This is a genomic window from Mycobacterium sp. SMC-4 (genome assembly GCF_050205565.1).
Lineage (GTDB): Bacteria > Actinomycetota > Actinomycetes > Mycobacteriales > Mycobacteriaceae > Mycobacterium.
Genome location: NZ_JBNMQU010000010.1, coordinates 115344 through 173014, shown reverse-complemented (window position 1 = coordinate 173014; position 57671 = coordinate 115344). Strand labels below are relative to the sequence as shown.

The following is a 57671-nucleotide window of genomic DNA, read 5'->3' as shown; positions in this document are numbered from 1 at the left end:
CGGTCGGTCGGAGCCTACGCGGTGAATTACCCCGCGAGTTTCGACTTCGACGCGTCCGCCCCGGCAGGTGCTGCCGACGCCGCGGCCCGCGTGCGTCACATGGCTGCCAACTGTCCCGACACCCGCCTGGTCCTCGGCGGTAACTCGCAAGGTGCCGGCGTCATCGACCTCATCACCGTGGACCCGCAACCGCTGGGCCGCTGGACCCCGACGCCGCTGCCACCCGAGCTCGCCGACCATGTCGCGGCTGTGGCGGTATTCGGCAATCCGTTGCGCAACGTCCGCGGCGGTGGACCACTGCCCGAGAAAAGTGGGACGTTCGGGCCGAAGACGATCGACATGTGTGCGGTCGACGACCTGTTCTGCAGCCGCGGATTGAACTTTGCGTCGCACTTTGCCTACGTCAAGAACGGCATGGTCGACGAGGCCGCATCCTTCGTCGCGGGCCGGCTCTGATCCATTAAATGAGCTAAGCGAGCAGCAAAGGCGCTGGCACGGCCACGTCGAGCGGTCAAATTGTGACGCCGCGACATTATGTGCCATAAGCACGGTGTTGACGGAGGTATATTGAATCCCGGCAACCGTGCGTAAGGGGGACGCATGCTGGGTAGTCTGGGTTGTCAGCAAACGATTGTACGTACGATGTGGGGGGATGATGAGTTCGACGAAAAGGTCCGCAGGGCGGCGGGTCACCAGGGTGGCCGCGGCCGCGGCATCCATTCCGTTGTTTGCGCTGCTGTCGGCGCCGGCGTCCGCATCGGCGGTCGCCCTGCCGGATGGGCCCGCGCGGGTACTGACGCTGAGCCTGCTGCCCAACGGCAACAACGATGACCTCCAGGGCAAACTCTGCGAGGAGCCGCGAGTGTGCCAGGCGGTGCAGAACTCGTACCTGTCCTCACGGGTGAGTTTCCAGGACCTCGACGCCACGCTGCGCGACGGCACCACCGGTCAGCAGATCGTCTTCGGCTACAGCCAGGGCGCACGCGTCGCCGCGGATTGGCTCGAGGCTTATGCCGGCACCCAGAACGCCCTGCCCGCCAGCGATCTCACGTTCATCCTGATGGGCAACCCGCAGCGCAAGTACGGGGGCTCGGACAACGATCTCGGCCACACCTTCCCGCAGACCGAATACAAGGTCATCGACGTCTCCCGCGAATACGACCTGGCCTCGGACTTCCCGAGCAACCCGTTCAACCTCCTGGCGATGCTGAACGCGCACCTCGGTTTCTTCATGGTCCACGCCGCCTACGAGGACGTCGATCTCGATAGCCCGGACAACTACGTGTGGACCGAAGGCAACACCACCTACGTCTTCGTGCCCACCGAGCGGCTGCCGCTGCTCGAGCCGCTGCACTGGATCGGCCTCGGCGGTGTTGCCGCGGCGTTGGATCCGGGCCTGCGAGCCGTCATCGACGCTGCGTACGACCGCTCCTACCTGCCGGAGCAGCCGGGAGTGCCGCCGACCGAGCCGGTGACCGAGGAGCCCACGGATCCGGCGGCCACCCCGCTGTCCCGCCGGGCCGCCACGCAGAGCGTGGATTCGGCGGTGCGCGCGAGCGCCCGCGAGACGACTCCGACAACGACCGACAGCACCCCGGCTCTTGACGTGGTCGTGGAGCCCGACGAGGACGTCGCGGCTGAGCCGGCCGAGGCGCAGGAGTCCCTCCGTGTCGACGACGCGGTCGCCGAGACGTCGGTGTCGGACGAGGACGCCTCGGAACCCGAAGCTGAACCGGTCGCACGGAAGCGGGCCGCGCAGCAGAAGTCGGACGACTCGAGCGCGTCGAGCGCTGGCGCTGACCGGTCGGAGCGCGGCTCCGACACGGGATCGTCGGGCACCGACGACTGAGCGCGTTACCTCCTCCGGTGCGGGGTGTGCTTGGCTGGCGTCATGGACGTCAGCGGCCTTGCACCTCTGGAACAGACCGCGCTGCTCACCGAGTACTGCCGTGCGCTCGACAGTGCCGCACCGCGGCCCATCCTCGGTGATCTGACAGCGCCGGCAACGGTGGCGCAGATCGACCACGACTTCGCCACGCTCGGTGCGACCCCCAGCGTGGTGGCATTGGTGTCGTTGCGCGCCAAGATGCTCGACGAGCGCATCCGCGCGTTCGTCGCTGCCCACCCCGACGCGGTGGTGGTCGATCTGGGCGCCGGATTCAGCAGCGCGCTGGTCCGCGTCGACCCGCCGGCCACCGTGGACTGGTACAGCGTGGACCTCCCGGCCGTCATCCAGATGCGGGAGGCATTGCTGCCGTCGAGCAACCGTGAACACCGGGTCGCCGCGTCGGTTCTCGAACCCACGTGGGCACAGGAGATCCCCGCCGACCGACCCGCGATGGTGTTCGCCGACGGGCTGTTCGCGTTTCTCGACGAGGCAGACGTCATCGCGGTGCTGGCCGGCATCACCGGCCATTTCACGTCCGGGGTGGTGGCATTCAACGACTACGGTCGGGTCAGCAAGCTCAACCAACTGCTGGGCAAGGTCGCCACGTCGGGCAAGGCGAACTCGCCACACAGCCAGTGGAACTTCCCAGGGTTCAAAGACGCTGCGACACCGCAGAGTTGGAACCCACGGCTGCGCCTGATCGACGAGTCCAGCGCCATGCACCGACCCGAGGCCGCGCTGTTCCCGGCCGGTCTGCGCTGGGCCAGCCGACTGTCACGTCGTCTCCCCGGCGTCGCGCGCAAAGCGCGCATCCTGCAGTACGGGTTCTAACGACCGCTTTCGGCCACCGAGACCGAGTCGGTCGTGCGGGGTGCCTTGTTGTTCCGCCGGTACACCACCGCGCGCCCGTTCTTGGCGGGTGTGACGGTGACGCCGCGGCTGTGCGGCTTCTCGTCGGGCGCGTCGGTCGGTTCCAACCGGAACTCACGCAGGATCGTGCGCAGCGTGATGTCCATCTCCATGGTCGCGAACGACGCGCCGATGCAGCGCATCATCCCGCCGCCGAACGGAACCCACGCGAACGGGTTCGGTGGTTTGCCGATGAAGCGGTCCGGGTCGAACTTCTCCGCATCGGGGAAGCTCTCCTCGGCGGCCATGGCCAGCTGCAGACTCGCCATGATCGTGTCCCCTTCGGGGATGACCCACTCCCCCATGCGAATCCGGGTCCGCGCCCGTCGCAGCGCGGCCGTCAACACCGGGCGGGTGCGCTGCGACTCGGCGATGGTCGCCAGCATCAACTCGTTACCGCCGGCATCGACCTCGTCGGTCAGCCGCTTCAGTAGATCCGGGTGACGGCGGATCCGTTCGATCGTCCACGCCAACTGCGTCGATGTCGTCTCGTGCCCGGCCACCAGCATGGTGAGCAGCTCATCGAGGATGTAGGAGTCCGGCAGCGGTTCCCCGTTGTCGAAACGCGCCTGCAACAGCAGTGACAGCACGTCGCCGCGCTCGGTGAATTCAGGGTCCGCGCGGGCCTCCTTGATCAGCGACGCGCAGATCTCGTCCATTCGCTTGCGGTATGCGGCGAACTTCCCGCCCAAGCTCCACGGCCCGAAGTCGCGGCGCACGATCGACGGCAGCAGCGCGATCTTGGAGCCGAACTCGACGGCGGCCGGAATGAGAACGCGCAACTCGTCGAGCTCGTCACCCTTGGCGCCGAACACGGCCCGCAGGATCGTGTTGAGCGTGATCCGCATCATCGGCTCGAGGGTTTCGAACTCGACGCCCTCCGGCCAGGATTGCATCTCCCGCATCACCTCTTGTTCGGTGATGTCCTCGTAGCCGCGCATGTTCTTGCCGTTGAACGGCGGCAGCAGCAGCCGGCGGCGGGCCAGCAGCTCGTCGCCTTCGAGGTTGAAGATCGAACCCGGGCCCAGCACGTCACCGCCGAGGTTGTTCTGCGGCCGCCCGACCAGGTCGCGGCTGGTGCTGAAAAGGTCCTTCACCAGTGTCGGATCGCTGATCACGACGGTCTCGCCGAACACCGGAAGCTGCAGTGTGAAGGTGGGGCCGAAGCGCCGGCCCAGCGCGGCGATCGAACTGTACCGGAGGGCGAGCACCACACCGCCCTGGATGAGCTTCGGGACCTTCGGGCCCGGCGGCAGCCGCACCGGATCAGTGGTGGCTGTTGCCATGTCGTCACCCCTTCGTACTGGTGCGTGAGTTCGTCATTCAGGCTATCGCGTAGTCACTGAGCGGGAAGTGCTGCTGTTCCTTGACCGCCTGGCGCACCGATGTCGGGCGGAACAGAGGTGCCTCCTCCGAGCTGTAGAACCAGTACGAGCGGGATCCCGCGCAGTTGCCGAGCCGGAACACCGTGTCGTCGAGCAGGGTCAGCATGCGGTCGAGGAAGCGCGCGTTGGCCTCCTCGGTGACCTCGAATGTCGTTGCGCCGCGGCGCTGCACTTCGCCGAACAGCCGCTCCATGTGCTTCATCTGGCACTCGACGGTGTCGAACCACGACATGCCCACCCACGCATACGGGCTGGCCTGGGTCAGCATGTTCGGGAACATCGGCACCGTCATGCCTTCATAGGCCTGGAACCGGTTCTCGCGCCACCACTTTCCGAGGTTGCGCCCTTCCCGGCCGATGACCTCGATCGCGGGCAGGTTCGACTCCCATACGTCGAAACCGGTGGCCAACACCAAGGTGTCGATCTGGCGTCGGGTGCCGTCGGTGGCGACGATCGCGTCGGGCTCGATCCGTTCGATACCCGCCGTCTCGAGATGCACGTGCGGCTTGTTGAACGTGCGGTAGTAGGTGTTCGACAGGGTGGGCCGTTTGCACCCGAAGTCGTAGCTCGGTGTGAGCTTGCGGCGCAGCCCCTTGTCCCTGATGGCCAGGAACCGGTGCAGCGTCCCGATGACGGCCGCCGCCCGGTTGACCGGACGGAACTGCCGGAACCGCCACATCGCGATCGTCACCATGATGTCCATGAACAGATCGCTGGATACTCGCAGAACACGTTGTGTCGCAGGGAATTTCGCGAACAACTTCTGGACGCCCGGACCGAATCCGAAGTCGAGTTTCGGCATCACCCAGATCGGGGTGCGTTGATAGACCGTCAGGTCCGCGACGTCCTCCGCGAGCTTCGGAATGAGCTGCACACCTGTCGAACCGGTCCCGATGATCGCGGCCCGCCGACCTTTCAGCGAGTAGGAGTGGTCCCACTCCTGAGCATGCAGCACCGTGCCCGCGAAGCTCTCGATGCCCGGGATGTCGGGCTTCTTCGGCTGGCACAGATATCCGGTGGCCAGCACCAGGAACTGCGCACGCAACGTTTCCCCGCCGCTGAGCGAGACCAGCCAGATCTGGTTGTCCTCGTCCCACCGAGCGCTGTCGACGACGGTGTTGAACCGCATGTAGCGCCGCAAGTCGTACTTGTCGGCCACATGTGCCGCGTACGACTTGAGCTCGGGGCCGGGCGCATACAACCGCGACCAGTACGGGTTCGGTTCGAACCGGTACGAGTACGTCGTGGATGGCACGTCAACCGTCAACCCTGGGTAACGGTTGACGTGCCAGGTTCCACCTAGGTCGTCCTCGCGATCGAGGATCGCGATCTTGCGGTAGCCGAGCCGGTTGAGCTGGATAGCGGCACCCATCCCGCCGAAACCAGCACCGACGATGATGGCGTCAAACTGCTCCGTGCTCACGGGGCGATACTACGGCCCTTCTCAGTCGTCAGAGCCGCCGGCGGACGAGCCGCCGCTCTTGCTGCTGGAGCCGGAGCGCTTGTCGCTGCTGCCCGACTCGCCACGCTTGCTGGCGCGCTTGGCCTCAGTGTTGCGCTTGGAGCTGCTGCTCTCGGCCTCGCTGCCCGAGTCGTCCGAGCCCTTGTCCGCGACCGGCTTCTCGTCGACGGTCGGCTCCTCGTCGGCAGCCGGCTCTTCCTCGGCGACCGGCTTCTCCTCGGCCTCCTCGGCGACCGGCTTCTCCTCGGCGACCGGGGCCTTGCCGAACTTGTCGAGCAGACCCTGCACGGCCTCGGAGACGACGTCCTTCTTCTCCTCCGGCTTGGTCTCTTCGGACTTCTTCGGGGTGCTCGAGTCCTCGGACGTTTCCTCGGCTGCCTCGTCGGCCTCCTCGGTCACCTCCGCGGTGCGCGAGACCAACATGGCCGCTGCGGCGGTGTCCGCCTCGCCTTCCTCATCGTCCTCGTCCTGCGCCGGCAGGTCGCCGAGCCCGGACTTGTCGAGGTAGTCGGCGTAGTCGGGGTCGTTTTCGTCGGCGACACCGGGGATCGCGGGGCCGATGTACTTGCCGGTCTCGGCGTCGTACCGATCCCGGACCGACGGCGGAATGTAGGCGCCGGGGTAGACGTCGTAGCCGACCTTCCACTCCTTGGGCATGAACGGGTCGACCTTGTTGCAGTCCGGGCACAGCAGCTTGGCGAGCGGCCGGGCCAGGTACGCGAACGGCGTCATCTTCGGGTTCCACACGTAACTCTTCGGCACGAAGGGATACCACGTGGTCATCAACGCCTCGAAGAGGTTCCGGCCGGCGTCCAGTTGGTCGCCCAGGGTGGGCGTCTTGATGCCCTCGGGCGCCGAGATCAGGTGATCCCAGAACGACAGCGTCTCCTCGAACGGCTTCGGGTAGACGGTCTCGCCGTGCCACTCCACCGGGTCCCCGGTCAGGCCGAGTTCCTGGCCCCAGAATGCCTCGACGTCGCTGATCGGGTTGTGGGTGGGCGTGATCGGGCTCTCGAACGTGAAGCCCTCGGGGTTGAAGAAGTCCCACAGCATGACCTTGAACATCTGGTCGAGGATGCCGTCGGGGTTGTTGCAGGGCGGGAAGCCGGTGCAGCCCTCGTTCATCGGCAGGTTGGCGCGGGCCCACCAGTCGGCGGTCCTGCCCAGCGGCCCGGAGATCGACGGGATCGCCACCAGGAACTCGACGAACGTGCGCGTCATCAACGGGTTGGCGGGATCCCAGCCCAACACGTTCGTCGGGGTGTAGACCCACCAGCTGCCGCTGATGCGCATGGCCTCGGCGAAGTTGTTGGTGCCCTGGACCGCGTAATACGGGATGTTCGCGATCGTCTCGAGCAGGTTGATCGGCGCGTAGAAGATGCTCTTGGCGTCCGGATCGGCGATCGGCGTCGTGGTGATCCGACCGTCGCGGTTGTAGCCCTGCTCGATCAGGTACTGCAGCGGGCCGGTCAACTCGTCGGCGAGCTTGTCCAGGCCCAGCGCATACAGCGGCGAGAGGATCGGCAGCGTCTTGGCCGGCGCGAAGACGTACTCGACACCGTCCTCTTCCCAGCGGCTGTTGTCCTCGTCGTCGATGTCGACGTCCTTGTAGCCGTCGCCGAGGTGGTTGGTGAAGAAGCCCATCGCGGCGTTCAGGACGGCCAGCACGTTGAGCGGGTTGGACGGCATGTCGACGGTCGGGTCGTACTGCTGCGCGACGTCGACGACCTTGAATTTGTCGCTGGTCGGCCACTTCTGGCCCCACGGGACACCGGCCCCGCCGTAGTTCCGCGACGGGTTGCCGATGACGACGAAGGTCAGGTTGTCCGGCGCCGGATAGGCCTCGGGATCGTCCAGGTGGGCTGCGAGCCACTGCGAGGCAACGACCGCGCCCTCACTGAAACCGAAGATGGTGACCTCTCCGTCGACATCGGAGAGGGCCTCTTTGAGGGCTTCGACGCCGGGCCCGAAGTAGCCGGGCTTGCTCCAGACCGGGCGGTAGTCGAGTTCGTAGCAGGTGTTGCCGTTCGTGCACATCGAGCCCTGCAGCTGCTCGCCCATGTCCAGCGCGTCCGGCGTCGGGTTGATCGTGATCACCCGCGCGGTCAGTGTGACGTTCTGATCGACGGACTTGGCGACCGCTGAGGTCGACGCAGCGTCGGCCGGTGCCGGCGGCGCGAGGGGTGCGAGCGCGATGACGCTCGACCCGACAAGTGCGAGGCCCGTTGTCACGTACGGGCGTAACGCTGCATGCATAAGCAGGCCAACCTTCCAGGTCGTTGCAATGTGATGACGAAGCGGTCACGTGATGTTTGCGGACATTATCACACTTCGGCCGCGCGCAAGGAATTGCTGGAGATCTTCTGTGAGATGTCCGTAACAGCACCGAGGAAACACTGTCATCGCCCGTATGGCGGGTTTCCGGAGAGATGTCACGTGACGGCAGGATGCGGCGCCGGTGTTGCTGCAGCGTCTGCCCACGCCACCCTCCGGTGGCGTCGAAACATTCCCTATAGCGCTGTGATCAGTGTTGACCCGGCTGGTTCAGGCTCCTGCCGCTGCTGTCCGCGGCCGATCTACGGCACGCTGAGGCCGCGACGAAACCCCGATCCGGTCGACTCCGCCGACGGCAGGCGACATCCCGCCAGCAACCTCGACACCCATTGAAATCGACGGACAAGGCATTTTGCTGACTGCGTCAATATGGCGCCTTCGCCTCCACGCGTTCGTTATCCTGCGCCCGCAGGAGGCCGATTACAGTCCGCGCGAGGCCAGCCATCCGTCGATCCGTTCGGCGACGGACTTCCAGCCGGACTCGAGCATCATGCTGTGCCCCATATCGGGGAAGAACACCGGATCGGTCCCGTACGCCTTGCCTGTCGCGCGCACTTCCGCCGGTGTTACAGCACCGTCGTGGCAGGCGCCCAGCACCAGTAGCGGAGTCCGGATCCTGCTCGGCCGAGGCAGCGCCAGCAGGCCGTCGCGCCCCGACCGGGCGCTCTCCTCCTGCAGTCGCGCCGCATACGTCGCCACCACCTCGTCAGGGGTGTGCGGCGAGAAGAAGCGCTCGCGCGCCAACTCGACGGTATTGACGAACGGCAGCGAGCGACCGGTGATCGACAGCTTCGTGAAATGCCACGGGTGGCGACGAAACCACCGCAGGCCCGAGCCGAGATAGCCCGACGGCGGGGCCGAGGCCATCAGCACTCCGGCCGGCGCCTCGTGACGCTCGAGGTACTTCTGCACCACGAACCCGCCCATGGAGTGACCGATCACCACGGGTGCGGCATCCAGACCGGCGGCCACCGAAGCCACGTCGTCGACGTAGTCCGCGACGGACAGTGCGCGCAGCGGTTTGTCGGTTCCGCTTCCTCCGTGGCCGCGGAAACTCGGCGCCACCGCGCGATAGCCCTTGTCGGCGAAGAAGTTCAGAAAATGTTCATCCCAGCACCACGCCGCATGCCAGGCGCCGTGCACGAACAGCAAGGGAACCGGGTGCGCCGTGGTGACGCACCCTTTGTCGATCACTTCAAGCATGGGGGCGGCCCTCTGTCGGGAAGGTCTCGGGCGAGAGCGCAAGGAACCTATCACGCTGCTCGGTAGTACCGTCGCCCCATGATGGTGCGCTCAACGCGGTCGGCACAGCACGGCCTTCGGTTCGGATTGCTCGACGGACTGGTCAACACGAGCGTCGGTCCGACGGTGTTGACCTCGGGCGCGATGCTCACGGCCCAGGCTACGGGTGCGGATTCGTTCTGGGTGGGCGACCACATCAACTCCCTGGTGCCGCGGTCGCTGGCAACGCCGGAGCATCTCGGGTTGGGCGCCAAGCTGGTGCCCAAGGTCGATGCGATCCTCGAGCCGTGGACCATGCTGGGTCATCTGGCCGCCCGTAATCGGCTGCGCCGCTTGCGTTTCGGCGTGTGTGTGACCGATGCCAGTCGTCGGCACCCTGCCGTCACCGCGCAGGCCGCCGCCACCCTGCACCTGTTGACGCGGGGCCGCGCGATGCTCGGTATCGGCGTCGGTGAGCGGGAAGGCAACGAACCCTACGGCGTCGAGTGGACCAAGCCGGTGGCGCGCTTCGTCGAGGCCCTGGCGACCATCCGCGCGCTGTGGGAATCCGGTGGCGAGCCGGTCAGCCGGGATTCGGAGTACTTCCCGCTGCGCGACGCGCTGTTCGACCTGCCGCCCTACAAGGGGCGCTGGCCGGAGATCTGGGTCGCCGCGCACGGCCCCAGGATGTTGCGGGCCACCGGTCGGTACGCCGACGGCTGGGTGCCTTTCGTGATCTCGCGGCCGGCCGAGTACGCGCGTGCGCTGGATGCGGTGCGTTCGGCGGCGTCGGACGCGGGGCGCGACCCGGCCGCCATCGTCCCCGCGCTCAACCGCACCGTGGTCACCGGCCGCACCCGCGCCGACGTCGACGAGGCGCTGGATTCGGTCATCGTCAAGTCGGCTGCCCTGGCCGCCCCCGCCGAGACGTGGGCGCGCCACGGAGCGGAGCACCCGCTGGGTTCGGACTTCTCGGGTGTGCAGGACCTTGTCCCGCAGTTGATCGACCATCAGACGGCGCTCTCCTACACCTCCCGGGTTCCCGCGTCCCTGATGAAAGAGATCTGCTTCCACGGCACGCCGTCGGATGTGCTCGATCAGGTCGCCGAATGGCGGGACCACGGGCTGCGCTACCTGCTCGTGATCAACGGCAGCCAGCTGAACCCGAAACTGCGCAAGGGGATGAGCGCGACACTCCCCTACGCGTCGGTGCTCCGAGGCCTCAAGAAGCTCTGACCGGTATTTGCCCGTGCAAACGCTTCGCTGATTCCGGTCGCGTCCCGCCGGCGTATCGGACGACTCCGGCCCGACACCCCCCGACGTTGCTGCCGCGTCAATTTCGCTACCGCGCGGACCGTTAAGGCGCCGCCGCGTGGGAGCGCGCATCAGCGTTGCGGCCGACGAGCCGGCCGGTTTTCCGCGCGGCCGGAGACGACCTCCCGGCCGTCTCTCCCGAGCGAACGAAACACCGACCAGCACAAACTGTTTCCGCGAGCGTCAATAAGGCGGGAGCGGGCCGTCACCGGGCCCCGGGCCCGGCATCTGACCGACGTTGCGGAGGTGCGGTGCCGCGCTGGTCACGCCCGCCCCCGGCGAGGCCGCGAAAGCGCGGGGCCATGGTGTTTGCCGATCCCGCTGGAATCGATGCGGTCACCAGGTATGGTCATTCGGTCGGGAGTCGCATCAGCTTGAAGAGATGGATGTCATGAACGTAGCTGTGAATTCGGTGATCGCGTCCGGTGTGGCACTGGTGGGCGCCGGCGTCATCGCGATCGCGCCGGTCGAGGCGCCGGTCTCCACCGTGCGTGAAGCAGAGCCCGACGTGAGCCTGACCGCCTCGTCCCTGGCCTACGTGCCGATCAATCTCATCGAATCGGTGTTCAGCGCGCCCGCACACATGGTGGAAGCCCTGAACCGGTTGTCGGCGGCGCTGACCCTCAGCGGCAGCTGGAACGAGTCGAGCCCGAACAACGTGTGGGGCTGGGATCCCGCCAACCCGGCCATGCTGCGCGCTGCGATCGACGTGTTGATCCCGTTCCCCGCCTTCTCCAATCCCTGGGGCAAGCACCTCGACTGGTGGGCCACCGCCAACCTGCCGATGTACGAGGGCTGCGCCTTCGAATGCCCGGACCTGCCCGGGATGCTCGACGTGATGTTCAACGTCCCGATGAGCCACTTCTACCGGGAGCAGGGCTACACCTTCCCGACGGTCATCAACCCGATCGACGGTAAAGAGACCGAATGGTCCGGGGACACCATCAAGCTGGACCCGGCCGAGACCGTCACGTCGGTGTGGAACTTCCTGACCTCCGAGCCGCAGGGCATCCAGCGCGTCACGTTTTACGAGATCATCGAGGCCGTCGCCGATTTCGCGGCCTCGCTGCAGGTCACCGGGCACCTTCCGGACTGGATCGCGGTGCGCGAGATCGAACGGTTCTTCAAGTTCTTCGTCCCCGCTCCCCCAGCAGAGGAAGCCGGGGAGAGCGAGGAAGACGAGGCGGCCCGGCAATCCTTGCCCGAGGTCGAGGTGACCACGCTGGCTGCCGCCGACAAGTCGGCAACCGAGGCGCCGGCCGAGAGCCCGGTCTCGACGCCCCGGCGGATCGAGGTTCGCGACGCCGAGGTCGGCGACGCCGCCGATGACGAGGCGCCTGCCGTCGACGGGTCCGCGACCGAGGAAACCACCCCCGCCCCGGGCGAGCAGACCACCGACGAGCCCACCGACGAAGAGCCCGAGAAGGTCACCGTCGAGGAGCAGCCGGCGGCCGAGACCGGCGGCAAGCACCGCAAGTCCGAGTCCGACGAGTCATCGGTGCGGCGCGGCGGCAAGAGCGCGACCACCGAGACCGGTGGCCGTCACCGCAAAGCCGAGGAAACCAAGACGAGCTCCGCCAAGACGCGGGACCGGTCCGACTCCGGCAGCGACGACTAGTCGCGACCGCCGTCAGTCGGTACCCATCCACGGCCGGTTGCCGTACGTGTTGAAATGCATGACCTCGGCAACCGGCCTGCGGGTCGTCGGTCCGTAGCGGCCGCGCGGCCAGCCCAGCGGCACAACGCAACACGGCGTCACCGACACCGGCAGGTTCAGCGTCCTACGGGTCGAGGTGACGCTCCACAACGGCAGCGTGATCAGCGACGCGCCCAGACCCATCGCCCGCGCCGCGAGCAACAGATTCTGGACGCTCGGATAGATCGAGCCGTAGAACCCGGACAGGGCCGCATGTGGCATCGGGACGAACGGCACACGCCCGTCTTTGGGGCCGAGCTTCAGACACGCCACGATCAGGACCGGCACCTCGGTGAAGTGGTCGACCTGCCACTGCACGGCGCGGGCGGTCTTGGCCATGGACGCGTCCCGCGCCGCGACGCGCCGGATCACCGCCTGGTAGTACAGATTCCAGGCCTGGCGGTACCTGCGGGCCAGCTTCTTCTTGACCTCCAGGTCCTTCACCACGATGAATTCCCAGTTCTGGCCGTTGGCGCCGGTCGGCGCGTGCAGGGCCACCTCCAGGCACTTCATCACGATGGCGTCGTCGACCGGATCCGGATAGACACGCCGCACCGCACGCTGGGTCATCATCGCGTCCATCAGCGGCATGTCCATGCGGGCAAGCGCTTCTGAGGTCTCGGGCACCGACGCCGGAGGATCGAGAGAAAACCGCCGCTCGGTCGACTCACCCATGTTGTGCCACCCAATCTGACGTGAACCGTTGCAGTTCAGGGATTTCGACGACGATCTGATCGCCGATGTACTTCTCGATGCGCCCGCCGACGAGCGGAATCCGGACTTCCAGCGTGCCGGCCAGGGACAACCGCGAGCCGTGCGGCAGCGGCGACAGCACAGCCGAACCCACACCGGACCCCGGCACACCCGAGGCCGAAATCGTGATCTCACCGCTGACCGCGCCGTCACCGTCGGCATGCCAGCGCTCGGTGCGCACCACCGACAGGCCGCCGCGAAACACCTTGGCCAGCGGGCCCGGGAGCGCGTCGCTGCGCAGGCCCTGCGACGTGGCCACCGACACCGAACCAGCCGAATCGACGGTCAGATGATCCAGAGTCGTTGTGCCGCCGCCGAAGTGGGCGATACGCGCCTGCCAGTACGATTCGTCGCCGAAGGCCCGGTGAATCTGCTCGACCGAGTACGGCGAATCGGTCGAGACGTCAAAGGGACGGGGCATGGCTCCCACCGAGCAGACGATCGGCCAGCTTGCCCGCGAACACCCGGCTCTGCTGGACCTGCTCGTCGCTGATGTTCGTCGGCGGGATCTTCACGCCCAGGTACTTCTCGCGGTACTGGCCCGACCCGAGGTAACTGGTCAGCGACAGCATGGAGCGCACCTGGTCGCCGGGATAGATGAAGTGGATGCTGTCGACGAAGCGGCCGCCCTGCTTGCCCGCCAGTTCACGCACCGCCTCCAGGTTCTCCTGCCAGTACCGGCGCGCCACGGTGAACACCGCGAACGGCTTGCCCCGCAACAGCGTTGCGGCCTCGGCCGACTCGAGGAACGACCGCACCGGCATGCTGACCGTCCGCCACCAGGTCGGGGAACCGATGCAGATCAGGTCGTACTCGCCGTCGCGGACCGCGTCCGGGGTGCGGATCTCGCCCTTCTCGCCACGATTCTGCGGCCCGAACACCGAGAACATGTCGGGCCACACCTTGCGCATCGGGAACCGCGAGAACGTCTCGGCGTACCGCGGGTCGGTGAACTCGATTGGCGCGGTGTGCACTTCGCACCCCCGCTGCCGGAAGACCTCGGCCGCGGCATCGATCACCTTCTGCGTCTGCCCCGTGTAGGAGTAGTACAGGAACAACACCCGCGGGCGCGCGCCGCGATCATCGGATTCGGTCACTGTCCTGCTCCCCTCTCGGCTGACGACATGCCCACTCCTTTCGCTCCTGCCCGATTGTCCCGCAGCGGTGTTTGCGCATAGCCTCTGGTGCATGACCGACAAGGTGTCCATCGATCTGACCGGGCCGGCGCAGACCATGCTGACCACGCTCTACCTCAAAGCCTTGGACGCCGACTTCGAGCGCCCGGTACTCGGTGACCGGTTCGCCAAAGAGGCCATCGACCGGATCGACTACGACTGGCGCGAACTCGGCGTCACCGGCAAATGGGCCCCGCTGGTCACGGTGCGCACCGCCCAGTACGACATCTGGGCGCGCCAGTTCATCGCGGCCGCCGGCGAGTGCACCGTGGTGCACCTCGGCTGCGGGTTGGACAGCCGAGTGTTCCGCATCGACCCCGGACCGGAGGTGACGTGGTACGACGTCGACTTCCCCGGTGTGATCGAGCTGCGCGAGCAGGTGTATCCCACCCGGCCGAATTACCACCTGCTGCCCACGCCTGCCACCGAATTGTCTTGGCTCGACCAGATTCCCACCGGTCGGCCGGTGCTGTTCCTCGCCGAAGGCATCAGCATGTATCTGACCGAAGACGAGGGAATCTCGTTGCTGCGGCGCGTCGTGGAACGCTTCGGAACCGGCGAGTTGCAGATCGACTTCTACAACTGGGTGGGCATCCGGTCGCAGCGGGTGCAGACGCTGGTGCGGCGGACGGGATCGACGCTGCACTGGGCGGTCAACAGCCCCGACGACGTGCTCTCTCAGGTGCCGGGCCTCCGGTTGCTCGCGGTGGCGACGCTGTTCGATGCCGGCACCGCCGACCGCGCGACGGGGCCCTTCCGCGCGCTGCGGCGTGTGCTGCCGGCGCTGCGGCCGATCCGGAATGCGCTGCAGTACCACCGCTACGCGTTCGGACCCGTCAGCTGACACTGGCGGCCTGCCGGGCGGCGATGCCGCGGAGCAGCGTCTCGATCGCCTGCACGGACTTCTCCGGCTCGGGGCCGTGCGAGTGGTACTCGATCATCAACTGCCCGGCGAAGATCTTGCTGGTGTAGATCTCGATCCCCGAACCGACCGCGAAATAGAGCTCGCCGTGGCTGGCCGTGAGCTCCATGTCCGGTGGGGTCCGCATCGGCGGGACGATGCCGTTGTCGGTGAACATCACGACGTCGGGCAGTCCGGGCGGATTGCCGACGTACTGCGGGCTGAAGTGCAGGAAGCTCTGCTGGATCACGCCTTCGGCGATGTCCTTCTTGAAGGTGTCGTTGATGTCGCGCGCCAGGTCCACCACGTCGGTGCCCGTGGTGATCTCGGCCAGATACGTCGCGATGCCCACCGGGTTGGTGCATTCGGTCGCCGACACGGGCGGGGACAGCAGGTAGCGCAGGTCCACCGGGTAGACGTAGGGCACCGGGATGTTCGGGGTGTTACGCAGCTGCCACTCGGCCATCAGCACCGCCGAGGACAGCAGACTGTTCAACCCGAGCTTGTTGGCCCGGCAGAACGCGATGATGTTCTCGGTCTCCTGCTCGGAGAGCTTGCAGTACTCCATCGGAACCAGCTGGGGCAGCACGGGATTGGTCTCGCCGGCGGCGCGCCGCGACGGCGGCAGGTCGTAGACGAACATCGCGGCCAGCAGACGCTCCAGCCCCGAACGCGGCTTCTTCTCCACACCGCGGTTGGCCAGGATGACCTCCAGCGACTCGGGCGCCGAGTGCACCTTCGGCGGCCGGGTGGTCCCGGTGGTCACCAGATCGGTGTACGTGGAGAACAACTCCTCGACCAGGCTGAACTGGTGGTGGCCGTCGGCCAGGCTGTGGTGGATGTAGAGCGTCGGCTGCGCAACGCCGTCGCGGATGGTCACGCGCAGGTGCACGAGCGAGTCGGTCTGGTCGAACAGCATCGGCGGCGCCGCGGCGTCACCGGTCAGCTCGACCACCTCCATGCCGGGATGCATCAGATCGTCGAGCACGATGTCCCAGTGGCCGTCGGGCGTCCGCTCGAGATGCCCGCCCAGGACAGGGTGCGCCGTCAGAAGGGTGTCGAACGCGTCGGACAGCGCGTCGACGTCGAGCGGACCGCGCACGTGGGCGCCCAGACCGACGAAATTCTGTGTCTCGGCGAACATTTCCTCGCTGCGCGCCAGCTTGCGGATTCCCGAAGACGGAAACATTGGGTCAGACCTCCTGCACGTCGGTCACGTCGGTCGCCGGGGACGAAACCCCGCGGTCAACCACGCTTACTGGCCTTGCGGTAGCCCAACGTCAACGGCACCGCGCACACCGCCATGATTCCCGCCGCCCACAACAGCGTGAACATCACCGGTTCGGCGATCGGGCCTTCCAGCGAGAGCCCCCGCATGGCCTCGATCGTATAGCTGACCGGCTGGTGCTCGACGAACGGCTGCAACCACTCCGGATACTGGTCGAGCGGCACGAAACCGGTCGAGAAGAACATCAACACCGCGATGACGATCTCGGTGGCCTGCGGCACGATGGTGTTCGCCGAGTACAGCGCCAGCGTCAGCACGGCCGCCGACAGCGCCACGCCGAACACCGCCGGCATGAACACCCACGCGATCGCAGCGAGGATGCCCTGTTCGAAGCGGAAGCCCAGCGCGAAGCCCACGCCCATGACCACCAGCGTGATCAGCACGATGCGCACCGCGTCCGACGTCAGCCGGGCCAGCAGGCCCGCCCCGCGGTGTATCGGCACCACCCAGAACCGAGACAGCAGTCCGACCTCGCGTTCCCGCATGGTGCCGACGGCACCGATGATCGCACCGGTCATGCCACCGACCAACGCCACCAACGGCACCTGGGCGTAGAGCCCGCTGTGCCCGGTGACCTGCTCGAGGCCTTCGCCGAGCACGATGTCGAGCGCCACCAGGAAGCCGGCCGGCATCACCAGCGACTGCACCAGCGTGGCGGGATCGCGACTCCACCGTCGCAGGATCCGGAGGGTCAGCACCCACACCTGCGGGAGGAGGCGCATCGGCGAGTTCTCCCGCTCCCGCTCGCGGCGGTGCCGCCCGCTGGGTCGGTAAGGTAGCTGCCTGATCGGAGCCGAGGCCGTCATGCCCGTCGCCTCCTGCTGACCCACATGTGCAGCGCGACCGCCACCACCGCGGCGCCGATCGCCCAGGCGATCGCGGGTCCCAGAACCGACCACGACACCTCCGGCGCGGCGCCCGAGGTGTCACCGGCCAGCGCCTGCAACCCGTACACCCATTGCGACAGCGGCTGATTGCGCACGAAGTCCTGAATCCAGTCGGGGAACCGTTCGACCGGCTGCAGACCGACCGACGCCAGACCCAGCGTCAGCTGTGGCACCAGCATCATGGGGGCGGTGGCCTCGGGATTCTGCGTGGCCACGCCGATCAGGTCGCCGATGAACGCCAGCGCGGCGCCGATCAGCAACACCAGGCCGATGAAACCGAGCGCGTCGAGCACGCCGCCGTGGAAACGGAAGCCGATCACATAGCCGCACGCCACCGACACGGCCAGCGCCACGCAGCAGCGGTACATGCTCGCCGTCATCCGTGCCGCCAACGGTGTCATCGACGCGATCGGCATGGCGCGGAACCTGCGGTTGATGCCCTGCACCGAGTCGGTCGCCGAACGGAACGCCGCCGACACCGCCGCGAACCAGATGGCCTGCAGCACGATCAGCGGGGTCAGGTACTGGGCGTAGCTGCTCAGCGGTTGCACCGCGCCCATCATCTGCTTCAGCGGCAGGTAGTAGCCGACGGTGAACACGATCGACCCGATGATCTGCGTGGCCAACTCGCCGTTGCGCAGCGTCGGGGTGATCATGCGGACCGTCAGCACCCACCACTGCTGCAGCGTGGACACCGCGGGGCGGGCACCGAGCGGGACCGGGGTGGCGCGCGGCGCCGTCACGAGAGCCTGTTCGGTCACGCGTAGGAGTCCGAGGTCGCGCGGGCGTCATCGGAGGTGTCGCCGTCACGGGTGTGGTCCCCGGTCAGAGCGAGGAACACCTCGTCGAGCGAGGGCCGGCGCAGCGCGATGTCCATCAGCTCGATGTTCGCGTCGCCGAGCAGGTGCAGCGCCTGCATCAGCGTGCGGGGCCCGTCCGGCGCCGGCATCGAGATGCGGTCCGACGTCTCGTTCAGCGCCACCCGATGGGCGGCCGGCAGCAGCGGGCCCAGCACGCGGGCGATCTCGGGGATGTCCCGCGGATGACGGGGCACGATCTCGCAGTACGTGCCGCCGGTGTGCTCCTTGAGCTCGTCGGCCGTGCCCTCCGCGATGACGGTGCCCTTGTCGATCACCACGATCCGGTCGCTGAGCATGTCGGCTTCCTCGAGATACTGCGTGGTCAGCAGCGTCGCGATGCCCGCCTCCTTGAAGTCGGTGACGAGCTCCCAGATCGCCTGCCGGCTCCGCGGATCCAGCCCGGTGGTGGGCTCGTCGAGGAACACCACCTCCGGCCGCACCACCAGTCCGCACGCGATGTCGATGCGGCGCTTCATGCCGCCGGAGTAGTTGCCCACCGCGCGGTCGCCGGCGTCCACCAGGTCGAACTGCTCGAGCAACTCCTGGGCGCGCTGCTTGGCCACCTTCTTGCTCAGGCCCTGCAGGCGCCCGAACATCAGCAGGTTCTCCCGGCCGGTCAACAGATCGTCGAGAGCCACGTGCTGGCCGGTCAGCATCAGCGAGCGGCGCACCCCGGCCGGGTCGGTCAACACGTCGTAGCCGGCGATCACGGCGCGGCCACTGTCCGGCTTGATCAGCGTGGACAAGATGTTCACGGTGGTCGTCTTGCCGGCCCCGTTGGGGCCGAGCAGACCGAGCACCTCACCGCGACCGACCTCGAAGCTGACGTCGCGCACCGCGTCGACCGATCCGAACGACTTGCGGATGTCGGCGACGACCACCGCCTTCTCAGAGCTGCTCATGCGCTCCTCCTACCTGGTCGCTGTCACGACAAGTCGACGAGCGTCAGCTCGTCGCCGGCCGTATCGGCGTCCTCTTCTGCGAGCGCTTCCCTGGTGATGTCCAGCAGTGCGGACGAGTACTGCCGAGCAAAGGATTCCACATCCGTCGGGCCGAGCCGGCGACTGTCGTACCACCAGTCCAGATGCAGCACCCCGGCGGCGCGGTAGACCCGCAACTCCAAGGCGTGTCCGAGACCGGGCACGGCGTCGCGGATCGGCATCGAGGTGTCGGAGTCGAACCGGACCGGGGCGTCGTCGGGCTGCTCGGCCGGCAGATCGGGGATGGTGCCGACGTGCGAGAACAGGATGTCGGCGCCGCGCGCGGCCCCCAGCACCCGCGCCGTCGGCGCGTACAGGTAGCGCAGCAGCCCGTAACCCACACCGAAGTGCGGCACCGCCTTGAGCGTCTCGCGCACGGCGTCGAGCATCTGCGTGGCACCGACCGCCGACGACGGTGCCGCAGTCACCACCACCGGGTGCACGGCGGTGAAGAAGCCGACGGTGCGTTGCAGATCCACGTCGGGCTTCAGCACCGACCGCGCGCGGCCGCCCATGTCGACGGTCACCGCGCCTTCGCCGACCGTCGCACCGACGGTCCGGCCCAGGGCGGCCAGCAGGATCTCCTCGACGGGCCGGCGCAGCCGGCGGCGCGCGTCGTCCATCTCGGCGGTGTCGGCAGGATCCAACGTCGTCGACAGGCGCACCAGATCGTCCACGCTCGGCCGCTCCGAGGGCTCGGAGCCGGCGATCGACACCGTCGATCGACGTGCGACGTCGAGCCAGTACTCGCGGCTCTCGAGGACAGCCGGATGGGTGGCCAGCGTCGCGCACCGTTGCGACCACTCCCCCCAGGACGTGCTGACCGGCGCGAGTTCGATCTCCTGGCCCGCCATGCGCTGATTGAAGGCCGTGAAGATGTCGGTGAGCAGCACATCGCGCGACGTCGGGTCCGAGGACACGTCGCCGACCACACCGTGCAGCGCCAACACCAGGTACGACGCGCCGGCGCCGCTGACGAACGTGGCCGTCAGCGGGGAGCTGAGCAGCTGATGTTCGCGCAGCTGCTCGTCGAGGACGGCCTGCACGGCGTCGCGTTCCTCACCGGGCGTCAGACCGCCCGGCAGCTGCCGCACCGCCAGGTCGGCGAACTCGCCCGGCTCGACGATGTGCTGATCCCAGGTGCCTGCGCGTTCCACGATGTGCACACGCAGCGCGTCGTGCACCCCGGTCACCGCGGTCAGCACGGCGCGCACGTCGGCTTCGGTGACATCGTTGCGCAGCCCCAGCACCACCGGCACCCGCCAGCGGCCGACGTCACGCAGGCCGTGCTCGAGGAAGTAGGCGACGTTCGGCGGCACGGGCGGATCGACGGAGTCGTCGACCGACTGACGCGCCAACCCGCCTTCGGCGTAGCGGGCCGTGAGCACCTTCGCCAGAGACGAAACCGTCTGGTTCTCATAGATGTCCTGCGGCGAGAGGTCCAGACCCTGATGGCCGGCGGTCATCGCGACGCTGATCGCGATCAGCGAGTCGCCGCCGATCTCGAAGAAGTTCGCGTTGCGGTCGACCTCGGGCACACCGAGGCACTGCGCCCAGATCTGCGCCACCGACGCCTCGACCGAGGACTTGCCGCCGTTGGTGGACGCGGCCGGAGCGGACGCCGCGGTCGGAGCCACTCCGGGCGCCGCGCCGGCGCCGCTCGCCCACGCCGCGTTCGGGTTGTGCTCGATCCAGTGCCGTTGGCGGGCGAACGGATAGCCGGGCAGCGTGATCAGGTTGCGGGACTCGTCGGCGCCCTGGTTCCAGTCGACGTCGACGTTTGCCGCCCACAGCTGGCCGAGCGCCAGCAGGAACGTGTCGTGGTCGCTGCGGTTCTGGGCCTGGTGACGCATCAGCCGCACCGCCCGGTGCCGCTCGGCCCAGCGTGGGTGCCGACCCGCCGAGGAGGTCAGCGTGCCGCCAGGGCCGACCTCGACCAGCACGCGGTCCGGCGCGGACAGCAACGTGTCGAGCTCGTCGGCGAAGCGGACCGTCGCGCGGATCTGACGCGCCCACGTCTGCGGGTTGGTGGCCTCGCTCGCCGACATCGTGGTGCCGGTGATGTTGGACAGCAACGGAATCTGCGGTTCCCGCAACGTCATCCGGGACAGGAACGCGCCGAACTCACCCAGCATCGGCTCCATCAGCCGGGAGTGGAACGCATGCGAGGTGCGCACCCGACGGGCGACGATGCCCTTCTCGGCCAGCCCCGCCTGGAACGTGCGGATCGCCTCGTCACTGCCGGCCACCACGCAGCTGCCGGGATCATTGATGGTGGCGATGTCGACGTCGGGCGTGAGGTGTTCGGCGATCGCATCCGGGCTCAGCGGGACGGCCACCATGACGCCGCGCGGCGCGGCGTGCATCAGCCGGGCCCGCATCGAGACCACCTTGACCGCGGTCTCCAGGTCGAAGACCCCGGCGATGGTCGCGGCCGGATACTCGCCGATGCTGTGGCCGGCCATGATCGCCGGCTCCACGCCGTAGGACTGGATCAGCCTGGCCAGCGCGTACTCGACGGTGAACAGCGCGGGCTGTGCCCGGTCGGTGTGCTCGAGGTTGCGGCCGACCCCGTCGAAGATCTCGGCGCGCAGGTCGTAGCCCATCTCGTCGCTGAACGCCGTGGCGCACTCGTCGAAGTGGCGGGCGAACACCGGTTCGTTCTCGTGCAGCCCGCGCGCCATCCCGACGTGCTGGGCGCCCTGACCGGGGAACAGGAACGCCACCCGGTCGGCTGAGCCGTCCGTGTCCGGGACACCTTCGCCGACGAACACGTTGTCGGTCTCGGTGGCCGACAGCACGGTCGCCGCACCCGCCACGTCGTGCACGACGGCGGCCAGACGCACCGGCTCCCTGCGCCGCTGGGTCAGCGTGTAGGCGGCATCGGGCAGGCTGAGGTCGTCGTCGTTGGTCTCGGCGAGCTCGGCGGCCAGCGTCGTGCGCGCCTGGGCCAGGGCCTCGGCGGTCCTGGCCGACAGCACCAGGACCTGCGGTCCGGACCGGGGTGTCGACGGGGCGGCGACCGGCGCCTCCTCGAGGACGATGTGGGCGTTGGTGCCGCCGACGCCGAACGAGCTGACGCCCGCGCGGCGGACCCCGTCGGTCTCCCACGGGCCGTCGTTGCCGCGCACCCGGAACGGGCCGCGGTCGATGTGCAGCTCGGGGTTCGGGCTGGTGTAGTGCAGCGTGGCCGGGATGGCCTTGTGCTCGAGGCACAGGATCGCCTTGATCAGACCGGCGATGCCCGCGGCGGTCTCCAGGTGGCCGATGTTGGACTTGACCGAACCCAGGTAGCACGGTTCGGTCCGGCTGTCCTCGGCGAGTTCGAACGCCTGCCGCAGACCCTCGATCTCGATCGGGTCGCCCAGCGGTGTTCCGGTGCCGTGGGTCTCCACATAGCCGATGGTCGAGGCGTCCACGCCGGCGATGGCGTGCGCCTCGGCGATCACCTCGGCCTGGCCGAGCGCGTTGGGCGCCGCGTACGTCATCTTGGTGGAACCGTCGTTGTTCAACGCCGAGCCCCGGATCACCGCGTGGATCCGGTCGCCGTCCTCGACGGCGTCGGCCAGCGCCTTGAGCGCCACGACGCCGACACCGCTGCCGAAGATCGTGCCGTCGGAGCGCACGTCGAACGGCCGGCACCGCCCGGTCGGGGACACCATGGTGCCCTGCTGGTACCAGTAGCCGACCCGGTGCGGGATCCGCAGCGACGACCCGCCGGCCAGCGCCAGATCGCATTCGCCGTTGAGGATCGCCTGGCAGGCCAGGTGGACCGCGACCAGCGACGACGAACACGCCGTGGCCACCGACAGCGCGGGACCGCGGAAGTCGAAGTGATGCGCCGTGCGGGTGGCCAGGTGGTCCTTGTCGTTGGACAGCGACAGGTTCACCATGTCGAAGCTGGCGCCCTGGCCGATCACCATCGCCGGGTCGTAGGCCGACATCAGGTTGTGCAGCAGGTAGCCGCTGGTCGAGCTGGTGCCGAACACACCCACGGTGGCTTCGAGCTCGGCCGGGTCGTAACCGGCGTCCTCCAGGGCGTGGAACACCGTCTGCAGGAAGAGTCGGTGCTGGGGATCGAGCAGGCGCGCAGCGGGCGGAGTGAAGCCGAAGAACTCGGCGTCGAACTCGTCGATGCCGGTCATCAGCGCGGCCCGCCGCACATAGGAGCGGTCGGCCAGCGTGCGCTCGGTGACACCGGCGGCGAGCAGCTCGCTCTCCGACAGGTCGACGATCGATTCCACCCCGTTGCGCAGGTTGCGCCAGTACGCCGATACCGAGTCGGCTCCCGGGAAGCGACCGGCCATGCCGACGACGGCGATGGCGTTGTCCGGAAGCTCCCCTGAGGTACTGCTCGTCACGATCGTGGTCCTACTTTCCGCCGCGATGCGGCTCGTTGGCGCGCCGCGGCGCGCTGCTGCGCCCGCTCACGCAGGGCATTGGGACGCTCGGCCGAGGTCTCCTCGGCCAGCCCCAGCTGACGGATCAGGTCCAGCGCGAGATCGGACAGCGTGGCGCCCTGCAGGAGCATGGCCACCGGCGGTTCGACACCGAAGTCGCCGCGGATGGTGTTGCGCATGCGCACCGCCATCAGCGAGTCGAGACCGAGTTCGGTCAGCGGCCGCGCGACGTCCACGGCGCTGTCGTCGGAGTATCCCATGACCGCCGAGATGCGCCGCCGCAGTCGCGCGACCACCACCCGGTTGATCTCCGCGGCGTCGAGCGCCTTGAGTGCGTCCGGTCCAGCCCAGTCGTCGTCGACGTCGTCGGTCTGCAGTTCACCGACCAGATCGGCGAAGAACCCGATGCGGTGGATCTCCGGGAACGCGGCTGCGGCGCGGTCCAACCGCAGCCGTGCCACCCCCACCCGGGAGAACCCGGCGCCGAGCACCCCGCCGAGCGCGTCCACGCCCTCCTCCGGTGTGATCGGGTCCAGCACCGAGAACTTCAGGGTGCTGGCCAGACCGACCTCGGCCCACTGGCCCCAGTTGATGGTCGTCGCGGGCAGTCCGGCCGCCCGCCGCCACGCCACCAGCGCGTCCAGCCATGCGTTCGCGCAGGCGTAGGCTGCCTGGCCCGGCGAGCCCAGCAGCGAGGCGACCGACGAGAACCCGACCCACCAGTCCAGATCCTTGCCGGCGGTCACCTCGTGCAGGCGCAGAGCGCCACGGGCCTTGGGCGCCCAGATGCGGTCGAGACTCTCGCGCGTGAGGCCGACGACGAGTTCGTCGTCGAGCACCGCAGCTGAGTGGATCAGGCCGCGCAACGGCTTACCGGTCTGCTCGGCACCCTCGACGAGGCGTTCGGCGACACCGGCTTCGGTGATGTCGCCCAGGATCACGGCGATCTCGCTGCGCCCGGACAGCTCGTCGAGGACGGCCTGGGCGTCGTCGGAGGCGGGACGGCGACCGTTGAGCACCACCCGGCCCGCGCCCTGGTCCACCAGCCACCGGACCACGGCCAGGCCGACGCCGCCGAGCGCGCCCGTGACGATGTACGAGCCGTCCGGCCGGACCACCGCGCGGCGACCGCCGGTCGCGGCGGGCAGCGCGGCACGGGAGAGCCGCTCGGCGTAGCGGGTTCCGCCGCGCCAGGCGATGACGTCGTCGGCGCCGTCGGCGTCGATCTCGGCGGCCAGGGTGGCCGCCAGATCACCGTCGGCCCCGACGTCGAGCAGCGTGGTGCGCAGGTCGGGATGCTCGTAGGCGAGCACCCGGACGAGACCCTTCAGGCTGCCCGTGCCGGGCGTGCCGGCGGTTGCGTCCCCGTCGACGGTGACCGCGAGCCCGCCCCGGCTGACCAGCCACACCCGCGGCGGGGTGCCGTGCCAGCTGCCGACGATCGTGCGGATCGCGGCCCCGATGCCCCACACCAGGTCGCCGGCATGGGCCAGCGCGTCGGCGCCGTCGAATTCGCGGTCGTCGACGAGCACCACCACGCCGGCGGGCGGCAGCTGCGGATCGCCCGTGGCGGCGACGAAGGCGTCGCGCACCGCGGGCTCGTCGCCGAGGTCGGCGGTGAGCACCTTGCGTTGCGGGCCCTCGAACGCGGTCGCGAACTCCTCGGCGGCCCCGGTGGTCGCGGCGCCGTCGGTCAGCACCAGGAACGTGCCGGTCCGGGCACCCGGCGCGGCGACCTGGCTCGGCGCGGCCACCCACACCGAGTCGAAGATCTTCTGCGACAACGGCAGCGGCACCGTGCGCCGCTGGATGCGCTTGAGGTGGACGTTGTCGACCTGCGCGAGCACCGTGCCGCTGTCGTCGGCGAGCGTGACCCGGCCGATCGCGTCGCCGCTGTCGGCGAGCACGTCGAGGATCTCGGCGCGGCAGCTGGCGCGTCGGCCGACGTCACCGAACACCCGGATCGACCCGAACGCGACCGGCAGGAACGTCACGTCGGTCGACTGGGCGAGCGTGTCGTCACCCATCGCGGCGGCCAGACCCTGCAGCGCCGCGTCGAGCATCACCGGATGCACGAGGATGCCCCGGTTGGCGGTCGCCTCGTCGGGCAGTGCGATCTCGGTGTCGGCGACGCGGTCGCCGCGCGAGATGCGGGTCAGGGCCGCGAACGCCTGCAGGTGATGCGCGCCGGTGCGTCGCAGCGCGGTGTAGAAGTCCGCCGGCGACACCAGCGTGCCGCCCGAGGAGGCCGCGAGCTTGCCCGGCGCGGCGGCCGCACCGGTACGGACGGTGCCGACCGCGTGGCGCGTCCAGCTGCCGGCCTCCGAGCGGGAGTGCACCTCGACGCGCAGCACGTCGTCCTCGCGGATCAACTGCGTGGTCAGTTTGGTGTGCGGGTCCAGCGGCAGCATCTGCTCCACCTCGACGCCGACCTCGACGTCGGTGACCGGCACGCCGAGCGCCTCGCACGCAGCGGCCAGCACGATCTCGGCGAAGCCGGCACCCGGCATCACCGGCAGGCCGTGCACGACGTGGTCGGCCAGCCACGGATGGGGCTCGGTGCCCACATCGGACTGCCACACATGCCCGGTGCCCGACGGCAGCTCGGTGTGCAGCCCGAGCAGCGGATGGCTGCCGGTGAACTCCCGCGCCGCCGAACGGGCGGTCATCCAGTAGGTGGTGTGCTGCCACGTCGTCGTCGGCACGTTGACCACCCGCGCCGTCGCGCCCTCGGGCGCGGCCAGCGCCGGCGGGCGCACGGCGGCCAGCTGCGCATGGAACGCCAGCGTCTCGGGATGGTCGCGGTTGACCGTGGCGCCGACGTGGTGGCGGCGCGTCGTCGACTGCGCCGCCAGCGTGTCGCTGATGGCGTGGGTTAGCAGCGGATGCGGGCTGATCTCGATGAAGTTGCTGTGCTCGGCGGACGCCTCGTGGACCGCCTGGCTGAACCGCACCGGGTTGCGCAGGTTCGCCGCCCAGTAGTCGGCGCTGTACATCGGGGCCGAGCCGGTGTAGGCGACGGTGGACACCAGCGGGATCTTCGGCTCGGCCGGCTTCAGGTAGGCCAGCGCCTCCCGCAGCTCGGGCAGCACCGGGTCGATCGTCGGGTGGTGGCTGGCCACGTCCACCTCGACGCGGCGGGCCAGCTTGCCCTGCCCGTCGACGATCGCGATCAGCTCGTCGACCTGCTCGGGCGGGCCGGCGATCACCGACTGCTTCGGTGAGGCGTACACCGCGACGGTGACGTCGGGCCGGTCGGCGGTCAACTTCTCGGCGGCCTGCGCATCGAGCTCGAGCAGCGCCATCGCGCCCTGCCCGGACAGCCGCTTCATCAGCCGGGTCCGGGTGGCGATGACGTCGAAACCCTCGGCCGGGGTCAGGACCCCGGCCACCACCGCGGCGGTGGCCTCGCCCATCGAGTGGCCGATCACGGCGTCGGGTTCGACGCCGTAGGAGCGCCACAGCGCGGTCAGCGCCAACTGCATGCCGACCAGCACGGGCTGGATGCGGTCGATCCCGACGACGGGCTCGCCGGCTTCGAGCGTCTCGCGCAGCGAGAACCCGACCTTGTCGCGGAACGCGGGCTCGAGTTCGTCGACCGCGGCGGCGAACGCCGGTTCGTCGACCAGCAGCGTCTTGCCCATGCCGGCCCACTGCGCGCCCTGACCCGAGTACAGGAACACCGTGCCCGCACCGACTTTGGCGTCGTGTGCGGCGACGACGCCCGCTGCGGGCGCGCCGGCAGCCAGCGCGCGCAGGCCGGTGACGGCCTCGGCGTGGTTGCGCGCGCTGACCGTCGCGATGGTGTGGTAGCGGCTGCGATGGTGGTTGACGGTGTGGGCGACGTCGGTCAACGGCACCTGCGCGCCGTCACCGTCGAGCCAGTCGGCCAGGGCGGCCGCCGATGCGGCCACCCGGGCGTTCGTCTTGCCCGACACGACGAGCGTGGACACCGCGCCCGACGGCGCCTGCGGCGCGGGGACCGGTTCGGGACCCTGCTCGAGCACGATGTGGGCGTTGGTGCCGCCCATGCCGAACGAGGACACCGCGGCGCGGCGCGGATGGTCGGCCTTGGGCCACTCCCCCAGCTCGGTGGGCACGACCAGCCGCGTGCCGGACGCGTCGATGGTCGGATTCCACTTCTGGAAATGCAGGTTCGGGGCGATCTTGCCGTGCTGCAGGGTCAGCACCGTCTTGATGAAGCCGGCCACGCCGGCGGCTGCCTCGAGGTGGCCCATGTTGGACTTCACCGCGCCCAGCGCACAGGGCACCTCGCCGCGGCCGTACACCGCGGCCAGTGCGTCGAACTCGATGGGATCGCCGAGAGCCGTTCCGGTGCCGTGGGTTTCGACGTAGCTGACCGAGGCGGCCGGAACGTCGGCGGACTTCAGCGCGCGGGTGATCACGTCACGCTGCGACGGCGCGTTCGGCGCGGTCAGGCCGTTGGAGCGGCCGTCCTGGTTGACCGCGGACCCGCGGACGACGCCGAGCACCCGGTCGCCGTCGCGCACCGCGTCGGTCAACCGCTTGAGCACGACGATGCCCGCGCCCTCGCCGCGGACGAACCCGTCGGCGCGCGCGTCGAACGCGTGGCAGCGTCCGCGCGGCGACAGCATGCCCCACTTGGCGAGTGCCAGTTGGGTTTCCGGCCGCAGGCTCAAGCTCACGCCGCCGGCCAGCGCCAGATCGCTCTCCCGCATGCGCAGGCTGTGGCAGGCCAGGTGGATCGACACCAGAGACGACGAGCACGCCGTGTCGAGAGCCACCGCCGGACCCTTCAGCCCCAGTAGGTAGGCCACCCGGCCGACGGTGACGCTGTGCGCGTTGCCCGTCGCCGAGTACGCGTCGATGGTGTCGGGGTCGCCGGCCGAGACGTTCTGGTACTCGTTGTAGTACACGCCGACCATCACCGCCGCGCGCACCTCGGCCAGGTTCGCCGGTGCCAGGCCCGCGTTTTCCAGTGCCTCCCAAGCGACTTCGAGCAGCACCCGCTGCTGCGGGTCCATCGCCGCGGCCTCCCGCGGGGTGATGCCGAAGAACTCGGCGTCGAAACCGGTGATGTCCTCGAGGTAGGCGCCCCACTTGGTCGGCATCCGGCCCGGGGCCATCGGATCCGGGTCGTAGTACGCCTCGGCGTCCCAGCGGTCGGCGGGCACCTCGCGGATGGCGTCGGTGCCGTTCTCCAGGAACTCCCAGTAGCTGTCCGGGCCGGTCACCCCGCCCGGGAACCGGCAGCCCATGCCGACCACCGCGATCGGTTCCGCGCCGGCGACCCGGGAGGCCTTCTCGAACTGCTCGGAGAGCTTGTCACGCTGCTCGGCGGTCATCGCCGAGATGCGGTCGAACGTCGTCTTCATCAGAATGGGCCCTCACTACCGGCGTTCGCCGATTCAGAAGATTCGATGCTGTCGAACAGCTCGTCGAGCAGGCTGAACGAATCGGAGTCGTCCTCGGTGTCGGGCTCCTCCTGCGCGGCGGCCTGCTGCTGCGGTGCCAGGAGTTCGGCGACGAACTCCGACATCAGCGAGATCGACGGATGGTTCCACAGCATGGTGGCGGACAGGTCGATGCGCACCAATTGCTTGGCGTCGCGCAACAGGTTCATCGCCATCATCGAATCCAGCCCCAGCTCCGGGAACGGGGTGTCGAAATCGACTGCGTCCTCGGGCATTCCGAGTTCGCGGGCGAGGATGGCGCGCAACCGGGTGCGCAGTTCGGCGACGGTTTCCTTACCGGTCATGGCCGACCAGTCGACGAACTCGGTCTCCGCGGCGGCGGCGTCGGTCGCCGACGGGGCGGGTGCGGATTCCACCGGCGCGTAGGTCAGGCCGCGCATGTCGACCCACACCGTGCCGTCGGCTCCGGTGACCAGCACGTCGACCACCAGCGCGTCGCCGGTGCCGTCGCGGCGGAACGCCTCGACCACCCCGCGGGCCCCGGCGTCGGCCGACACCGCGAGGCTCTCGGCGGCCGCCGGCAGCAGCAGCGCCGCGTTGTCGGCGTCGGCCAACCGGGCCACGTGCACCGCCGCGTCGACCAGCGCCGGCGCCGCGGCGGCGCCGTCGTCGGGCAACTCGATGGTGGCGCGCGCACCGGCGGCCGTGGCGGAGCATTCGGTGACCGACCAGGCGAACGGCTGACCTTCCACGCCCCAGGACCGCTGCATCTCTTCGATCGTCGCGCTGTCGAAGCTCGCCGCGCCCGGACTCTGGTCTCCGCTCGGCGCGCCGGCCGGCGCCTGGCGCAGTTCGGCACTGGCGTGCCGGGTCCAGCGCTGGGGCGGGGTGTCCGGACCGGCGCTCGACCACACCGTCAGCGTCGCGCCGTCGGCCGCCACGTGGATGGCCTTGGCGGCATCGGCGACGATCGGATACTCGAACCGCACGTCGCCGACGACGGCGGTGCCGTCGACTGTCCGGCCGGCGGCCGAAAGTGTCTGCAGCAGCACCGAAACCGGTACCACCTCGACGCCGCGGACGCGGTGCGCGACGGGGTACGGGCGCGAGCCCGGCAGCAGCCGGGCGCGCCAGAGGTGGTCGTGCTCGGTCCCCTCGACCGGGTCACCGAGCACCGTGCCCCACTCCGGTTCGGCGATCGTGTCCAGATCGGTGAGGTCGTCACCGGATCCGGCGACCAGGTGGTCGAGGATCCGCACCGCGGCGCGCATCCGGTACGCGTCGGCCAGTCGGGGCCAGTCGGCGCCGGCCACCACGGTGTGCACCCCGGCGTCGGGACTGAGCACCGCGGGCAGCATCCGGATCGCCACCTCGTTGGGCATCGGTTCCAGACCCGCGGCCTTCATCTGCGGCTGCGCGTCGGCCCACGACTTCCACAGACCCCAGTCGATGACCGTCGCGGGCAGGCCCAGTCGCCGGCGGGCGTGGGCGAACGCGTCGGCGAACGCGTTGGCCGCGGTGTAGTGCGCCACCGCCCGGGACCCGAGCAGACCGGTGATCGACGAGAACAGCACGAACCGCCGGACCGGGGTCTGCAACGAGAGCTTGTGCAGCACCGCCGCGCTGTCGACCTTCGCGCGGAACATCGGCGCCAGGTCGTCGTCGGTCATGTCGGCCAGCAGCGCCTCGCCACCGGCCAGCGACGCCAGGTAGACGCCCTCCAGCGGCGGCAGGTCAGCACCGAACCGCTCGAACACCGCCGCCATCGAGGCCTCGTCGGCCGCGTCGGCGGCCACCTCGACCAGCGTGGTCCCGCCGGGCGCCAGTTCGGCGGCCAGCTCGGCCAGCTGGTTTCCGCCGCGCCGCGACACCGCGACCACGGTCGAGGCACCCATGTCGGCGAGTTGGCGGATCAGGTACGGACCCACGTTGCCGGTGGCGCCGATGACCAGATGGCTGGTGTTGCTCTCCAGCCGGGTCAGCGACACCGCCGGCAGCGGGTGCGGCGACAGCCGCGGCACGCGGCGTTCGCCTGCGACGTAGGCGGCCTGGTCGTCGCGGTCGGCGTCGGTCACCGCCGCCTCGGCCTTGAGATGGTCGGCGAGCAGGACGGCGGGCAGCGCCTCGTCGACGTCGACCAGACCGCCCCAGAACTCGGGGTGCTCCAGCGCCAGCGTGCGGCCCTGGCCCCACAGCACGGCGTGGGCCGGGTTGGCCGCGTCCCCGTCGGTCACCGGCTGTGCGTTGCGCGTCGCGACGTAGAGCCGCGGCGCCGACGGCATCCCGGCCAGCGCGACGACAATGCGGCGCAGCTCACCGAACGTGCGGTACGCCGAAGCGGCGTCCAGACGCGCCCGCGGCGCCGACGGTGCGTAGACCACGAAGTCGACCTCGCCGAGCGCGCTGCGCAGCGCTGCGGCGTCGCCGTCGAGCGCGGCCAGCGGCAACGCTCGCGAGTTCGCGCCCAGCTGCGCGGCCAGTTCGTCGCCCGCCTCGTCGGTGAGCACGAGCCACGCGCCCGCGGCGCGCTCCCCACCGAGCTCGCGCACAGGCCAGTTCAGCGTGTGCAACCACTCGTGGTAGCCGCCTTCGGCGCGGGCGGGTGAGACCCCACCGCTGTCCTGGGCGGCGGCCTGCGGTGCGGCCGCGGTGTGGATCCAGTGGTGGGCGTGATGCCACGGCGTCGTCGGCAGCGGCACCCGAGCGCCGCGCCGCGGCGCGGTCTTCGGCGGCCGGACGGTGTGCGTCGCGTTGAGGTTGGTGTGGAAGGTCACCGTGTCGTTGGCGTCGCGCTGCAGGGTCGCGATGCTGCGGTGATTGACTCCTTCGAGGGTGTCCTTGATCGCATAGCCCAACAGCGGATGCGGGCTGACCTCGACGAAGACGGCCTTGTCGGCGCCGGCGGTGGCCACCGCACGCGCGAACCGGACCGGGTTGCGCAGGTTGGCGACCCAGTGGTCGGCGTCGAACACGCACGTGCCGTCCGTCGGCCGCTCATCGGTGGTGACGATGATCGGGATGCTCGGCTGCTGCGGGGTCAGACCCGCCAGCTCGGCCCGCAGGTCCTCGAGGATGGGATCGACGATCGGGTGATGTGAGGCGACGTCGACGTCGACGCGGCGGGCCAGCCGGTCCTGGGCGTCGACCACGGCGATCACCGCGTCCACCTGCTCGGGCGGGCCGGCGATCACCGTCTGGTGCGCCGAGGCGTACACCGCGACGGTCAGCCCCGGGTAGTCGGCGATCAGCTTCTCGGCGGCGGCCGCGTCGAGTTCGAGCAGCGCCATCGCGCCCTGCCCGGACAGCCGCTTCATCAGCCGCGACCGGGTCGCGATCACCTTCAGGCCGTCGGCCGGGCTCAGCGCGCCGCCGACCACCGCGGCGGTGACCTCGCCCATCGAGTGGCCGATCACGGCGTCGGGGGTGACGCCGTGGGAACGCCACAGCGCGGTCAGCGCCAGCTGCACGCCGACCAGCACCGGCTGGATCCGGTCGATGCCGACCACGGTGTCCCCGGAGGTCAGCACGTCGCGCAGCGAGAACCCGACCTGGGCGAGGAAGTCCGGCTCGAGCTCGTCGACGGCTGCGGCGAACGCCGGCTCGTCGGCCAGCAGGCGCTTGCCCATCCCGGCCCACTGCGAGCCCTGCCCGGAGTACAGGAACACGGTGCCGGTGCCCAGGGTCGGGTCGTTGGGACCGACCACTCCCGGCGCCGGATATCCCTCAGCGAGGGCACGCAGCCCCGCCACCGCCTGGTCACGGTCGGCGGCGGCGACGGTCGCGAAGCGGGTGTGCTGGGCGCGGCGGTGGTTGAGGGTCTCGGCGACGTCGGCCAGGCTGTGCCCGGCCGCCTCGGGGCTCTTCAGCCACTCGGCCAGCCGGCCGGCCAGCGACGCGATACGGGCGGGGCTCTTGCCGGTGACCACCAGGGTGCTCACCGGCGGTTCGTCCTGAGGCTCGGGAGCCGCTGCGGGCTCGGGGGCCTGCTCGATGACGATGTGGGCGTTGGTGCCGCTGACACCGAACGACGACACCGCCGCCCGGCGGGGCCGGTCGCCGGGCGTCTGGGGCCAGTCGAGGGGTTCGGCGGCCACGCGGAACCGCTTCGCCGCCTCGCCGGCCTTCGGCGTCAGCGCGGTGAAGTGCAGCTGCTTGGGAATGTGGGCGTGGTGCACCGAGAGCACGGTCTTGATGAAGCCCGTGACACCCGCGCCGGACTCGAGGTGACCCAGGTTCGTCTTGACCGAACCGAGCACCAGCGGAGCGGAGTCCTTGCGGTCGCCGTACACGGCTGCCAGGGCATCCAGCTCGATCGGGTCGCCGAGCGCGGTGCCGGTGCCGTGGGCCTCGATGTAGTCGACGTCGGCCGGATCCAGGCGCGAGGTCTGCAACGCCCGGCGCATCAACTCCTGCTGGGCGGGCCCGTTGGGCACGGTCTGGCCGCTGCTCGCACCGTCCTGGTTGACCGCCGAACCACGGACCACCGCCAGCACCCGGTCGCCGTCGCGCAGCGCGTCGGTGAGGCGCTTGAGGACCACCACGCCGCAGCCCTCACTGCGGACGTAGCCGTCGGCGCTCTCGTCGAACGTCTTGCACCGGCCGTCCGGGGCGAGCATGCCCCAGCGGGAACACGCGATGTTGTTCTCTGGGGACAGGATCAGGTTCACGCCCGCGGCCAGGGCATGGTCGCTCTCCCCGCGGCGCAGGCTCTGGCACGCCATGTGGATGGTCACCAGCGACGATGAGCACGCGGTGTCGCTGACGACCGCCGGCCCGCGGAACCCGAGGAAGTAGGACAAGCGTCCTGCAGCGAAGTTCGGAGCGTTGCCGAACGGGATGTAGGGATCGATGTCCTCGGGGCGCAGCCGGCCGACCACCGAGTGGTAGTAGTCGTTGGTGGTCATGCCGACGAACACGCCGGTCGACGACCCCCGCAGGGTGCGCGGGTTGATGCCGGCGTTCTCCAGCGCCTCCCACGCGACCTCCAGCAGCAGACGCTGCTGCGGGTCCATCGCCGCGGCCTCGCGCGGTGAGATGGAGAAGAACTCCGCGTCGAACTCGTCGGGCTGCCACGACGTCAGGAAGCCGCCCTCGCGGTTGCAGATGGTGCCGGGAACGGTGTGGTCGGGCGAGTAGAACTCGTCGGCGTCCCACCGGTCGGCGGGCACCCGGATGACCCCGTTGCGTCCCTCCGACAGGAAGTCCCAGAACTGCTCAGGGCCATCGACGTCGCCGGGAAGCCGGCAGCCGATGCCGACCACGGCGATCGGTTCGGTCTCGGACTTCTCCGCCGCGGCCAGGCGGGCGGTCAGATCGTCGATCTTGCGCAGGGCCTCGGTGATGATCGCCCGGCGGTCAGGCGCCGCCGGCGATGCTGAGGATGCTTGGGTCATACCACTCAACTCAATCTTTCCGAAAGTCTTGCGAGGAGTTCGTCCTCGGCAAGGTCGTCGTAGGCGTCCTCGTCGATGCCTGCTTCGCCGGAGCCACCCGCGTCGTCGCCCCCGGTACTCGCGGTCTCGAGTATCTCAGGAAGTACCGACGCCAGATAATCCGTCAACGCCTCCACGGTCGGATAGTCGAAGACCACGGATGCCGGAAGGACCTCCCCCAGGCTTTCGCTCAGCGAACGCTGCAACGTTACGTTCATCAACGAGTCCATGCCGAATTGGAAGAATCCGACCGTGGGGTCCAGCGTGTGCGCCGAGGCCAGCCCCATCGCCGCGGCCACCTGCGCGCTGACGTGCTCGGTCAGCATGTCGATGCGCTCTTCCGGCGCGGACGCGCGCAGCCGCTGACGGAACTCGGTGTTCGCCGACAGCGCAACGGTCCCAGCCTCCGACGGTTCGGCGAGCAGATCGTCGAGGATGTGCAACTGCGCACGGGTGTGGTAAGCCGCCGCCAGCCGCGGCCAGTCCGCCGCGACCACGGTCGCCCGGGCCGGCGCATCGGCGCCGACGAACAACCGCAGGGCGGTGATCGCCACCGCGTCCTCCATCGGTTCCAGACCGGACTCCATCGTGGCCTGGCGCTCGAAACCGGTCTGCACGTCGGCCAGCGACTTCCACAGGCCCCAGTTGATCGCGCACGCCGGCAGACCCGCGGCGCGCCGCGCGAACGCGAACGTGTCCAGGAACGTCGTCGTGGCCGCGTAGTGCGCCAACCACCGGGAGCCCAGCACGCCGGAGATCGACGAGAACAGCACGAACTGGTCGACGGGATGCTCGACGGACAGCGTGTGCAGCAACGCGACGGCGTCCATCTTCGGCCGGAACATCGCCACCACGTCGTCGCGGGTCATCTCGGCCAGCGTCACCGGCCCACCGCTCATCGCGGCGAGATAGATCCCGCCCAGCGGCGGCAGGTCGGCGCCGAAGCGGTCGAACACTGCGCGCAGTGCGGCTTCGTCGGAGGCGTCGGCCGCCGCGGTGACCACCGTGGTGCCGGCCGCGGCCATCCGCTCGGTCAGGTCGTCGAGCCGCGAACCGGGGTTGCGCGACACCGCGACCACCGTGCGTGCGCCCATGGCCGCGAGCTGCTCGATCAGCTGCGGGCCGATGTTGCCGGTGGCGCCGATGACCAGGTGCGCCTTGTCGGGGTCCAACGTCTGCGACACGGGACCCGCGCCGGCCACCGCGGACGGCAGGCCGTGGCGCAGCCGCGCCACGCGCCGCACACCGGCCCGGTAGACCAGCTGGTCTTCCCCGTCGCCGACGTGCGCCTCGGCCAGCACCCAGCGCGCGGCCAGCACGGCGGGCACGGACTCGTCGACGTCGAGGACCGCGCCCCAGATCTCGGGGTGCTCGAGCGCCAGCGTCCGGCCCAGACCCCACAGCACCGCCTGCGCCGCGTTCGCCCGATCGCCCTCGGCGACCGGTTGGGCGTTGCGGGTCAGCAGGAACAGCGTCGGATGCGCGGGGGTGGCCGCCGCGGCCGAGGCGATCAGGCGTCCGGTCTCGAACAGGTCGTAGCCCAACTCGTCGCCGTCGCCGGGGCGGGGCGCGTACAGCACGTGGGTGGCGTCGGCCAGCTGCGTGGGCAGTGTGGCGGCGTCGACGGCCGGCAATGAGGTGACGGTCGACCCATCGCCCAGCACGCGGCCCATCTGGACGGCGACGTCCCCGTCACCGATCACCAGCCAGCGCGATGCTGCGCGGTCGGTCGAATCGCCCTCCGCGACAAGGGGTTTCGGGTTCCAGGCCAGCTCGCAGAACCATTGCTCGGGCACCGTGTTGTCGGCGGGCAGCGCGACCCGGCGGTCCTGGCGCACCCGTCCCGGCCGCACGTCCACCCAGTGCCGGGTGCGGTGCCAAGGAGTAGCCGGCAGCGATGCGGGGCGCGGTGCGTACCGCGGGGTCTGCGGCGGGCGGGAGGTGTGGGTGGCGTTGACGTTGGCCTGGAACGTGACGGTGTCGTCGCCGTCGCGGACCAGCGTGCCGATGGTGCGGTGACCGGTCTGCCCGGCCAGGGTGTCGTTGATCGACTGGGTCAGGATCGGGTGGGGACTGATCTCGACGAACGTGCCGTAGTCGGCGGCCGCGGCGGCGACCGCCTGCTGGAACCGCACCGGCTGACGGACGTTGGCCACCCAGTAGTCGGCGTCGAACGTGGGTGCCGACTCGGTGACCGTGGACAGGAACGGCAGCGTCGGCATGTTCGGGGTGATGTCGGCCAGCGCCGCGCGGATGTCGGGCAGCACCGGATCCATCAGCGCGGTGTGCGACGCCACCACCATGTTCACCCGGCGGGCGAACGCGTTCTGCGCGGTGACCGCGGCGATGACGGCGTCGACCTCGTCGGGCAACCCGGCCACCACGGTCTGCCGCGGGGCCAGATATCCGGCGATCTGGACACTGGCGTGCCCGGCGATCGCGTCGGCGCAGCCCTGCTCGTCGAGGCCGAGCAACGCGACGGCGCCCTGCCCGGCCAGCCGGGACATGATCGACGACCGGTGCGCGATCACCTTCAGTCCGTCGGCGACGCTGAGCGCACCCGCGACCACGGCCGCGGTGACCTCGCCCATCGAGTGCCCGATGACCGCGTCGGGGTGCACTCCACGGGAACGCCACAACTCCGTCAGCGCCAGCTGCAGACCCATCAGCACCGGCTGCACCTGGGCGTCCCCGCTGATCGGGGTGCCCTCGGCGATGATGTCGCGCAGCGAGAACCCGACCTGCTCGGCGAACACCGGCTCGATCGCGGCGATCGCGTCGGCGAACACCGGCTCGTCGGCCAGCAGCCGCCGTCCCATGCCTGCCCACTGCGAGCCCTGCCCGGAGTAGACGAACACCGTGCCCGGCTGCGGGGTGACCGTGGCCGGGGCGACGACGCCGTCGCCCGACCGTCCCTCGGCCAGCGCGCGCAGACCGGCCCGGGCCTGGGCCTCGTCGCGGGCGACCACGGTCGCGAACGCATGGTGCTGGGTCCGATGGTGGTTGAGCGCGTCGGCCACCTCACCGAGGGACACATCGGCGCCCGGTCCGGCCATCCAGTCGGCCACCGTCGCGGCCGTCGCGGCGATGCGGTCAGCCGACTTGCCGGACACCACCAGCGTCGTGACGGTCGGCGCGTCGGAGTCCGCGCGGGCGGCGGGAACGCTGACCGGCGCCTGCTCGATCACCACGTGCGCGTTGGTGCCGCCGAACCCGAACGACGAGACGCCGGCCCGCCGCGGCCGACCGGCCGGCGCCCACTCGGTGTGTTCGCTGACCACCCGCAGCCGCAGCTTGTCGAACGGGATGTGCGGATTCGGGCTCTCGTAGCCGCGGTTACCCGGAATCATGTTGTGCTGCAACGCCAGAACAGCCTTGGCGAAGCCGACCACACCGGCGGCGGCTTCGAGGTGGCCCAGGTTCGACTTGACCGCGCCGACCAGCAGAGGCGCGTCCGGTCGGCGCCCCTTGCCGAGCACCGTTCCCAGTGCGCGCGCCTCGATCGGGTCGCCGAGCAGCGTGCCGGTGCCGTGCGCCTCGACGTAGTCGATCTCCCGCGGGTCCACGCCGGCGACCGAGTACGCCGCACGCAGGACCGCCATCTGCGCCGACGGGTTGGGCGCCATCAGCCCGTTGGAGCGGCCGTCCTGGTTGACCGCCGAGCCGCGGACCACGGCCAGCACCCGATCCCCGTCGCGCTGCGCGTCGGACAGACGCTTGAGCACCACCACGCCGCAGCCCTCACCGCGCACGAAACCGTCGGCCGCGGCGTCGAACGCGTGGCACTGGCCGGTCGGCGACATCGCCTCGGCCTGATCCAGGCTGCGCGTCGCCGCCGGCGAGAGCAGCAGGTTCACTCCTCCGGCCAGCGCCAGCTCGGAATCGCCGGTGCGCAGGCTCTGACACGCCAAATGGATCGCGACCAGCGACGACGAGCACGCCGTGTCGATCGTGACCGACGGCCCCCGCAGGTCGAAGTAGTACGAGACGCGGTTGGCGATGATGCTCAACGCGCCGCCGGTGGCGTACCACGCGTCGACCTGACTCAGATCCGACGAGCCGAGGTTGGCGTAGTCGGCGGCCGACGCCCCGACGAACAGGCCGGTCTGGGTCTCGGCCAGCGCGTCGGCCGGGACGCCGGCGTTCTCCAGCGCCTCGTGGGTGACCTCGAGCAGCAGCCGCTGCTGCGGGTCCATGCGCGCGGCCTCGCGCGGGATCACCTCGAAGAACTCGGCGTCGAAGGCGTCGATGTCGCGGAGGTAGGAGCCCCACCGGGTGGTGCCGGCCAGCGCCGCGGCGCCTTCGGCGGTGCCGTCGTCGAACGCCGACCACCGGTCGGTGGGCACCTCGTCGACCGACGAGTGACCGGCCATCAGGAAGTCCCAGAACGCGTCGGGGCCGGCGACGTTGCCGTCGACGGCCGCGCCGCCGGGCACCCGCAGACCCAGACCGACCACCGCGATCGGCTCGTCGCTGCCGGCCGGGCGGGCCACGGCAGGCGCATCCACCGGCTCCACGTCGCCGCCGGTCAGGAACTTCGCCAGCGCGTCGACCGTCGGATACTGCCAGAAGTCCACCGGAGACACGGTCCGGCCCAGGTACTCCGACAACACCCCCGTGAGCACGACCGCGTCCCGGGATCCCACCCCGAGGTCGTGCATCGACGCGCCGCGATCGATCTGTTCGAGACTGCAACCGTTGTTGGTGACCAGATAGTCAACCAGCCACTGCCGGACTGCGGCCTCGTCGAAAGCAGAGGTCATTCAGCAACGTCCAACCGACGGAACTTGTCATTGCGGTACAGCTCGACGCAGGAGGCGCGCCGGACCTTGCCGCTGGTGGTCAACGGCAACGAGCCGGGCCCGACCAGGACGAAGTCCGACAACCGCACGCTGTGCGTCATCGAGATCGCCGACGTCACCTGCGCCTTGAGGGAGTCGAGAACCGACGGCTCGACCTGCTTTTTGAGCTCGGCGACCACGACCAGGCGCTCGCTGGCGTCGTCGGGCACGGAGATCGCCGCCACCCGCCCGCCGGTGAACTCGGCGACCGTGGCCTCGATGTCGTCGGGATAGTGGTTGCGGCCGTCGACGATCAACAGGTCCTTGATGCGACCGATGATGTAGAGCTCGTCGTCGAACATCACGCCCAGATCGCCCGTGCGCAGCCACGGACCCTTCGGGGTGCCCGCGGTCGGTTCCGGCAGCTGCGCGGCGAACAGCTCGCTGAGCTTCGGGTTGTGCCAGTAGCCGGCGGCCACATGCTCGCCGTGCAACCACACCTCGCCGATCTTGCCGGCCGGGTTCTCGATCAACGAGTCCGGATCGACCACCCGCACCGTCGTCGAGCGCGGCGCGCCGCACCCGATCAGCTCGGCGCCGTTGCCGTCGCTGCACCGCTCGGCGTGCCCGGCGGCCAGCTTCTCGAAGTCGAACCGCACAGCCGTCGGCGGACGCCCGCCCGCGGACGCCACGACGTACACCGTGGCCTCGGCCAGCCCGTAGGACGGGCGCATCGCCGAGTCGGACAGACCGAACGCGGCGAACCGCTCGTTGAACCGGCGCACCGTCGCGGCGTGCACGCGTTCGGCGCCGTTGATCATCACCTTGACGCCGCTGAGGTCCTTGCCGGCGAGGTCGTCGTCGGTGGTCCGCTTGACGGCGAGCTCGAACGCGAAGTTCGGTGCCGCGGTGAACGCACTCGGGTGCGAGCCCAGCTGCTGCATCCACCGGGACGGCTTCTGCATGAACGCCACCGGGCTCATCAGTACGGCGGGACGGCCCAGCATCATCGGGATGAACACCCCGACGATCAGCCCCATGTCGTGATAAAAGGGCAGCCACGACACGATCGTGGTGTCCTCGGGCGCGCCACCGGGATCGGTCTCGTAGTAGTCGGTCAGCAGCTGCTCGAGGTTGGCCACGACGTTCTTGTGGGTCACCACCACGCCGGCCGGCTGCCGCGTCGACCCCGAGGTGTACTGCAGGTACGCCGTCTTCGGGAGCGGGACGTCGGCGGCCGGCTTGGGCGGCGAGTCGAAGTCGAACGTGTCCACCTCGAGGAACTTCGGTGGCCGCTGGCTCGGATCGAGCTGGCCGTACTTGCGGACCTCGTCGATGACCGACGACGTGGTCAACACCGCGACCGGCGTCGAGTCCTTCATCGCCCCGGTCACCCGCTCGTCGTGCTGACGCAACTGCGGCATCGACAACGGCACCGCGATGAAGCCGGCCTGGATCGCGGCCAGGAACGCGACGACATACTCGAGGCTCTGCGGCGCCAGGATCACGACGCGGTCGCCGGGCGACCCGGTCTTGGCCAGCTTCTCGGCCACGACCTGCACCCGGTCGTGAACCTCCGACCAGGTCAGGCTCTCTTCGACACCGGCCGGATCCGACTCGTAGTCGATGAAGCTGTAGGCGATGTCATCGGGCTGCCGGCGAGAGCGGTCCGCGAGCACCGCGGGAATGGTGGCTGCCGACGGCGCCGTCAGAGATGGCATCTGTGATCCTTTCCAATCGACTCGCGCGAGGTGAGGCAGGACGGCACGACGTCGTGCGCATCACATCCTGCCTTCGAAACCCGCCGAGGTCTCCACGCTGTCGAACAGACTGTCCAGCAGGCTGTCCGACGACTCCTCCAGGCCCGCGTCGTCGTCTTCTGCGGGCGGGGCCACCTTCTCGGCCAGGTGCGCCGCCAGCGACGCGATCGTCGGGTGATTCCACAGCATCGTGGCCGACAACTCGATCCCCGCGAGCTGCTCGACCTCGCGGCGGATCGACATGGCCATCACCGAGTTCAGACCCATCTCGGCGAAGGGCAGGTCCGAATCGACCTCGGCCTGCGGCAGCCGCAGTTCGGAGGCCATGACCGCGCGCAGTCCGTCTTCGAGCGCCGCGTAGACCTCCTCGGCCGACAGCTTCGACCAGTCGCGGGTCGGAGCGGTGACGGCCCCGGTCTCGACCTCGTCGGGGTCGCCCGAGGTCATCGGCGCCATGACGGCATGAGCGATGTCGAAGCGGCTCACGTACTCCCACGCCGCGAACGCCTCGCTCGGGGTCACCGGCCGAGACCCGAGCCGCGCGAGCTCGTCGACGACGACCTGCGCGTCGGAGCCGAAGCCCAGGCCCTGCCAGGCCACCCAGTCCAGGCTCACCGTCGGGCAACCCTGCCGGTGGCGGGCCCGCGCCAGACCGTCGAGGTAGGCGTTGGCCGCCGCGTAGGCGCCCTGGCCGGGGACACCGAACACGGTGCCCGCCGACGCCGTCAGCGCGAAGAAGTCCAGGCTGCCGGCCGGGAACAACGCGTCGAGCACCTCGGCGCCGGCGATCTTCGGCCACATCGTGCGCCGCAGCCGGTCCTCGGAGACGTCGGTCAGGAGCTGGCTCTCGGTCACGCCCGCGGCGTGCACCACGCCGCGGACCGGGGGTGCGCCCGCGTCGTCGCGCTGCTCCAGCAGAGCAGACACCGCGTCGCGGGAGCCGATGTCGACCGGTGCGATCTCGACCGCGACCCCGCGTGCCTCCAGCGCGCGGACGGCGTCGATCTTCGCGCGCACGTCGCGATCCAGCTCACTCGAGGTCCACTGCCGACGCGGCGGCAGCGCCGTGCGACCGGCGAGGATGATCCGCCGGGCACCGCGATCGGCCAGCCACGAGGCGGTCAACAGACCCAGCGCACCCATGCCTCCGGTGATCAGGTACGCGCCGTCCGGCCGGCAACGCAGCGGCTCGCGCACCGGCTCGGCGGTCTCGGCGACCGCGGCCAGCGCGGGTGCGAACACCTCGCCGTCGCGCAGGGACAGAATCGATTTCGCCGGTGTGGGCACGACGGTCGCCAGCGTGCGGATCGCCTCGTCGAGGTCTGCGCCGTCGGCGATGTCGACCAGTCCGCCCCACAGCTGGGGCTGTTCGGCTCCGACGACGTTCGCGATCCCCCACAGGCAGCTCTGGCGCAGCGCCTGATCCGATGCACCGTCGCGGACCCCGGAGGTGACGATCCACAGCCGCGCGTCGTCGCGGTCGCGTTCGGCGAGCCGACCGACGAGTTCGGCCACGTCGCCCGACAGTCGGACCGCGCAGTCCAGGTCGCTCTCGTCCGGTCCGCCGGCCTCGGTGTCGGGCACGTACAGCACGCAGCGCGCCCGGTCGGCGTCGACGAGGTCGAACCCGTGGTCGCGCAGGCGTGAGCGCAACGCGTCGGCGACCTCACCGGCGCCGAGCACCGCCGCGGAGACGGCGCCGGCAGTGCGGTCGCCGTTGTCCGGGGACCACGGCTCCCAGTCGAGGACGTGGGCGACGTTCTGCGGAGCGGACGTGGTCGAGGTCGCACCCGCCTGCACGTCGACATAGCGCAGGCCGCGGATGTCGACGCCGACGTCGCCGTCGGGTTCGATCGCGGTGATGTCGACGACGAGGTCGTCACCGTCGCCGGGACGTCGGCGCACGGTCACGGTGGCCCGCTTGCCGACCGGCGTCCCCGACACCGACACGCTGTGCGCACCGGCGGGCACCATCAGACGCTCGTCGGACAGGTCGGCCAGACGCGCGATCTGCACGGCGGCGTCGAGCAACGCGACGCGCGACGCCTCCGGCATCTCGACCTCGGCCACCAGGCCGCCCGGCACCGGCCGGACCGAGTCGATCGACCACGGGAAGGGCTGACCTTCCACGCCCCAGCGGGTCTGGAGCTCCTCGACCCGGGCGGCGTCATAGCCGCTCTCGGCGGCCTCCGGCGCGTCGTCGGCGGTCGGGTCGGCGGCCTCCGGCGCGGACGTGGCCAGGCGAGCGGTGACGTGCCGCACCCACCGGCCCGCGTCGGCGTCGGCGCGCGGCGCGGACGACACCGTCAACGTGTCGCCGGTGGCCACGACCTGGATCACCTGCGGCTGGCTCACCACCACGGGGCGTTCGAACCGCACGTCGGTCAGCGCTGCGGCACCGGAATCGGCGGCGGCCACCGACAGCGTCTGCAGCAGCACCGACATCGGGACGATCTCCACGCCCTGGATCCGGTGGAAACCCGGATACGGTTTGGCCTGCGGCAGGAGCCGGGCATGCCAGACGTGGGTCGGCGGCAGGGTGGCGACCGCGCTGCGCTCGCCGAGCAGCGTGCCCAGGTTCGGCGCCGACACCGCGCGGTGTTCGCTCGTCGACACCGACACCCAGTGCCTGCTGTGCAGCCACGGCGTGGTGGGCAGCGTCGGGCGCGGTCCGCAGACGTGCGGCGTGGCCGGCACCTGGTTGGTGTAGGTGCTGTTGGCGTGCGTGTGGAAGGTCAGTGTCTCGTCGGCGTCGCGCAGCAGCGTCGGGACGACGCGGTGGTGGTCGGTGCCCACCGTGTCGGTGATGCCGTACGTCAGCAGCGGATGCGGACTGACCTCGACGAAGACGCCGTGGTCGGCGCCCGCTGCCGTGACGGCCTCGCTGAAGCGGACCGGGTTGCGCAAGTTGTCGACCCAGTAGTCGGCGTCGAAGACCGGATCCGCCTCGTCGTGCCCGCCGGTGGTGGTGACGATCGGGATCACCGGCTCCGTGGGCCGCAGGTCCTGCAGCGCGGTGCGCAGCTCCTCGAGGATCGGGTCGACGGTCGGATGGTGCGAGGCGACGTCGACTTCCACCCGCCGGGCCAGCCGGTCCTGCGCGGCGACCGCGGCGATCACGGCGTCCACCTGCTCGGGCGGCCCGGCGATCACGGTCTGGCGCGGCGAGGCATGCACGGCCACCGTCACGTCGGAGAAATCGGCGATCAGCTCCTCGGCGGCGTCGGCGTCGAGTTCGACGAGCGCCATCGCGCCCTGTCCCGACAGCCGCTTCATCAGCCGCGACCGGGTCGCGATCACCTTGAGGCCGTCGGCCACACTCAGTCCGCCGGCCACGACGGCGGCGGCGACCTCTCCCATGGAGTGGCCGATCACCGCGTCGGGATGCACGCCGTAGGAGCGCCACAGCTCGGTGAGGGCCAGCTGAATGCCGACCAGCACCGGCTGGATGCGATCGATGCCGGTGACGTCCTGTCCCCCGGCGATCACGTCGTGCAGCGAGAACCCGACCTGTTCGACGAAGACGGGTTCCAACTCGGCCACCGCGGCCGCGAAGGCCGGCTCCTCGGCCAGCAGTTGGCGGCCCATCCCGGCCCACTGCGAACCCTGTCCCGAGTAGACGAACACGCGTCCGGGCTTGCGCGTCTTGTCGAGCGGGGCGACCACGCCGGGCGCGGACTCCCCGGCCGCGAGCGCGCGCAGACCCGCGACGGCGTCCTCGCGGGTACGGGCGCAGACCGTCGCGAACCTGGTGTGCTGGCTGCGGTGGTGGTTCAGCGCGTGTGCGACCTGCGGCAGCGATTCCTCGACACCGGGACCGGTCATCCAGTCGGCGACCGCGGCGGCGGTGGCCGCGATGCGCTGAGCCGACTTGCCGGAGACCACCAGCGTGGTCACCGGGGATCCGACGCTCTCCGGTACGGGTGCGTCGGCAGGCGCGGGCGCCTGTTCGATCACGACGTGGGCGTTGGTGCCGCCGAAGCCGAACGACGAGACCCCTGCCACGCGCGGCCGTCGGCTCGACGGCAGGTCGGTGGGTTCGGCGACGACCTTCAGCCGCAGCTTGTCGAACGGGATGTGCGGGTTCGGGGTCTGGTAGTCCAGGTTGGCCGGGACGCGACCGTGCTGCAGCGCCAGCACCGCCTTGGCGAAGCCCGCGATGCCGGCGGCAGCTTCGGTGTGGCCGAGGTTCGACTTCACCGAACCGATCAGCAGCGGCGCGTCGGGGCGACGTCCGCGACCGAGCACGGTGCCCAGCGCGCGTGCCTCGATCGGGTCGCCCAGCAGGGTGCCGGTGCCGTGGGCCTCGACGTAGTCGACGTCGCGCGGCTCCACCCCGGCTGCCGCATAGGCCGACCGCAGAACCCCCATCTGGGCCGACGGGTTGGGCGCCATCAGTCCGTTGGAGCGGCCGTCCTGGTTGACCGCCGAGCCGCGGACCACGGCCAGGATGCGGTCCCCGTCGCGCTCGGCATCCGAGAGCCGCTTGAGCACCGCGACGCCGCAGCCCTCACCGCGGACGAAACCGTCGGCGCGCGCATCGAACGAGTGGCATCTGCCCGACGGCGACATCGCCTCGGCCTGGTCGAAGCTCAACGTCGGTGCCGGTGACAGGAGCAGGTTCACGCCGGCGGCCAGCGCGACATCGGAGTCGCCGGTGCGCAGGCTCTGACACGCCAGGTGGATCGCGACCAGCGACGACGAGCACGCCGTGTCGATCGTGACCGATGGCCCCCGCAGGTCGAAGTAGTAGGAAACCCGGTTGGCGATGATGCTCAGCGCGCCGCCGGTGCCGGAGTACGCATTGACTTGCGACAGGTCCTTGGAGGCCAGCACGCCGTATTCGCCGAAACCGGCGCCGGCGAACACACCGGTCTGTGTGTGGCGCAGCGCCTCGGGGCGGATTCCGGCGTGCTCGAGGGCCTCGTGGGTGACCTCCAGCAGCAGCCGCTGCTGCGGGTCCATCTTGTCGGCCTCACTGGGCGAGATCTCGAAGTACTCCGCGTCGAACTCGTCGACGTCGGAGAGGTACGAGCCCCACTGTGTGGTCTTGCGCAGCGCCGCGGTGGCCTCGGCTGAGCCGTCGTCGAAGGATTCCCAGCGCCACGACGGCACCTGACTCACCGCGGACTTGCCGTCGGTGAGGAACTGCCACAGCTCGTCGGGACCGTGGATGTCGCCGGGGAACCGGCAGCCCAGCCCGACGACGGCGATCGGCTCGTCGAGGCCGCCCCGTTTGACGGGCGCGGCCTCGGCGACCGCCTCGACCTCTCCGCCGGTGAGGAACTTCGCCAACGAGTTGATCGTCGGGTACTGCCAGAACTCCACCGGGGAGATGGTCCGCCCCAGCATTTCCGACAGTTCGCCGGTCAGCACGACAGCATCGCTGGAGCCCACGGCGAGATCGCTCAGCGGGGCGTCGAAATCGATCTCGTCGGGACTACACCCGATATTCGTTACCAGGTAGTCAACCAACCAGTGCCGGATTGAAGCTTCGTCGAACTCTGCCGTCATGAAGAGACGTCCAGCCGGCTGAACTCGTCCTGGCGGTAGCGATCCACACAGGCCGAGCGCCGAATCTTGCCGCTGGTCGTGATCGGGATGGAGCCGGGCGCCACCAGGACCAGGTCGGCGACCCGGACACTGTGGGACTTCTTGATCGCCGAGGCGACCTCGCGCTTGACCGCACGCAGCTTGTCGAGCGCCTCGGACTCGGAGTCACCGCGCTTCTTCAACTCGGCGATGGCCACGAGTTGCTCACTGGTGTCGTCCAGCACCGAGATGGCGGCCACGCGACCGCCGGTGATCTCCTGGATGGTGGCTTCGATGTCGTCGGGGTAGTGGTTGCGGCCGTCGACGATCAGCAGGTCCTTGATCCGGCCGATGATGAACATCTCGCCTTCGCTCATCACGCCCAGATCGCCGGTGCGCAGCCACGGGCCCGCCGGGGTGCCCGGGGTCGGGTTGACCATCTCGCCGCCGAAGGTGCGCTCGGTGGCCTGCGGGTTCCGCCAGTAACCGGAGCAGACCTGGTCGCCGTGCACCCAGATCTCGCCGATCTTGCCGTCCGGGTTCTCGGTGCGCGTCTCGGGGTCGACGATGCGCAGCGTGGAGCTACGCGGCGCGCCGTAGCTGACGAGCTCGGAGCCGCCTTCGCTGCCGCAGCGCTCGGCGTGCCCGGCCGAGAGCTTCTCGTAGTCGAAACGCACGGTCGCCGGGGTGTGGCCGGTGGGCGCGGAGATGACGTACAGCGTGGCCTCGGCCAAGCCGTAGGACGGGCGGACCGTGGTGTCGGGCATGTTGAACTTCGCGAAGCGCTCGTTGAACCGGCGGATGGTCGCCGAGTGGATGCGCTCGCTGCCGCTGATGATGCCCAGCACGTCGCCGAGGTCCATGCCCTCGAGGTCGGCGTCGGAGGTGCGGCGCACCGCGAGTTCGAACGCGAAGTTCGGCGCGGCCGACCAGGAATGGGTGTTGGTGGCCAAATGCTGGATCCAGCGCGCCGGCTTCTGCAGGAAGGCGATCGGACTCATCAGCACGGCCGGGCGGCCCCACGTGCCGTCCGGTCCGTCCGGCGGGCACAGCAGCGTCGCGAACACACCTTGGATCAGGCCCATGTCGTGGTAGAAGGGCAGCCACGACACCATCGTGGTGTCCTGCGGCGGCACACCGCCGCGGTGCGACATGTAGTCGGTGAAGATCTGCCCGAGGTTGGCGATCACGTTCTTGTGCGTGACGATCACGCCGGCCGGCGCCCGCGTGGAACCCGAGGTGTACTGCAGGTAGGCGGTCTTGGGCAGCGTTCCGACGTTGACCTCGACCTCGCGCGGCGAGTCGAAGTCGAGCGCGTCGACCTCGATGACCGCGGGCGCGGCGCCGCCCGCCTGGGCGCCGACGTAGCTCATGATCTCGTCGACGACGGCCGAGGTGGTCAGCACCGCGACCGGGGCGGAGTCGCGCAGCGCGCCGGACACCCGCTCGTCGAGCGAACCGAAGGCCGGCACTGGCAGCGGCACGGCGATGAATCCGGCCTGCATCGCTCCGTAGAAGGCGATGATGTATTCGAGTCCCTGCGGGGCGAGGATCGCGGCGCGGTCCCCCTTGGACCCGTGGCGCAGCAGTTCCTCGGCGACCACCTGGACCCGGTGGTAGACCTGGGACCAGGTCAGCGTCTCGGCGTACCCGTTCGGATCGACGTCGTAGTCGAGGAAGGTGTAGGCCACCTCATCGGGCTGCGAGTGGGCACGTTCGGCGAGAAGGCCAGGAATGGTCGACTCAAGCAACGGCATGGCGACGTCCTTTCATCAATACTGTGCGCCCCGGCTCCATTGCCGTGGATGGCAAAACCGATTCGCAGCTGGTAGCCGCGCAGCCCCCCGAAGCCCGAAGGCTAACACCGACCTGCCAATCGTGTCGTACAAATCCGACGAAGGATTACACCACGACTTGCTTGCCAGAGGAAAGCTGACGATCCACCCCCGTTTTCGCCGGCAGCTAACGAAACCGACTGCGCTTTTCCTTGCTCCTGTTGGCTACCCGATTTTGCCAGCTGGGGAAACACCCACTACATAAGGGCGATTTTTGATTGCTCATCTACGCTTCTGTCGGGTACGCGGTCACGCAAGCGCAGATGCTGAATGCCGTGCTCGGATCGTCTTGACGCGCACGTAAACGATTTGCGGAAATTGCACCCTCGGGACAGTCGCCGTTCTGACTCCCCAGTAGGAATCGGTCGGGACAACGCCTGCTACATGTCGTCGGAGGGTGCTGGCGCGGGCCCGCGGAGTGTGCTCGCCTGGGCCGCGGACTCGACTGCCCGCCATGCCGGTGTGGTAAATCCCACACTCATCTCTCACCTATGAGCGGCACCGCTTCCAGATCTTGTCTTCGAGGTCAGGTACCAGTTCTCCCAGATGCTCGAGCAGATAGAAGTGGTGCCCGCCGAACTCGCGGGCGGTGAATTCCGTGGTCGTACGTTCGGCCCAGGGCATCACTTTCTCGCTGGTGGCGATCTCGTCGTCGTCACCGTAGAAGGCGTGGATCGGGCACGACAGCTTCACTTCGGGCGCGCAGTCGTAGTTCGCGATGGCTTTGAGGCCTTTGAGGGTCGGCAGGATCGCCGCCGCGAACTCGGAGTTCTGCACGAACTCCGGGCTGGCGCCGGTCAGAGTGCTCACTGCGGCCAGCAACCCGTCGTCGGTGTCGGGGATGTCCTCGAAGCCGACCCGACCCGGGGCTGCGCACGCCGAGACGAACAACGCCGAGATCGGCTTGCCCGCCTCTTCGAACCGCCGCGCCACCTCGAACGCGAGCAGCGCGCCCATGCTGTGCCCGAAAAAGCTGACCGGACCGCCGTGATCGGCGTCGGGCGGCACCATCTTCAGGATCTCCTCGGCCAGTGCCGGCAGGTCCTTGAAGGACGCGAAATCCTGCTTGCCCCGCTGACCGGGATACTGCACCGCAGTGCGCTTGATGTCGGTGGCGAACGCCTTGGCGAACGGCACGTAGTACTGCGGCGAGCCGCCGGCGTGGGGAAAGATGAACAACTTCGGGGTGATGCCCGCAGCGTCCTCTGTCATGGGGAGCACCCTAACCGGTCAGGCGAAGGCTTCCACCGGCGGGCACGAGCACACCAGATTGCGGTCCCCGTAGGCGCCGTCGATGCGTCGCACCGGCGGCCACACCTTCGGCCGGAACGCCTTGCCCAGCGGGTAAGCGGCCTGCTCACGCGTGTACGGGTGGGTCCATTCGTCGACCAGCAGGCACTCCGCGGTGTGCGGCGCACCCCGCAGCGGATTGTCGTCCACCGGCCAGGCGCCGGACCCGACCTGGTCGATCTCGGCGCGGATCGCGATCATCGCCTCGCAGAACGCGTCGACCTCGGCGAGCGACTCGCTCTCGGTCGGTTCGACCATCAGCGTGCCGGCCACCGGGAAGCTCATGGTCGGTGCGTGGAAACCGTAATCGGCCAGCCGCTTGGCGACGTCGTCGACCGTCACACCGGTGTTCTTGGTGATCTCCCGCAGATCGAGGATGCACTCGTGGGCCACCATGCCGCTCTCGCCGGTGTAGAGCACCGGGTAGTACTCGTCGAGCCGCCGGGCGATGTAGTTCGCCGACGCGATCGCCACCAGCGTCGCCCGGCGCAACCCGGACGCCCCCATCATCCGGATGTAGGCCCACGTGATCGGCAGGATCGACGCCGAGCCGTACGGCGCGGCCGACACCGTCAATTCGTCGGACAGTTCTTCGGCCAGCGGATGTCCCGGCAGGTACGGGGCCAGATGCGACCGGACCGCCACCGGCCCGACGCCCGGGCCGCCGCCGCCGTGCGGGATGCAGAACGTCTTGTGCAGGTTCAGGTGACTGACATCGCCACCGAACCGGCCCGGCCGGGCCAGCCCGACCAGCGCGTTGAGGTTGGCGCCGTCGACGTACACCTGGCCGCCGGCGTCGTGCACCGCCGCGCAGATCTCTGCCACGTCGTGTTCGTACACGCCGTGGGTGGACGGGTAGGTGATCATCAACGCCGACAGGCGGTCGGCGTGCGCGGCCACCTTCGCGCGCAGATCGTCGAGGTCGACGTCGCCGTTGGGCCGGCATCCCACGACGACGACCTTCATCCCGGCCAGCGCCGCAGAGGCCGCGTTGGTGCCGTGCGCGCTCGACGGGATCAGGCACACATTGCGTTCGGATGCGCCGTTGGCGGCGTGGTAGGCCTGGATGGCCAGCAGACCCGCGTACTCCCCCTGCGAGCCGGCGTTCGGCTGCAGCGAGACACGGTCGTAGCCGGTGATCCCGCTCAGCCACGTCTCGAGGTCGGCGATCAGCCGCCGCAGACCCGGGGTGTCGGATGCGGGCGCGAACGGGTGCTGGCGGCCGAACTCCGGCCAGGTGATGGCTTCCATCTCGGCCGCGGCGTTGAGTTTCATCGTGCAGGAACCGAGCGGAATCATGCTGCGGTCCAACGCGATGTCCTTGTCGGACAGTGACCGCAGGTAGCGCATCATCTCGGTCTCGGTGCGGTACCGCGTGAAGGCCGGATGGGTGAGGAACGGCGACGTCCGCGCCACCGCGGCCAGCGGCGACGCGCCTTCGGCCGCGGCGGCGGCGGTGACGGAGAACGCCTCCAGTACCGCGGTCACGTGCGCGTCGGTGGTCGCCTCGTCGCACGCCACCGAGACGTGGTCGTCGTCGACGAGCCAGACGTTGATGCCGCGCTGTTTGGCGGCATCGCGGACGGCGGCGGCGCCGCCCGGAACTCGCGCCAGCACGGTGTCGAAGAAGGTGTCGTGCACGACCTCGACACCATTGCCGGACAGCCCGGCCGCCAGGGTGCGGGCGTGCTGGTGCACCCGCTGAGCGATACCGGTCAGCCCGTCGGCGCCGTGGTAGCTCGCATACATCGCGGCCATCACGGCCAGCAGCACCTGCGCGGTGCAGATGTTGCTGGTGGCCTTGTCGCGGCGGATGTGCTGCTCGCGGGTCTGCAGTGCGAGCCGGTAGGCCGGCGAGCGGTCGGCATCCACCGACACCCCGACCAGGCGACCGGGAAGCTGACGCGCATGCTTGGAGTGCACGGCCAGGTAACCGGCGTGCGGTCCGCCGAATCCCATCGGCACGCCGAACCGCTGAGTGCTGCCGAACGCGACGTCGGCACCCATCTCCCCCGGCGGGGTGATCAGCGTCATCGCGAGCAGGTCGGCGCCGACGGCGACCAGCGCGCCGCGCTCGTGCGCCTCGGCGATCAACGCGCTCCAGTCGTGGACGGCACCGCTCGCGCCGGGCAGCTGGGCGATGACGCCGAAGAAGTCACCCTCGGGCAGCCCCTGGCGCAGGTCGGCGGTGACGATCTCGATGCCGAGCGGCTCGGCGCGCGTGGCCAGCACCGCGGCGGTCTGTGCGAAGACGTCGACGTCCACGGCCAACCGCGTGGCCGGTCCGCGCACCGCGCGCTGCATCAACGTCATCGCCTCGGCCGCGGCGGTGCCCTCGTCGAGCATCGACGCGTTGGCGACCTCGAGGCCGGTCAGGTCGGTGACCATGGTCTGGAAGTTCAGCAGCGCCTCGAGCCGGCCCTGGCTGATCTCGGGCTGGTACGGCGTGTAGGCGGTGTACCAGGCCGGGTTCTCCATGATGTTGCGCAGCAGCACCGGCGGGGTCAGCGTGTCGTAGTAGCCCTGCCCGATCATCGACACCGCGACGGTGTTGGAGTCGGCCAGCGCCCGCAGCTCGGTGAGGGCTTCGGCCTCGGTGGCCGCCGGCGGCAGCCCCTCGAGTCCCGGAGCGACGCCGTCGGCGGCCAGCGGGTCGAGAATCCCCGCGGGCAGCGCCTTGGCGGCCAGCTCGTCGAGCGAGTCGACGCCGATGGTGGTCAGCAGTGTCGAGACGGCGTCCGGGTCCGGTCCGATGTGCCGGTCGACGAACGAGGGGATGCGGGACTGGTGGTCAGACACGTGGGGGCTTCTCCCGGGGCGCGAACGGACGGCGGCTCCTCCCCCTCTGTCGTCCGCCCGGTCCGGGCTGCCTGAGAGATTCGGCCGCACGGCCTTTCCCCATGGGCGGGTCCGCGCCGCGGCAGGGCGGGCGGACCGCTTTCCAGAGGCATCGGGGCTTTGCGCGGTCCTGGGTGCCTGAGAGGTTGACGGAGAGGTATTGCTCCTTCGGCGTCCGCGGCTGGCGACCACGGAACTCTCCCGCGCAAGGGCGATGCGCGGGCCAGTCTAATCGGTGCTAGCCGATCTTGCGGTCGCGGTGCTTGCGCCGCGACGCCAACTCGTCCTCGGGCGCCGAGATCGACTCGCCGCCGTCGGCGCGCTCACCCGGGAAGTCCGCGATCGCGCCGGTCAGCTCGCGCATGGCGCCCGACACCGCGATGCCGAACACACCCTGCCCACCTTGGAGCAGGTCAACGACCTCTTCGGCCGACGTGCACTCGTAGACCGTGGTGCCGTCGGAGAACAGGGTGATGTTGGCGAGGTCCTGGACACCGCGCTGCCGCAGGTGGTCCACCGCGACGCGGATATTGTGCAGCGAGATGCCGGTGTCGAGAAGACGCTTGACGATCTTGAGGACCAGGATGTCCTTGAACGAATACAGCCGCTGGCTGCCCGACCCGGCGGCGCCGCGGATCGAGGGCACCACCAGCGAGGTGCGCGCCCAGTAATCGAGCTGGCGGTAGGTGATGCCGGCGATCTGGCAGGCGCTGGGACCGCGGTAGCCGACCAGTTCGTCGGGCACCGAGTCGTCCGGGAACAGCCCGGCCTGGACCGGCTCAGCTGCGGCGCGGGGACGCGAATCAGCCTGCGGGGAGCCGGTGGTCAGGTCCAGTTGTTCCTGGCGTGGCGTGTCTCCCACTTGTCGAATCCTCTCGCCGATCGAACCGCGTCCTCTGACCTGCGTGGGCGCACGTCACCCGAGCCCGAACTGAGTTCGAGCATACGCTTGAGGGCCTTCCTGTGACTGCCCGTCGGAGCCAAGTATGGCGCTCGAAATCGGACTGGGAGGAAACTCGCCCCGCGTGTCGAGCGCGCGAGACGCATCCGTGACCAAGCAGTTCAGGTGGCCTTGAAATCGTCCGGCGACACGCTGTCGAGGAACTCCTTGAACTTCTCCACCTCGTCCTCGCGCACCGCGCCGCTCGGCTCGTCGTCGCTCTCGTCGGGGATCATCAGCCCGGCTTCGGCCAGCACCGCTTCCTCGACGTAGATGGGAACCCCGACACGCAGTGCGATCGCCACCGAATCCGACGGCCGCGCCGAAACCTTGATGTCGCGGTCGAAGATCAGGTCGGCATAGAACGTGCCTTCCTGCAGATCGACGATGCGAACCTCTTTGAGCGAATGACCAAGGGCGGCAATCACATCGCGGATCAGGTCGTGGGTGAGCGGCCGGGCCGGCTCCACCCCCTGCTGTTCCAGCGCGATCGCGGCGGCCTCCGACTGGCCGATCCAGATCGGCAGATAGCGATCGCCGTTGGACTCGCGCAGCAACAAGACGGGTTGGTTCTGCGGCTGCTCGACTCGAATGCCGATTACACGAACCTCACCCATGTGTGCCTGCCCTCCGCACCGGTGTTGCTCCAGTCATCCCAGCCGTCAACGGCCCGGACCCAACGGTTGCCCCGTCACGGCGAAGTCTAGTCCTCAGCGGTCCAGAACGTCGCGGACCGCCGACTTGATCAACGACGTGTGCAACGTGATCGCCAGCGCGGCCACCTCGCGGGCCAGGTCGTCGGCGCGATCGCGCGCACCGGCCTTGCCGCCCTTGACCACCGGGCCGGCGATCTGCGCGATCAGGTCGGACTGCCGGTCGGCGGCCGAACGGAAAGCGCGCAGATGGCGCGGCTCGACGCCGTAATCGGCCAGCGCGCGGGCGCATTGGGCGATCACGACGGAGTGCTCGTCGAAGAACACCGCACCGGCACCCTTGAACGACGGTGTGATGACGCCGGCCTTCACCAGTGCCGACAACAGCTCCTCGTCCACACCGGAGCGCTCCAGTACGTCCTCACGGGTCAGTCTGACCTGTGTGGTCTGCGGCGCTGTCGCACTCGCGGCGGCGTCGTCGACGGTCACCAGACGCGGTGCCGCATACGAGGATCCGGTTTGCGGCAGTTCGCCGTCGGGCTGCGCGTCGAGTTGCGCCTTGATCACCTTCAGCGGCAGATAGTGGTCCCGCTGGGCGGTCAGGATGAACCGCAACCGGGCACAGTCGTACGCGGTGAACCGGCGATACCCCGACGGGGTGCGCTCCGGGGTCACCAGTCCCTCGGCTTCGAGGAACCGGATCTTGGAGTGCGTGACGTCGGGGAACTCGCTGCGCAGCAGGTCGAGGACGACCCCGATCGACATCCCGGTCAGCGCGGAGGTCTCGGGCTGGGTCATCGAATCGTGGCGGTCGCTCGGCGATTCCGGCGGTCAGTTGCCCGCGGCGTCGTCGCCCTTGGGGCCGGTGAGGAAAACCAGCCGGAACTTGCCGATCTGGACTTCGTCACCGTTGGCCAGCACCGCCGAGTCGACGGGCTCCCGGTTGACGTAGGTGCCGTTGAGGCTGCCGACGTCGACGACCTGGAACTCACCGGACTCCAGACGGAACTCCGCGTGCCGACGGCTGACGGTGACGTCGTCGAGGAAGATGTCGCTGTCGGGATGCCGGCCAGCCGACGTGGTCGGCTGATCGAGTAGGAACCGGGAGCCGGCGTTGGGGCCGCGCTTGACGACCAACAGTGCCGACCCGGCCGGCAGACCCTCGACGCCGGACACCGCGCTCTCCCCGCCGGGAGCCGCTGGGGCGTCCAGTTCGTTGAGGAAGTCGGCGCGAAAGACCGATGTCGTTTCCACGGTGACTTCGTCAGAGTCCGCCCCCGAGTTGAAGTCTTTTTCCGTCACCCGCTGCTCCTCACTGGCTGCTGTGGCGGTATCCGGTCGGACCTCCAGCCGCTTACCCGCTGTGTCGACCGTACCGCGCAGTGGATCACGTTGTATCCACCACGGCCGGATCCGCTCGTTGCATCCGGTCTGCACGACCCTAACAACACCTCAGTCGGTCACGTGGGCGCGGTAGCCTTCCGCGTCGAGCAGTTCGGCCAGACTGTCGTCAGCCGCGCCGTCGGCGACCTGCAGCTCGACCAGCCAGCCGTCGCCGTAGGGATCGGAGTTGACCAGCTCGGGATTGGTTTCCAGATCACTGTTGACGGCAACGACTTTGGCGCTGACGGGCGCGTAAAGGTCGGACACCGACTTGGTGGACTCCACCTCGCCGAAGGACTCGCCCGCCGTGACGTCGGCGTCGACGTCGGGAAGTTGGACGAACACGACGTCACCGAGGGCGGCCTGGGCGTAGTCGGTGATGCCGACGCGCAACCTGTTGTCGCCGATCTGCTGCACCCACTCGTGTTCGGTCGTGTAGGCCAGGTCGGCGGGAATCTCGGTCACGGTGCTCCTTGAACTGTGGTCGAAAGCTGGTCAGTCATCTGACGGGCTGAGCGTATTGGCGAGGTTTCGGTTGCCGCAAGGCGGTGACGTCGACCCGCTCGGATTGTTCCACCACGATCGACCCGCCGACGCGTTCGATGCTGTCGACGGCTCCGCCGGGAATGTTCATCGCCGCGGCGAGTGTGGGCGGATCACCAATGGCCAGAATGGAATACGGCGGCCCGACAGTGGTGCTGTCGACGATCAGGGCGCCCGGGACCCCGACCACCCAGGTGTCCACGCCCACCCGCAGCGCCACGGCTTCACCGTTGCGTCGGCCGCGGATCTCCATGGTTTCGGCACCCGCGGCGCGCAACTCGTTGATCACGTCGAGCATGGTCTCGGCGGCCACGCCCTGCGCCGGGTCGGTGATGGTCAACGTCACACCGGGGCCGGTCGCCGGCACCGTGCCGGTGAGGATGGACAGCGCCGCCAGCCGGGCGCGCGCGTTCTCGATGGCGACTTCGTCGCTGCTGCCGGACGCCTGCAACTGGGCCAGGGTCTGCTGCAGTTGAGCCACCTCGGTGCTGAGCGCGGCCTCGCGCTGCTGCAGCGAGTCGAGCAGGATCAGCAGGTCAGCCGGGCGTGCGGTCTCCAGCGAATCCCCGGACTCGGTGGAGCGCACCTGGGTGGCGATCGCCACGCCGAGCAGCAGGCACAACAGCACCGCCAACGCCCCGAACACGAGCTGCGAGCGCCCCCGACGGGTAGCCCCGGCGTCCGCGTCGGGCGGCAGCTCGTGGCGGCCGTGTTTGTGCGGGGGCTCGTGGGAGTTCATGCGCCGAACAGCCGCCGTCGCAGGGCCGCGGCGTTACCGAAGATGCGGATGCCGAGGACGACGATGATCGCGGTGGACAACTGGGTGCCGACGCCGAGTTGGTCGCCGAGGTAGACGATCAGCGCGGCCACCAGGACGTTGAACACGAAGGACACGACGAAGACCTTCGAATCGAAGATGTCCTCCAGGTACGCGCGCAGACCACCGAACACCGCGTCCAGCGCGGCGACGACGGCGATCGGCAGGTACGGCTGGACGACCTCGGGCACGTCGGGCCGGAAGATCACGCCGAGCACGATGCCGACGACGAGTGCGAGGATTCCTATCAACCGAGGATGCCTATCACTAGGGGCCAATCTCTGTGGCGAAGTTGACGTCCCGCGCGGAGCCGGCGGGCAGCGTCAGCCCGTCCCCCGCCGAAACCTGCACTCCGACACCGTACGAGGTCTCCAGCAGCCGCAGTCGTTGCAGCCCGCTGCTGCGATTGAAGTTGTCCTGCAGCGCGCGCGGCGGGCCGACGGCGAGGATCGCGTACGGACTGGCGATCGGTTGATTGTCCACCAGGATGCCGCCACCTGCCTGGCGGATGGTCACGTTGGGACCGACGCGCACACCGCCGACGGAGACGGCCTCGGCGCCGCTGACCCACAGCGAGTTGACCACCAGCTGCAGGTCTCGGTCGAGGATGATCTGCCGGCTGCCCTGGACCCGCTGCTTGCTGACGTCGGTCAGGTCCGGGGTGACGCCCGGGTCGGTGACGGTGATGGTCAGGCCGGGACCGATCACCGGGGTGGCGCCGGCGACGAAGCTGGCGTCGTCGAGGTCGGCCAGCAGCTCGCGTCCGACGGCGTCCCCTTCGAGGCGGCTGCGTTGTTCGGCGTCCACGGCCTCGGCGAGCTCGTCGCGGCGCAGCGCGATGTCGTCGGTCTGTGCCTCGGCCGACCGGACGCTGCCGGCCAACACGCGTTGGGACTCCCGCAATCCCGGGGCGGTGGCCTGGCCTTGCGACCAGGCCATCGCGAACACCGCGGCGACGGTCACCGCGGCCAGCAGCTGCCAGCCCCACCGGGCGGCTCGGCTCGAGAGTTTCGCCGAC

The 57671-nt window shown here is 69.5% G+C and carries 34 protein-coding genes and 1 riboswitch (2 of these 35 cut by a window edge); of the genes, 6 read left to right on the top strand and 28 right to left on the bottom strand.

From position 1 onward, the window contains the following. The 3 genes from ACQI46_RS18415 to ACQI46_RS18405 form a co-directional block, all read left to right on the top strand. Positions 1-456: the 3' portion of a cutinase family protein gene (locus ACQI46_RS18415; protein ID WP_427095466.1), read on the top strand. The gene continues 216 nt to the left of window position 1, outside the view; 456 of the gene's 672 nt are visible here — the last part of the coding sequence; its start codon lies beyond the left edge, outside the window; it ends in the stop codon at positions 454-456. Between the two features lie 196 nt (positions 457-652). Next, positions 653-1849 carry a PE-PPE domain-containing protein gene (locus ACQI46_RS18410; RefSeq protein WP_427095465.1) on the top strand — a complete coding sequence of 399 codons (1197 nt, stop codon included), beginning with the start codon at positions 653-655 and terminating at the stop codon, positions 1847-1849. A gap of 42 nt (positions 1850-1891) precedes the next feature. Continuing rightward, complete coding sequence (locus ACQI46_RS18405) at positions 1892-2719, top strand: class I SAM-dependent methyltransferase (RefSeq protein ID WP_427095464.1); 828 nt, start codon at positions 1892-1894, stop codon at positions 2717-2719. On the opposite strand, the gene ACQI46_RS18400 is transcribed toward ACQI46_RS18405, so the two are convergent. The 4 genes from ACQI46_RS18400 to ACQI46_RS18385 all read right to left on the bottom strand — a co-directional run bounded on the left by ACQI46_RS18400 (position 2716) and on the right by ACQI46_RS18385 (position 9181). After that, positions 2716-4083, bottom strand: coding sequence for a cytochrome P450 (locus tag ACQI46_RS18400; protein ID WP_427095463.1), 1368 nt, complete (start codon positions 4081-4083; stop codon positions 2716-2718). The two genes, ACQI46_RS18405 and ACQI46_RS18400, sit on opposite strands and share 4 nt — an antisense overlap. A gap of 37 nt (positions 4084-4120) precedes the next feature. Beyond that, complete coding sequence (locus ACQI46_RS18395) at positions 4121-5605, bottom strand: flavin-containing monooxygenase (protein WP_427095462.1); 1485 nt, start codon at positions 5603-5605, stop codon at positions 4121-4123. 21 nt (positions 5606-5626) lie between these two features. Beyond that, positions 5627-7876, bottom strand: coding sequence for a PE-PPE domain-containing protein (locus tag ACQI46_RS18390; protein WP_427095461.1), 2250 nt, complete (start codon positions 7874-7876; stop codon positions 5627-5629). A gap of 522 nt (positions 7877-8398) precedes the next feature. Continuing rightward, positions 8399-9181 (bottom strand): alpha/beta hydrolase, encoded by a 783-nt coding sequence (locus ACQI46_RS18385; protein WP_427095460.1) that lies wholly within the window; start codon positions 9179-9181, stop codon positions 8399-8401. An 81-nt stretch (positions 9182-9262) separates the two neighbouring features. On the opposite strand from ACQI46_RS18385, the gene ACQI46_RS18380 reads away from it, so the two are divergent. Together ACQI46_RS18380 and ACQI46_RS18375 are read left to right on the top strand one after the other, a co-directional pair. Then, positions 9263-10435 carry an LLM class flavin-dependent oxidoreductase gene (locus ACQI46_RS18380; RefSeq protein WP_427095560.1) on the top strand — a complete coding sequence of 391 codons (1173 nt, stop codon included), beginning with the start codon at positions 9263-9265 and terminating at the stop codon, positions 10433-10435. 469 nt (positions 10436-10904) lie between these two features. Next, on the top strand, positions 10905-12131 hold the full coding sequence (locus ACQI46_RS18375; RefSeq protein ID WP_427095459.1) for a hypothetical protein: 1227 nt from the start codon (positions 10905-10907) through the stop codon (positions 12129-12131). A 12-nt stretch (positions 12132-12143) separates the two neighbouring features. Here the strand turns inward: ACQI46_RS18375 and ACQI46_RS18370 are convergent, their stop codons facing one another. The 3 genes from ACQI46_RS18370 to ACQI46_RS18360 are packed head-to-tail and all read right to left on the bottom strand — an operon-like array spanning position 12144 to position 14059. Beyond that, complete coding sequence (locus ACQI46_RS18370) at positions 12144-12884, bottom strand: nitroreductase family protein (protein ID WP_427095458.1); 741 nt, start codon at positions 12882-12884, stop codon at positions 12144-12146. Further along, the gene (locus ACQI46_RS18365) at positions 12877-13383 is read right to left on the bottom strand and encodes a DUF2505 domain-containing protein (protein WP_427095457.1); all 507 of its coding nucleotides are present in this window, start codon (positions 13381-13383) and stop codon (positions 12877-12879) included. The genes ACQI46_RS18370 and ACQI46_RS18365 overlap by 8 nt, the downstream gene beginning before the upstream one ends. Further along, the gene (locus ACQI46_RS18360) at positions 13367-14059 is read right to left on the bottom strand and encodes a flavodoxin family protein (protein ID WP_427095456.1); all 693 of its coding nucleotides are present in this window, start codon (positions 14057-14059) and stop codon (positions 13367-13369) included. The genes ACQI46_RS18365 and ACQI46_RS18360 overlap by 17 nt, the downstream gene beginning before the upstream one ends. A gap of 91 nt (positions 14060-14150) precedes the next feature. Here ACQI46_RS18360 and ACQI46_RS18355 point away from each other — a divergent pair, with 91 nt between their 5' ends. Then, positions 14151-14981 (top strand): class I SAM-dependent methyltransferase, encoded by an 831-nt coding sequence (locus ACQI46_RS18355; RefSeq protein WP_427095455.1) that lies wholly within the window; start codon positions 14151-14153, stop codon positions 14979-14981. Here the strand turns inward: ACQI46_RS18355 and ACQI46_RS18350 are convergent. The 21 genes from ACQI46_RS18350 to ACQI46_RS18250 all read right to left on the bottom strand — a co-directional run. Beyond that, on the bottom strand, positions 14974-16227 hold the full coding sequence (locus ACQI46_RS18350; protein WP_427095454.1) for a phthiocerol/phthiodiolone dimycocerosyl transferase: 1254 nt from the start codon (positions 16225-16227) through the stop codon (positions 14974-14976). The two genes, ACQI46_RS18355 and ACQI46_RS18350, sit on opposite strands and share 8 nt — an antisense overlap. 56 nt (positions 16228-16283) lie before the next feature. Beyond that, a complete protein-coding gene (locus tag ACQI46_RS18345) occupies positions 16284-17132 on the bottom strand; it encodes an ABC transporter permease (RefSeq protein ID WP_427095453.1) in 849 nt (282 codons plus the stop codon). Then, a complete protein-coding gene (locus ACQI46_RS18340) occupies positions 17129-17974 on the bottom strand; it encodes an ABC transporter permease (protein WP_427095452.1) in 846 nt (281 codons plus the stop codon). Before ACQI46_RS18340 ends, ACQI46_RS18345 begins: the two co-directional genes overlap by 4 nt. Next, positions 17971-18975 carry an ATP-binding cassette domain-containing protein gene (locus ACQI46_RS18335; RefSeq protein ID WP_427095451.1) on the bottom strand — a complete coding sequence of 335 codons (1005 nt, stop codon included), beginning with the start codon at positions 18973-18975 and terminating at the stop codon, positions 17971-17973. Before ACQI46_RS18335 ends, ACQI46_RS18340 begins: the two co-directional genes overlap by 4 nt. Before the next feature lie 23 nt (positions 18976-18998). Further along, on the bottom strand, positions 18999-23414 hold the full coding sequence (locus ACQI46_RS18330; protein WP_427095450.1) for a type I polyketide synthase: 4416 nt from the start codon (positions 23412-23414) through the stop codon (positions 18999-19001). Beyond that, complete coding sequence (locus ACQI46_RS18325; protein WP_427095449.1) at positions 23411-28810, bottom strand: type I polyketide synthase; 5400 nt, start codon at positions 28808-28810, stop codon at positions 23411-23413. The genes ACQI46_RS18330 and ACQI46_RS18325 overlap by 4 nt, the downstream gene beginning before the upstream one ends. Then, positions 28810-34242 carry an SDR family NAD(P)-dependent oxidoreductase gene (locus tag ACQI46_RS18320; RefSeq protein WP_427095448.1) on the bottom strand — a complete coding sequence of 1811 codons (5433 nt, stop codon included), beginning with the start codon at positions 34240-34242 and terminating at the stop codon, positions 28810-28812. Before ACQI46_RS18320 ends, ACQI46_RS18325 begins: the two co-directional genes overlap by 1 nt. A gap of 5 nt (positions 34243-34247) precedes the next feature. After that, complete coding sequence (locus ACQI46_RS18315) at positions 34248-39044, bottom strand: SDR family NAD(P)-dependent oxidoreductase (protein ID WP_427095447.1); 4797 nt, start codon at positions 39042-39044, stop codon at positions 34248-34250. Continuing rightward, positions 39041-40783, bottom strand: a complete 1743-nt coding sequence (locus tag ACQI46_RS18310; protein WP_427095446.1) for an AMP-binding protein — start codon at positions 40781-40783, stop codon at positions 39041-39043. Before ACQI46_RS18310 ends, ACQI46_RS18315 begins: the two co-directional genes overlap by 4 nt. A 60-nt stretch (positions 40784-40843) precedes the next feature. Further along, positions 40844-46336: an acyltransferase domain-containing protein gene (locus ACQI46_RS18305; protein ID WP_427095445.1), complete on the bottom strand. Its 5493-nt coding sequence runs from the start codon at positions 46334-46336 to the stop codon at positions 40844-40846. Continuing rightward, positions 46333-48111 (bottom strand): AMP-binding protein, encoded by a 1779-nt coding sequence (locus ACQI46_RS18300; RefSeq protein ID WP_427095444.1) that lies wholly within the window; start codon positions 48109-48111, stop codon positions 46333-46335. Before ACQI46_RS18300 ends, ACQI46_RS18305 begins: the two co-directional genes overlap by 4 nt. 567 nt (positions 48112-48678) lie before the next feature. Next, positions 48679-49401: a thioesterase II family protein gene (locus ACQI46_RS18295; protein WP_427095443.1), complete on the bottom strand. Its 723-nt coding sequence runs from the start codon at positions 49399-49401 to the stop codon at positions 48679-48681. An 18-nt stretch (positions 49402-49419) separates the two neighbouring features. Further along, positions 49420-52257 carry an aminomethyl-transferring glycine dehydrogenase gene (gcvP, locus tag ACQI46_RS18290; protein ID WP_427095559.1) on the bottom strand — a complete coding sequence of 946 codons (2838 nt, stop codon included), beginning with the start codon at positions 52255-52257 and terminating at the stop codon, positions 49420-49422. Between the two features lie 175 nt (positions 52258-52432). Beyond that, positions 52433-52531, bottom strand: a riboswitch (glycine riboswitch). 24 nt (positions 52532-52555) lie between these two features. Further along, complete coding sequence (locus tag ACQI46_RS18285) at positions 52556-53179, bottom strand: MerR family transcriptional regulator (protein ID WP_427095442.1); 624 nt, start codon at positions 53177-53179, stop codon at positions 52556-52558. A 200-nt stretch (positions 53180-53379) separates the two neighbouring features. Further along, positions 53380-53874, bottom strand: a complete 495-nt coding sequence (locus ACQI46_RS18280; RefSeq protein ID WP_098006125.1) for a bifunctional nuclease family protein — start codon at positions 53872-53874, stop codon at positions 53380-53382. A 93-nt stretch (positions 53875-53967) separates the two neighbouring features. Continuing rightward, positions 53968-54708, bottom strand: coding sequence for a MerR family transcriptional regulator (locus ACQI46_RS18275; RefSeq protein ID WP_427095441.1), 741 nt, complete (start codon positions 54706-54708; stop codon positions 53968-53970). A gap of 33 nt (positions 54709-54741) precedes the next feature. Beyond that, positions 54742-55212, bottom strand: a complete 471-nt coding sequence (garA, locus tag ACQI46_RS18270) for a glycogen accumulation regulator GarA (RefSeq protein ID WP_427095440.1) — start codon at positions 55210-55212, stop codon at positions 54742-54744. A 150-nt stretch (positions 55213-55362) separates the two neighbouring features. Next, positions 55363-55758, bottom strand: coding sequence for a glycine cleavage system protein GcvH (gene gcvH / locus ACQI46_RS18265; protein ID WP_427095439.1), 396 nt, complete (start codon positions 55756-55758; stop codon positions 55363-55365). Positions 55759-55792: 34 nt separating this feature from the next. Further along, on the bottom strand, positions 55793-56575 hold the full coding sequence (locus tag ACQI46_RS18260) for a DUF881 domain-containing protein (RefSeq protein WP_427095438.1): 783 nt from the start codon (positions 56573-56575) through the stop codon (positions 55793-55795). Then, on the bottom strand, positions 56572-56904 hold the full coding sequence (locus tag ACQI46_RS18255) for a small basic family protein (RefSeq protein ID WP_427095437.1): 333 nt from the start codon (positions 56902-56904) through the stop codon (positions 56572-56574). The genes ACQI46_RS18260 and ACQI46_RS18255 overlap by 4 nt, the downstream gene beginning before the upstream one ends. Before the next feature lie 16 nt (positions 56905-56920). Then, on the bottom strand, positions 56921-57671 hold the 3' portion of the coding sequence (locus tag ACQI46_RS18250; protein WP_427095436.1) for a DUF881 domain-containing protein. 149 nt of this gene lie beyond the right edge of the window; the window shows 751 of its 900 coding nt (coding positions 150-900); its start codon lies beyond the right edge, outside the window; it ends in the stop codon at positions 56921-56923.

Coding starts and splice junctions, on each gene's coding strand:
- ACQI46_RS18410 (WP_427095465.1), top strand. CDS start 653: ATGATGAGTTCGACGAAAAGGTCCGCAGGGCGGCGGGTCACCAGGGTG.
- ACQI46_RS18405 (WP_427095464.1), top strand. CDS start 1,892: ATGGACGTCAGCGGCCTTGCACCTCTGGAACAGACCGCGCTGCTCACC.
- ACQI46_RS18400 (WP_427095463.1), bottom strand. CDS start 4,083: ATGGCAACAGCCACCACTGATCCGGTGCGGCTGCCGCCGGGCCCGAAG.
- ACQI46_RS18385 (WP_427095460.1), bottom strand. CDS start 9,181: ATGCTTGAAGTGATCGACAAAGGGTGCGTCACCACGGCGCACCCGGTT.
- ACQI46_RS18380 (WP_427095560.1), top strand. CDS start 9,263: ATGGTGCGCTCAACGCGGTCGGCACAGCACGGCCTTCGGTTCGGATTG.
- ACQI46_RS18375 (WP_427095459.1), top strand. CDS start 10,905: ATGAACGTAGCTGTGAATTCGGTGATCGCGTCCGGTGTGGCACTGGTG.
- ACQI46_RS18370 (WP_427095458.1), bottom strand. CDS start 12,884: ATGGGTGAGTCGACCGAGCGGCGGTTTTCTCTCGATCCTCCGGCGTCG.
- ACQI46_RS18365 (WP_427095457.1), bottom strand. CDS start 13,383: ATGCCCCGTCCCTTTGACGTCTCGACCGATTCGCCGTACTCGGTCGAG.
- ACQI46_RS18355 (WP_427095455.1), top strand. CDS start 14,151: ATGACCGACAAGGTGTCCATCGATCTGACCGGGCCGGCGCAGACCATG.
- ACQI46_RS18350 (WP_427095454.1), bottom strand. CDS start 16,227: ATGTTTCCGTCTTCGGGAATCCGCAAGCTGGCGCGCAGCGAGGAAATG.
- ACQI46_RS18345 (WP_427095453.1), bottom strand. CDS start 17,132: ATGACGGCCTCGGCTCCGATCAGGCAGCTACCTTACCGACCCAGCGGG.
- ACQI46_RS18335 (WP_427095451.1), bottom strand. CDS start 18,975: ATGAGCAGCTCTGAGAAGGCGGTGGTCGTCGCCGACATCCGCAAGTCG.
- ACQI46_RS18325 (WP_427095449.1), bottom strand. CDS start 28,810: ATGAAGACGACGTTCGACCGCATCTCGGCGATGACCGCCGAGCAGCGT.
- ACQI46_RS18320 (WP_427095448.1), bottom strand. CDS start 34,242: ATGACCCAAGCATCCTCAGCATCGCCGGCGGCGCCTGACCGCCGGGCG.
- ACQI46_RS18315 (WP_427095447.1), bottom strand. CDS start 39,044: ATGACCTCTGCTTTCGACGAGGCCGCAGTCCGGCAGTGGCTGGTTGAC.
- ACQI46_RS18310 (WP_427095446.1), bottom strand. CDS start 40,783: ATGCCATCTCTGACGGCGCCGTCGGCAGCCACCATTCCCGCGGTGCTC.
- ACQI46_RS18305 (WP_427095445.1), bottom strand. CDS start 46,336: ATGACGGCAGAGTTCGACGAAGCTTCAATCCGGCACTGGTTGGTTGAC.
- ACQI46_RS18300 (WP_427095444.1), bottom strand. CDS start 48,111: ATGCCGTTGCTTGAGTCGACCATTCCTGGCCTTCTCGCCGAACGTGCC.
- ACQI46_RS18295 (WP_427095443.1), bottom strand. CDS start 49,401: ATGACAGAGGACGCTGCGGGCATCACCCCGAAGTTGTTCATCTTTCCC.
- ACQI46_RS18280 (WP_098006125.1), bottom strand. CDS start 53,874: ATGGGTGAGGTTCGTGTAATCGGCATTCGAGTCGAGCAGCCGCAGAAC.
- ACQI46_RS18275 (WP_427095441.1), bottom strand. CDS start 54,708: ATGACCCAGCCCGAGACCTCCGCGCTGACCGGGATGTCGATCGGGGTC.
- ACQI46_RS18260 (WP_427095438.1), bottom strand. CDS start 56,575: ATGAACTCCCACGAGCCCCCGCACAAACACGGCCGCCACGAGCTGCCG.